This is a genomic window from Streptomyces sp. NPDC097129 (assembly GCF_055668065.1).
Genome location: NZ_JBVOQE010000008.1, coordinates 279,142 through 333,471, shown reverse-complemented (window position 1 = coordinate 333,471; position 54,330 = coordinate 279,142). Strand labels below are relative to the sequence as shown.

Sequence of the window (54,330 nt, the reverse complement as noted above, 5' to 3'; positions counted from 1 at the left end):
TGATCGGGCGCCGCGCGGGCGGTCCCCTGCTCGCCCGCAGCCGTTCGGCGCGGCTGCACGAGGGCGCGCGCAGAGCCGAGGAACTGCTCGCGCGCTACGGGTACGCGAAGGCGATCGTCCTGGCGAGATTCGTCCCGGTGGTGCGGACGGTGCTCAATCCGCTCGCCGGTGCGCTGGAGGTCCCCGCCCGGGTGTTCACCCTCTGGCAGATGGTCGGCGGCCTGGTGTGGAGCGTCGGCCTGACCCTGGCGGGATACGCGCTCGGCTCCTCGGTCCCGAACGTGGACCGCTATCTGCTGCCACTGGTCGCACTGATCGTGGTGCTTTCCCTGATCCCGCTCGCCCGCGAGCTGTACCGCGGCCGCAGGCGCGCCAAAACCGAGGAGGTCCACGGATGACTCTCGCGTTCACCGGAGCGTCGATCGACGGCTCCGCCTACCGGGACGTGGTGGACCTCGCGCGGCACTCGCCGGGGTGGCTGGACACCACGATCAAGGTGTGGTCGGCGTACGGTCTGGCGGTGTTCGCCCTGCTCATGGTCCTGGTCTGGTGGCGGGCCCGGCGCGCCGGGGCCGCGACGGCGGTGACGGCGCTGGCCGTGCCGGTGGTCGTGGTCCTGGCGTACGTGGTGAACGACGTGCTGAAGATGTTCGTGCACGAGGACCGGCCCTGCCAGACCCTTCAGGTGCGCACCCTGGAGGCGTGCCCGGCGCACGGTGACTGGTCGTTCCCCAGCAACCACGCGGCGATCGCCGCGGCGGCCGCCGTGGCGCTGCTGCTCCTCTCGCGGCGGCTGGGCGCGCTCGCCTGCCTGGCGGCCGTGGCGATGGCCGCCTCGCGGGTCTGGGTGGGCGTGCACTATCCGCACGACGTGCTGGCCGGAGTGGCCGTGGGCGGACTCGTCGCGCTCGCGTCGATGCTGCTGCTGCGGCGCCGCTCGGAGGCGCTGGCCCAGCGGCTGACGGCGACGGCTCCGCTGCGTGCGCTGCTGTCCACCTCGTGAACGCCGAGGGCGGCGCCACCAAGGCGAAGGGGCCGAGCGGGCGACGGCGGGACGTCGCCGACCTCGCGGGGAGCGCCGGTCTCGGCGCGTGGGCGGCGTTCACCGTCCTGGCCCTGATCGTCACCGGCCGGGCCGGTGCGCCGCTCTGGCTCGACGACAGGTTCCTCATATGGTCCGTCGGCCATCGCCCGGAGGAGGCCGTGGCGCTGGCCCGGGGAGTGACCGCGACCGGCACCGGAGTGGTCCCCTACCTCCTCGCCGCACTGGCCGGCGCCGTCGCGGGACGCACGCCACGGACCCGGCTGCTCGCCGCCGCCGTCGGTCTGGCCTGCCTGGGCGCGGGTCAGCTGGTGCGCTACGGCGTGATGGAGCTGGTCCACCGCTCCCGCCCGCCCGAGGCCGACTGGACGGCGCACGCGAGCGGCTGGGCCTTCCCCTCCGGGCACACCACGACCGCCACCGTGACCGCAGGAGTGCTCACCGTCGCGCTCACGCTGCGCGCCCCACGCGGGGGCACCGTGCTGCGGATCGCCGTGTGCGGCTGGGCCCTGCTGGTCGGAGCGACCCGGGTCTACCTCGGCGTGCACTGGTTCACGGACGTGCTCGGCGGATGGCTGTTCGCCGCCGGCTGGCTGGGCGCCTGCCTGTGCACGGCCGCCCACCTGCTGCCCCCATCGTTCCTCACCGGCCGCACCGCCCCGGCGCGGGAACCGGGACAGCCCCCCGCGCCCCCCGACCCCGGCCCGCGCGGACGGTCGGACACCGCCTGAGGTCCAGCCGCATGAGCCCTCGTACCGCCCGTTCCTGGCGGTGAGCGACGGCCGGCGGCACATCGGCGGTGCACGGGCCGCCGGACCCCGGGTCTGCATGACCTCGCGGCGAGCGTTCGGGGTTGCTCCGGTGAACCCGGGCCGGACTTCCAGCCAGGCCGGTGAACGGCGGGCCAACTCCTACTGCCCGGTAACCCGTTGAATCCGCCCAACAGACTCCCCGAACACATGTCGGGCGGCCTCTGACGTTAGGGTGACGGGCGCCTGACGGTTGACCATCACAGGCGGCCGGGCTGTCGGCAAAGGATCTGTTCGCACACGTACAGGAGTTTTCGGCAGTTTCGGTCCAGCGCCCGACAACGACGTCGCCCTGCTCCTGCCGAGCGCGCCGACGCGGTGAGAGAAAGGTACGTGTGTTCCATGTACAGCGCTCGCCAGCGCACTGATATCACGCATGTCGCGCCCAAACCGCACCGTGACGAAGCCCATGCCGCGAGCCGTCACCTGCCGCGCCCGCCGTCCACGACCCGGACCGAGTCCGGTCGGCCTCGCCCGGCGTCGGGCGCGGGCCGGGGGGTCTTCGGCGACTCGTCCGGGCCGGGCGCCGTCCTCTCCGCGTGGAAACGAGCGAGCGGCCTGGGTGGGCGAGTCCGGCCTGGCGTGATGCGGCCTGAGCCGACGTGTCGTGCGCTCATCGCGGAGGTGGACGAGGGGTTCTGTCTTCACTCCGGCGGCGCGGTCGCGGCGGGACACGCCTGGGATCAACGGTGATGGGCAGATTCGGATCCATGCAACACACCTGGAACACAGATACGCCGCCGGGACCGGCACATGGATGGAGCGAGGCCACCCCGCCCGGGTTCGTCCCCACCACGGCGGCCCATCACAGCGCAGCCGCCCAGCCTCCCGTCAGCGCTGAGGACGTTGCACTGGTACGGGCCGGCCTGGCGGTCGTCGCTCCCCACGTCACCGAGCTGGCTACGTACTTCTACGACCTCCTCTTCGCCCGTTACCCGCAGGTCAGGGGCTTGTTCCCGGCCGAACTCGACGTCCAGCGGGATCGACTGGTGCGCGGCCTGTTGCGCATCGTGGAACTGGTCGACGATCCCCCCAGTCTCGTGGCGTTCTGCTCGCGCCTGGGTCGTGGGCACCGCAAGTTCGGCACGCAAAGCGCTCATTACCCGGCCGTCGGCGAATGCCTGCTGCTGGCGCTCTCCCGCTACGCGGGACCGGCCTGGAGTCCGGAGCTGGCGGGGGCATGGCAGCGTGCCTACACCGCTGCCGCGAGCGTCATGGCACAGGCCGCCGAGGAGGACGCACGCCACCGGCCGGCCGTGTGGCAGGCACACATCGTCGAGCACGTGCACCGCGGACCCGGGATCGCTGAGATCACCGTCCAGCCGCAGCTGCCCTACCCCTTCGTGGCGGGCCAGTATGTGAGCGTCGAGACGCCCTGGGCGCCGAGACTGTGGCGGCAGTACTCCCCCGCGCACGCCCCACGGTCCGATTCCCGGCTGACCTTCCACGTTCGCGCCGTGGCCGGAGGCAAGGTCAGCAACGCACTGGTCCATCACGCGCGTCCGGGAGACCCCGTGCGGCTGGGCCCGCCGGAAGGCGACATGGTGCTGCGGCCGACCGCTGGGCGGGACCTGCTCTTCGTGGCCGGCGGAACCGGCCTCGCTCCGATGCGCGCCCTGATCGAGCAGGCGGCCCAGGACGGCATCGGCAAGGCCCAGGAGGTCAGTCTGTTCATCGGTGCCAGGACCGCGGACGAACTGTACGGGCTCGACGACATGCTGCGCATGTCCCAGCGCTACCACTGGCTCCGCGTCCGGGCCGCGGTCTCCCACCAGCGCATCGTGGGCCTGGAGGGCACGCTGCCCGAGGTACTGGCGGAATTCGGCCCCTGGTACCGGCACGAGGCGTACCTGTGCGGCCCACCGCAGATGCTCAGCGAAGCCGTACAGGCCCTGCGGCGTCACGGTGTCCCGCCGCACCACATCCATTACGACCCCTGGGACGTCCCCGTCCTGACCGCCCCGCTGGGGCCGCCCCCGCGCGAAGAGGAGACCGACCAGCTGTGAACGGCCCCGAGACGACCGGCTCACTCGGTGAACGGCTGCTGCAGCAGCAACTCGGCACCACTGACCGGGCGGCCGACTTCTACGACCGCCAGGTACACCCCTACCTGACGCCCGCCATGCGGGAGTTCATAGCCCGGCAGAACATGGTGTTCCTGTCGACCGCGGACTCCCGGGGAGCCTGCGACACCAGCTTCCGCTCCGGGCCGCCGGGGTTCTGCGTCTCCCTCGACGACCGCACTCTGACCTACCCCGAATACCGGGGCAACGGCGTGCTGGCCAGCGCGGGCAACATGACCGAAAACCCCCACCTCGGCATGCTGTTCATGGATTTCACCCATGACCATATAGGGCTCCACGTCAATGGCACCGTACGGCTGTACACCGATCAGGAACTCCGTACGTGGTACCCGCATCTGCCGACGGACGCGGCGCCCGGTCGCCAACCCCAGCTGTGGGTCCATCTGACCGTCGACGAGGCCTACATCCACTGCTCCAAGTACATCCCCCACCTGGAGCCGGCCCCGCGCCCCCGTCCGGCGGCGGACCGCCAGCGGCCCAAGGACAGCGCCTACTTCACGGGGCCGGATCCTGCTGAGCAGGCACCGGAGGCGGAGGACGACACCGCGGGCCGCCCTTCCTGGCGGCATCGCTTGCGGCTCCGCCACTGAGTCCGTCAGCTCGCCGACCCTCCGACCCGGCCTCCTGACCGGGATCCGCCACGGGGCGGATGTCCGCCGGGTCCTTCCGAACCGTGACGCGCCGAAGCGCCCGAACGGGGCCCGGGACGCTCCGGTGCGGTCGCGGTTCCTTGCGGGGCCGGTAGTCGGTGGTGCTCCTACGTGCTGAGCAGCCGGTTGAAGAAGGAACGGTAGCGGCGCAGCGCTCCGCGCAGTTCTTCGGTGTCGACCTGCTCACCCTGGCCCCACTGGGCCTCCAGGTCCCTCTTGTGCTGGGCAAAGGTGGAGGCCAGGGTTTGCATGACGTCCGCAACCAGTGTGTCCGCCTGCTGCACGGCCTCGCGGGGGTCGTCGACGAACCTGTTCTGAATGTCCTGCCAGCGGTCGCGGAAGCCATGCTCCTCGTCGTCCGTCAGCAGTTGCGGCGCCTCGTCGGCGGAGGCGCCGGAAGTCTTCGAGGCACCCGAGGCGCCGGCGACCCCCGAACCGTCCGAGGCGTCGGCGGCCCCTGATGTTCCGGCTTCCTGCTGGGCCTGGGTCTGCGTCGCGCCGGCGGCGCGCTCGCCACCCTCCCCCTCTGCCGCCGTCGCCGGGGTGGCCTCACCCGGATACAGGGGGGCTTCAGCGGGTGTTCCCGTTCCGGCGCCGGCCGGGGCGGCCAGGTCGTCGGTGGACAGACCGGCTGTGCGGTTCGATTCCTCGTTGCTGTGCATGGCGGTTTCTCCCTGCGGGGTTGTGATCGCGTCAGGAGCGGGAGGGCTGCGCTCGACCGCCGCCGTCGGAGAGCAGTTCGTCGAACAGTGCGCGGTAGTGCACCATGGCACCGCGCAGTTGCTCGGTCGTGGCCTGCGTACGCGTGGTCAGGGTCTCGACCTCGTGGGCGGCCCGGTAGTGCTCGAGCGTGGAGCCATGCTCCACCGACAGGTCCTTCATCTGCTGCTCGAATCCCTCGGTCGGATACCCGCGCTCGTGCATCAGGGAGGCCACCAGCCGGTCGGCGTCGTGCACCGCCTGCTCCGGCCGGTCGACGAACTCCTCCTGGACACTGGTCCACTCACGCGTGTAACGATCCTGGGAGACCGGGGGCAGCGGCTTGATCTCCAGTGAGTCGTGCCGCCGTTCACGAGCCCTCAGCTCACGCTCGGCGGCGTACCTGCTGTCGGCGTCCTGGACTGTCCGGTCGTACTCCGGGCCGAAGCGCTCACGGAGGTGACGGCGCCGCATCAGCATCGAGGCCGCCACCGCGGCCAACGCGATCACCACGACGACAGGAATGATGATCGCCAGAAGCGTTCCCGTTGACATGGGCACACTCTCCCCACGGAGTAGTGATACACATACGCCAGATGTGCCCATTTTAGGCCTTTATCCTTTCCTGGTCATCGGCGTGGACGCCTTCGGGTGCCGGGCGCGCGGCACCCCGGACCCAAGGACGAGGAGGTGGCCGCCCGGCGCCCCGACCGGTCACAGCAGGCCGTTCCCGTGACCTTCCCGGCCGCAAGGTCGATACTTCCGGTATCGGCGTGTGAAGCGATCCAGCAACGACGACGACAGGCACCTGACGATCCGTCACCGAAGTCGGCACCAGGTCGGCATCAGCACCGCGGGAGCCCGACCGGCGCCACCACCGACCGCCAAGATCAATAACTGGCCATACTCAACCCGACCTGGGAAAATACGGTCGAGGGCCCACCTGCCCATCTCACCGGGAGGCACCCATGAAGATGCTGATCAACGTCCCCGAGACCGTCGTCGCCGATGCGCTGCGGGGAATCGCGGCCGCCCATCCGGAGCTGACCGTCGATGTCGAGAACCGGGTGATCGTGCGGCGGGACGCCCCCGTGACGGGCAAGGTCGCGCTGATCTCCGGCGGGGGCTCGGGACACGAGCCGCTGCACGGGGGTTTCGTCGGTCCGGGCATGCTGTCGGCGGCCTGTCCGGGTGAGGTGTTCACCTCTCCGGTGCCCGACCAGATGCTGCGCGCCGCGGCGGCCGTGGACAGCGGCGCCGGCGTGCTGTTCGTCGTGAAGAACTACACCGGCGACGTCCTCAACTTCGACATGGCGGCCGAGATGGCCGAGGACGAGGGCATCCAGGTCGCGAAGGTGCTGGTCAACGATGACGTGGCGGTCACCGACAGCCTCTACACGGCCGGCCGCCGCGGTACCGGGGCGACGCTGTTCGTGGAGAAGATCGCCGGCGCCGCCGCCGACGAGGGGCAGCCGCTGGAGCGCGTGGAGGCGATCGCGCGGCAGGTCAACGAGAACGCGCGCAGCTTCGGCGTGGCCCTGAGCGCCTGCACCACTCCGGCCAAGGGCAGCCCGACCTTCGACCTTCCGCCGGGCGAGCTGGAGTTGGGCATCGGCATCCACGGCGAGCCGGGGCGGGAGCGGCGGGCGATGATGACCTCCGGGGAGATCGCCGACTTCGCGGTCAACGCCATCCTCGAGGACATGAACCCGCGCAACCCCGTCCTGGCCCTGGTCAACGGCATGGGCGCCACCCCGCTGCTGGAGCTGTACGGCTTCAACGCCGAGGTGCAGCGCGTGCTCGCCGCGCGGGGCGTGGCCGTCGCCCGCACCCTGGTCGGCAACTACGTGACCTCGCTGGACATGGCGGGCGCCTCGGTGACCCTGTGCCAGGTCGACGAGGAACTGCTGCGGCTGTGGGACGCGCCGGTGAGCACGCCGGGGCTGCGCTGGGGCATGTGACACGGTGATCATCAGGTGAGTGACATCCCTGGCCGCATCCCTACCACGCAAGGAGATCACGTGCTCGACGCCGACTTCTTCCGCCGCTGGCTGACCGCGGCCGCCGCGTCCGTGAACCGCGAGGCCGAACACCTCACCACGCTCGACTCGGCCATCGGGGACGCCGACCACGGCAGCAACATGCAGCGCGGACTGACCGCCGTGACCGCCGCGCTGCGGGAGGAGGCGCCCGACACGCCCGGCGCGGTGCTGATGCTGGCGGCGAAGCAGCTGATCTCGAAGGTCGGCGGCGCGTCCGGGCCCCTGTACGGCACCCTGCTGCGCCGTACCGGAAAGACGCTCGGCGACGCCGCCGAGGTCAGCGAGGAGCAGTTCGCGCAGGCGCTGCGCGCCGGGGTGGACGCGGTCATGGCGCTGGGCGGCGCCGCTCCCGGAGACAAGACCATGATCGACGCGCTGCTCCCGGCGGTCGACGCGCTCGGTGACGGCTTCGCCGCGGCCCGCGCCGCCGCCGAGCAGGGCGCACAGGCCACCACGCCGTTGCAGGCGCGCAAGGGCCGGGCCAGTTATCTCGGCGAACGCAGCATCGGACACCAGGATCCGGGGGCGACCTCGTCGGCCCTGCTGATCGCGGCCCTCGCGGAGGCACACGGTGAGTGACGACAAGCTGGTCGGGATCGTGCTCGTGTCCCACAGCGCCGACGTGGCGGAGTCGGTGGCCAAGCTGGCGAAGGCGCTGTCCGGGGGCGGCGCGGCGGTGCCGGTCGCCCCGGCCGGTGGTACCGAGGGCGGCAGCCTGGGCACCAGCGCGGAGCTGATCGCCGCCGCGGCCGCTTCCGTGGACCGGGGTGCCGGGGTCGCCGTCCTCACCGACCTCGGCAGCGCCGTGCTGACCGTGAAGGCGCTCCTCGCGGAGGGCGACGAACTTCCCGAGGGCTCCCGTCTGGTGGACGCGCCGTTCGTCGAGGGTGCGGTCGCCGCGGTCGTCACGGCGGCCACGGGCGCCGGCCTCGACGCGGTGGAGGCGGCGGCGAAGGAGGCGTACGACTACCGGAAGGTGTGAGCCCGGCCGTGGCACCGGTGCACCCTGCGGCCACGCGGGCTCCCCGCCCGTCGTACGCCGCTCAGCCGCCCGCGCGTGCGGCCCGGGCGCCCCGTACGAACTGCCGCGCCAGCCGCTCCCCCATCGCCGCTGCGGCCGCGCGGTCCTCGATGGGCTTGACCTCGGAGTCCTTGAAGACGATGTAGGTCACCCCGGAGGGCGTGCCGCCGCCGTGCGGGTCGGCCCGGATGCCCAGCGCCCGCGCGGTGGCGTAGGAGGCCTCGCCGATGATGTCGCTCGGGCCGATGTCGCCGACGACGGCGTACTGGACGCGGCCGCGGTGGACGACGGCGGCGACCGAGCCCCCGCGCACGCCGTCCCGGCGGTGGTCCCAGCGGGCGCTCGGCGCGGGCACGACGATGTAGGGCAGGGCCTCGGCGCTCGGGTAGCGGCCGTCGGCCTGTGCGAAGGCGGTGGCCTCGGCGAAGAGCGGGTCGGTGTCGCCGTTGCAGCGCGGGGTGGGCCGGCCGTCGCAGTCGATGTCCAGGTCCGCGGTCCAGATGACGGCGTCGTGGGTGCCGCAGACGGGGACGGTGGGCGGCGCGTCCTCGTCGGTGCGGTAGCGGCCTCGGGAGACGGGTGTGCAGGAGCGGGCCCGGGCGAGCAGCTCGGCGGCGCGTACGGCTCCGGGTGACCGGACGGCCACGAGAGCCTGGGGGCCCGCGGCGGGCGGCCGCGGTGCGGCGGCGGACGGCAGCGCCGGGGCCAGCAGCACCAGCCCGGCCGCGGCCAGCGTCATCGAGGGGACACGCACGACGGAGGGACCCTCTCGTGGGAGACGGTGACGGACACTCAGCCAATCTGGGGCGGGTTTCGCACCCCGGCCACCGGGCGGGGCCGTACGGTGCACGGGCCCTGACGTCCCGCCAGGCGCCGGAAGGCCGGGCCTGTCTCGGCTCCGGCCTCCCGGCCGCCCGTGTCCGGCGCGGCAACAGCGACGACAGCGGTCCGCGCCCGCGGCGCGAACTCCCCAGCGCTCCCGGAGAGTTCGGCCGCGCGGAGCCTCAGCATACGTAACGCCCGTGGGGGCACCGATGCCCGGGCCGCACACGTGTCAGCCACGACACCCTTGATGCGGACGCGTCACCGATGCCATGGTGAACCCATTGGTCCGGACCTTTGCCCGTCATCCTCGGCGACCGACCCGGGAGGCACGTCGTGCGACGCGTGGTGCTGTACACGGTGGTCCTGCTGCTCGTCGCGTCCTGCGGACGGGCGGGCGCGGACGACACCGACAGCGGGGCGCAGCCCGGTGCGCCGGCCGGGGTCACGGCGACCGCGGGCAGCGCGACCAGCGTCCATGTCATGTGGAACGCGGTCTCGGCCGCCGCCGGGATCCGCGGCTACGAGGTGTACCGCGACCGCGCGAAGGTGGCGGACGTGCCGGCCGGCGAGCGCATGGTGGACGTCGTCCGGCTTCGGCCTGCCACGACATACGTCTTCTCGGTACGCGCCCGCGACCGGGCCGGCCGGCTCGGGCCGCCCAGCCGGGAGGTCACGGCGACGACCCCCGCCGCCGCGGCGGCGGACCGCTCGGCACCGACCCGCCCGGGCCGGCTGACCGGCCGCAGCGCCGGAAGCACGGCGGTCCAGCTGTCCTGGACGGCCTCCCGGGACGACCGGAAGGTGGTGTCGTACGACGTCTACCAGGGCGGTGTGAAGATCCACAGCGTGGGCGGGACGCAGACGGCGACGGTCGTGACGGGTCTGCGGCCGGGCACCCGGTACGCCTTCACCGTGCGGGCCCGGGACGCCGCCGACAACCTCTCCCCCGCCGCCGGGCCGCTCCCTCTCACCACGGCCCCCGGCACCGACGACGGCCGGGACACCGCGCCCGCCGCGTTCCGCGTCACGAGCCACGAGGCGGGCGGCGCGTACTACCTGGACCTGTCCTGGGTTCCGCCGCGCACGGACGGGCCGGTCGGCGAGTACCAGTTGCAGCTCGACGGGCGGACGGCGACTTCCCTGGTGTGGGGGGCCGACGCGCCGCGGGACCGGGCGGACTACAGCTTCTACGCCGGCGGCGAGCCCGGGGTGCGCCACCGGCTGCGGCTGCGGGCCCGGCTGCCGGACGGCACCTGGGGCGGCTGGTCGGCGGAGCGCACGGTGACCACCGGCGCCGGCCGGTGACCCGCGATGGGACCTGGGCCGTCGGTGGGAATCCGTCACCTGCCCGGGGGCTCTCCGCGTGCGCGTCGGCGCCGTGCGGCGTTGGCTGCCCCTTGAGGCAGCACGGGCGTTCCCCACCCTCGGCGGCGCAAGGGATGTACCGCCAACCGTGCCGCCGCCGGAGGACACCCATGCGCGACTTGCACCTCTTCAGACGTCACGGCCTGACCGTGGCGGCCGCCGCCGCTGTGCCGCTCGCCCTCATCGCCGCGGGACCGGCCTCCGCCCGGGGCTCCGGGATCTCCGTGAGCACGACCGGGACCACCGTGTCCGTGGTGACCAGCGCCTGCACCCAGATCAGCGGCAGCTGGGGCACGGCGGCGCTGCTCAACAGCAGCCAGGCGAACTTCGCCCAGGGCCGCCAGGTGGCGCTCTCGGGCACCGGCGTCAGCCAGTCCGCCGCCTGGTCGAACGTCTCCCCGGGCACCTACACGGTCGTCGTGATGTGCGCGAACAACACCACCGCCGGCACCCAGTCGGTGATCGTCTCCTCGCCGGCCGCGCCCACCGTCCGCCCCGTGCCGTCGTCCTCGCCCTCACGCGGGGTGATGGGCGGCCTCGGCGGCGCCGCCCGCGACTACGGCCCGGTCACGATGGGTGTGGGCGCGGCGCTGGTGGGCGGCGGTGTCATCGGGGCGGCGTGGTTCCTGCGCCGCCGCTCGAAGCCGCATCGTCTGTGACGGGCTCGGCGGCCTCGCCGAGGGCTTCGAACTCCTCCAGCGCGTGCGCCAGCCATTGCGTCCAGAAGGTCTCCAGGTCGATCCCGGCCCGCAGCACGAGGTGCCGCAGCCGGTCCTGAGCCCCGTCCTTGCCGGGCGGGAAGTCCCGCTGCTCGATCCGCAGATACTCCGCCAACTGCCGCTCGTGCAGCTCCAGATGGCGCCGCAGGTCGTCCTCCAGGCCGGCGGTGCCGACCACGGCGGCGGCGCGCAGCCGCAGCAGCATGGCGTCACGCAGCGGCCTCGGTTCCTGCGCCGCGGCCGTCCAGCGCTGCAGCTCGGCGCGGCCCGCGGGCAGGACCTCGTAGGCCTTCTTCTGCCCGCGGGCCGGCTGTTCGCTCGGCAGCGCGCGGATGTACCCCTCGGCCTCCAGGCGTCCCAGCTCGCGGTAGATCTGCTGGTGCGTCGCGGACCAGAAGTAGCCGATCGACCTGTCGAAGCGGCGGGTCAGCTCCAGCCCGGAGGACGGCTTCTCCAGCAGGGCAGTGAGAATCGCGTGCGGCAGGGACATGGGGTCATCCTAGGGACGCGCCGCACCCCTAGAGGGAGGCGGCGACCTCCGTGCCCTGCTTGATGGCGCGCTTGGCGTCCAGTTCGGCGGCCACGTCGGCGCCACCGATCAGGTGCGCCTTGCGGCCGGCCGCCACCAGCGCGTCGTACAGGTCCCGGCGCGGCTCCTGGCCGGTGCACAGCACGATGGTGTCGACCTCGAGGACCGTGCTCTCGCCGTCGACGGTCACGTGCAGACCGGCGTCGTCGATCCGGTCGTACGCCACGCCCGGGACCATGGTGACGCCGCGGTGCTTGAGCTCGGTGCGGTGGATCCAGCCGGTGGTCTTGCCGAGCCCGGCGCCGACCTTGCTGGTCTTGCGCTGGAGCAGGTGGACGGTGCGCGGCGTGGTGGGCCGGCGCGGTGCGGCGAGGCCGCCGGGAGCCCGGTAGTCCAGGTCGACGCCCCAGTGGCGGAAGTACGTCGCCGGGTCCTCGTTCGCCCGGTCGCCGCTGTCGGTGAGGTACTCGGCGACGTCGAAGCCGATGCCGCCCGCGCCGAGGATCGCGACCCGGTCGCCGACCGCCGCGCCGCCCTGGAGGACGTCGAGGTAGCCGACGACGCGCGGGTGGTCCACGCCGGGGATGTCCGGGGTGCGCGGGGTGACACCGGTGGCGACGACGACCTCGTCGTAGTCCGCGAGGTCCTCGGCGCTCACCCGGGTGCCGAGGCGTACGTCCACGTCGTGGGCGTCGAGCTGGTGGCGGAAGTAGCGCAGCGTCTCGTCGAACTCCTGCTTGCCGGGGACCTTGCGGGCCACGTTGAGCTGGCCGCCGATCTCGTCGGCGGCGTCGAAGAGGGTGACGGTGTGGCCGCGTTCGGCGGCGGAGACCGCGCAGGCCAGGCCCGCGGGGCCGGCTCCGACGACCGCGACGCGCTTGGTCAGCCGGGTCGGGGAGAGCACCAGCTCGGTCTCGTGGCAGGCGCGCGGGTTGACCAGGCAGGACGTGATCAGCCCGCTGAAGGTGTGGTCGAGGCAGGCCTGGTTGCAGCCGATGCAGGTGTTGATGGCCGCGGAGCGGTCCTCGGCGGCCTTCTTGACGAACTCCGGGTCGGCGAGCATCGGGCGGGCCATGGAGACCATGTCGGCGACGCCGTCGGCGAGCAGCTGCTCGGCGAGTTCGGGGGTGTTGATGCGGTTGGTGGTGATCAGCGGGATCGCCACCTCGCCCATGAGCTTCTTGGTGACGAAGCTGTAGGCGCCGCGCGGCACGGAGGTCGCGATGGTGGGGATGCGGGCCTCGTGCCAGCCGATGCCGGTGTTGATGATCGTGGCGCCGGCCGCCTCGGCGGCCTTGGCGAGGGTGATCACCTCGTCGAGGGTGGAACCGCCGGGGACGAGGTCCAGCATGGAGAGCCGGTAGATGACGATGAAGTCCTCGCCGACGGCCTCGCGGACCCGGCGCACGATCTCGACCGGGAAGCGCATCCGGTTCTCGTAGGAGCCGCCCCAGCGGTCGGTGCGACGGTTGGTCTGCGCGGCGATGAACTCGTTGATGAGGTAGCCCTCGGAGCCCATGATCTCGACGCCGTCGTAGCCGGCCTGCCGGGCGAGTCGCGCGGTGCGGGCGTAGTCGTCGATGGTGCGCTCGATGTCGGCGTCGGTCAGCTCACGCGGCGGGAAGGGGCTGATCGGGGCCTGGAGGGGGCTGGGGGCGACCAGGTCGCGGTGGTAGGCGTAGCGGCCGAAGTGCAGGATCTGCAGGGCGATCTTCCCGCCCTCGCGGTGCACGGCCTCGGTGACCTGGCGGTGCCGGTCGGCCTCGGCGTCGGTGGTGAGCTTGGCGCCGCCCTCGTACGGCCGCCCCTCGTCGTTGGGGGCGATGCCGCCGGTGACGATCAGGCCCACGCCGCCGCGGGCGCGCTCGGCGTAGAAGGCCGCCATGCGTTCGAAGCCCCGCTCGGCCTCCTCCAGGCCGACGTGCATCGAGCCCATCAGGACGCGGTTGGGCAGCGTGGTGAATCCCAGGTCGAGCGGGCTCAGCAGGTGCGGGTAACGGCTCATCGGGCCCTCCGTGCGCGGTGTCTTGCGCACTGTTCTAGAGGACCCGTGAGCCTTTATGCAACTAGTTGCACAACGAGGTGGCCGGTATCACCTGCTCTCCAGCCGCACATGCAGCTCCCGCTCCTGATCGCCCGAGGCGTGGCTCAGGTCGTGCACGGTGAACAGGCCGTCCAGCGTCTCGCGGAAGCGGTCGATCGCCCAGTACCCGCCCTGGACGTCCGCCGTGACGGTGCCGTGCAGCGGGGCGGGACGCACCGTCTTCTCGGCCCCCTCATGGGCGTCGTCGACGTCGAACGTGCCGAGCCACACCATCGGACGGACCTCCGAGAGCTGCTCCGGCACGTCCTCGGTGCACCGGTCGGACTCGAAGTACCCGCAGAGCGCGTCGAAGACGGTCCGCGCGTCCTCCTTGCTGCAGTCACTGATCTCCAGGGAGACCGAGTGCGGGTGGGCCTTCTCGTTGTCCATGTGCTGGTGCATGCACTGCTCCTTCCGTGACGCGCTGCGGCAGGGCGGGTTCCCCGCGAAGCCGCTCCCCCACACCCAAGAAAAGCACCGGCCGCCGAAGCGGGCCACCAAAGGGCCGCCGGCGGCCGGAGCGGGCCCGCGGCCTCAGCCCCGCACGAGGCGGTAGGTCTTGCTGTCGGTCAGGACGCAGAAGCCGGGCGAGACGACGATGACGCGCAGGGTGCCGGTACGCCGGTCGTAGTCGACACCCTCGGCCTCGAAACTGCCGGAGCAGGCGCTGCGCAGCGGCAGTTGCCGCAGGGCGCTGACCCGGCCGTTCACGTCGGCGGTGCCGTTCGGCGCGGCGGACAGGTCGATCTGCAGCAGCGGCTTGGTGATGCCGAACAGCGTGCCGTCGGGGTCGTCGGAGGCGCACAGCAGCCGGGTCGCGGTGACGAAGTCGCAGCCCTGGACGTCACGGACGGCGTGGTCGAGGCGGACGGTCGCGGCCTGCGGGAGGTTCGCCGAGGGGGAGGTGGCGGGGTTGACGCCCGGTGTGGGGAGGACGAGGAGCCGGGTCATCGTGCCCCACTCGCCGTTGAGCATCCACTGGCCGTCGGGGCTGATCGCCACCCAGGAGTTGTTCAGGGCCTCGCCCGGGCTCAGCGTGTGGACGTACTCCGACCAGCCGCCGCCCGGCGCCTGCACCCGGAACATCTTCGCGTCGCCGGAGTCCCGCTGGTACGGCTCGACGTAGTGGCCGTCGTACGAGGCGTCGGGGTCGCCCACATGGTTCCAGCCGCGCATGGAGACGCTCAGCGGGATCGTGCCGATGCCGGTGTAGCGGTTGGGGCTGCCGGCCGGGACCTCGATCGAGGCCAGGCCCTGGCTCTCGGTGAGCGGGTCCGCGCGGTCGGAGCCGACCTCGTTCCAGGTGTCCGCGGCCGTGGCGTGCGGGGCGCCGCACAGCACGAAGGCAAGGGCCACCAGGCCGGTCAGGGCGGTGCGACAGCGTTGCCGGACGGTGCGTGGGGGCATGGGCCGACTCCTCGGTCAGGGGGGTGGTCGCGCACAGTCTGGCGGCGCCTGCTAGTCATGTACAGACCAAAAACATTCCTCCGCGTGAACGGATTCCGTCGCCCCGGCGACGCCCCGCCCGCGCACGGACACGCGTCGCCGCTGCGCCCACCGGACGTTCCCGGCCGTGTTGGGGGATGGTGGAGGTGAGGGCGAAGGCGTAGGAGAAAGGGTTGTGCGCGGTACAACATGGGGAGTCGGCACGGGGGAACGCGTGCCGCACGGACGGGCGGAGGCGGTACCTGGATGACGTCAGCCAGATCTCCCGTGACCGACGGCGACCAGCCGTCGGGTGGACCGGTGCGCCCGAGCGGGCTGCTCGACGTCCTGAACGTCGCCTCCGTGGTCCTGGACACGCAGGGGCGCGTGGTGCTGTGGAGCCCGCAGGCCGAGGAGCTGTTCGGGTACTCGGCGCAGGAGGCCCTGGGCCGGTACGCGGCCCACATCATGGTGCACGAGCAGCATGTGGACCTCGTCGTGAAGCTGTTCGCGGACGTCATGGCGACCGGGCAGGGCTGGGCCGGCGCCTTCCCCATCCGGCGCAAGGACGGCACCACCCGGCTGGTGGAGTTCCGCAACATGCGCCTGATGGACGACCGCGGTGACGTGTACGCGCTCGGGCTGTGCGCCGACCGGTCGACCGTGCGCCGCCTGGAGCGGGACGTGGCGCTGTCCACACGGATGGTCACCCAGTCCCCGATCGGCCTCGCCGTGCTGGACACCGACCTGCGGTTCGTGTCGGTCAACCCGGCCCTGGAGCGCGTCAACGGCCTGCCCGCCGAGGAGCAGCTGGGCCGCCGGCTGCGCGAGGTGCTGCCGGACCTGGACGCGGACGCGCTGGAGTCGTCGGCGCGCCGGGTGCTGGCGACGGGAGTGCCGGTCGTCGACCAGGCCACCGTGGGGCGCACCCCGGCCGACCCGGACGAGGACCACGCCTGGACGATCTCGCTGTACCGGCTGGAGGACGCCGTCGGCAATGTGCTCGGCGTGGCCGTCTCCGTCGTGGACATCACCGACCAGTACCAGGCGAGCGTCGAAGCCGAGGCCGCCCGCCGCAGGCTGGCCGTGATCGCCGACGCCTCCGCCCGGATCGGTACGACGCTGGAGCTGGACCGCACCGCGCGCGAACTGGCCGACGTGGCCGTGCCGGAACTCGCCGACATCGCCGCCGTGGACCTGCTGGAGGCGGTCGTGGAGGGCCGGCGCAGCAGCCTGGGCCCGGCGGAGTCGGCGGTGATCCGCGCGCTCGCCGTGCAGGCGCAGGACGCGCCGGAGGCGCTGCAGGCGGCCGACCCTCCGGGGCAGATCGCCCGGTACGACTCGGACCGGCTGGTGACCGAGTGCGTGCGCACCGGCCGTCCGGTCATGATGGCGCACGTACGGCCGGAGAACCTGCCGCGCATCGCCCGCTCCGCCGAGGCCGCCGAACTGCTGGCCGCCGCCGGCGTGCACTCCTACCTCGCCGTGCCGCTGATCGCGCGCGGCGAGGTGCTCGGCGCCCTCGACCTCAAACGCACCCGCAACCCGCTCCCTTTCAGCCGGGACGACCTGCTGCTGGCCCGGGAGCTGGCGGCCCGGGCCGCCGTGCAGATCGACAACGCCCGCTGGTACCAGAGCGCCCGCAACACCGCCCTGACCCTCCAGCGCAGCCTGCTGCCCAGCCATCCGCGGCTCACCGGGGGCCTGGAGGTCGCCTCCCGCTACCAGCCGGCGGGCGCCACCAGCGAGGTCGGCGGCGACTGGTTCGACGTGATCCCACTGGAGAACGGCAAGACGGCGCTGGTCGTGGGCGACGTGATGGGCAGCGGCATCAACGCCGCCGCCACGATGGGCCGGCTGCGCACCGCGACCAACACGCTCGCTTCCCTGGACATGGACCCGGCGCTGCTCCTGGAGCACCTCGACAAGATCACCTCCGGCCTCGACGAGGCCATCGCGACCTGTGTGTACGCCGTGCACGACCCGCGGCTCGGCCAGTGCCGGATCGCCAACGCCGGGCACCTGCCGCCGGCCCGGGTGCGCGCCGGACGGGCGCCGGAGCTGCTCGACCTGCCGACGGGCGCGCCGCTCGGCGTGGGCGGGGTCGCCTTCTCCACCACGGCCGTCGACGTGTGCCCGGGCGACCAGCTGGTGTTCTACACCGACGGCCTGGTGGAGACGCGCCGTAACTCCCTCGACGAGCGCCTGGACATGCTGCTGGCCCTGCTGGACAGCCCGGGACGGCCGCTGGAGGAGGTCTGCGACCTGCTGCTGCGCACACTGCACCACCCCGACAACCATGACGACGTGGCCCTGCTCATCGCACGGGTCCGCCAGGAGGAGTGACGCACAGGAAACCGCCGATGCACAGGGAACGACCGATTCACAGGGAACGACCGATTCACAGGAAACCGTTACCCCGTCCTTAGCGGGCCCCCCGGACAATCACAGGAGGGGGTGCCGTGACGGTGACCGAGGAGAGGTGAACGCGATGCACGAACCGGACCAGGAGCGCACGCGGGAGCGTGAGTCCGCGCGGGAGCTGTGGCGACGCCGCTCAGCGCGCGGTCGCACGGTGATCGCGGCCACCGCCGTAGCGGTGCTGGCACTGGGCGGGACGGTCGCCTACGCCGCCACCTCGGGCAGTTCCCCGGCACCGCCCGGGGCCTCCGCCTCGTCGTCGCCGTCGCCGAACGGGCCCGACGGGCGGCACGGGCGCGGCGGCGGCGGGTTCGGCCTCGGTGCGGCCGTGCACGGCGAGGCCACCGTGAAGGACCCCAGCACCGGCAAGTGGGTGGTGCGGGTCTGGCAGCGCGGCACCGTCGAGAAGGTCTCCGGCGACCAGGTCACCGTCAAGAGCGACGACGGTACGTCGTGGACGTGGACCGTGGGCCGGGACGCCACCGTCCGCGGCAGCATGCCGAAGAAGGGCGACACGGTCCTCCTCGTCGGCACCAAGGGCAGCGACGGCAAGCGCACGGCCGTCCGCGCCCTGACCGGCAACTTCGCCGACCGGGGCCCGGGCCACCGGCACGACGGCTTCCGCCACCACCGGTGGGACGACGAGCCGTCGCCGAGCGCGTCCGGAAGCGGAGCCACGACCTGACGCCGGGCGCCCCGAGGAGAGAGCGGCCGACGCCGGGCGCCCCGAGGAGAGAGCGGCTGACGCCGGGCGCCCGGACAGAGCAGCTGACCGACGGGGGCTGTCACGTCCCGCGAGGCGGTCCCCGGCCCCGTCCCGTGCTCAGTCCACCGCGCGCGTCCCGATGACCACGTGGGCGTAGCCCTCCTCCGCCGCCGCCAGTCGCGGGACGAGCCCCGCCCGGGTGAACGCCTCGACGGCCGTGGGCGCCTGGCGCTCGCTCGTCTCCAGCAGCAGACAGCCGCCCGGGGCCAGCCAGCGCGGCGCCTGCGCGGCCACGCGCCGCAGCACGTCCAGACCGTCCACGCCGCCGTCCAGCGCGGTCAGCGGTTCGTGCTCGCGGGCCTCGGCCGGCAACAGCCCGACCTCGGCGGTGGGGACGTAGGGCACGTTGGCGGCGAGGATGTCGACGCGGCCGCGCAGCCGGTCCGGCAGCGCCGCGAACAGGTCGCCGCGGTGGACGTGACCGCCGTACGCGGCGACATTGCGTGCGGCGCAGCGCACCGCGGCCGGGTCGATGTCGGCGGCGTGGAGTTCGACGCCGTTCAGCGCGGCGGCCAGGGCCGCGCCGACCGCGCCGGATCCGCAGCACAGGTCCACCACGACCGAGGCGTACGGGAGGTGGGCGAGTGCCTGGTCGACGAGGAACTCAGTGCGGCGGCGGGGGACGAACACCCCCGGATCGACGCTGACGCGCAGGCCGTGGAACTCGGCCCAGCCGAGGACGAGTTCGAGCGGGAGCCCGGCGACGCGGCGCTGAACCATGGCGGCGGCCTCGTCGTCGCCGCGGGCGGTGTCCAGGATCAGCCGCGCCTCGTCCTCGGCGAAGACGCAGCCGGCGGCCCGCAGTCGGGCGACGACGGAGGGGAAGAGAACGGAGGGGGAAGATGCGGGCATGGAAGCCGAGGGGCCTTTCGGTAGCCGAAGGGCGCTCCCCCTGGGTCACCTGCCGCCGGCGGTCCGCGCGCGGCGAGGGGAGAGCACCCGACCTGTCCTTGCGGTGATGGGTCCCACCTCCCTCGGTGACGCACGGCTGGGGCGGTCCGCAGCCGGACCGCCACCCTACCTCAGCACCCTCGCCGGGTGATCACACTCCGACGGTCTCCTCGACCTCTTCCTCCGCCGCCGCCTCCTCGGGCTGCGGCTGCGGCGCGGGGGCGGACGCGGGCGCCTTGGCGCGCTCGTGGAGGGCGGCCACGCCGGTCACCACGAGGCCGGCCAGCAGCCAGGCCGCCAGCGTCCACAGGGTGCGGCCGAGGCCGTCGTCGCCGAAGTACAGCAGGCTGCGGGTGCCCTCGACGAAGCCGGCGCCGTTCCAGAAGGCGTGCAGGGAGCCGAAGAAGCCGTTCTGCAGCTCGGGCCGGAACAGGCCGCCGGAGCTGGTGAAGTTGAGCATCACGAACAGCACCATCATCGCGAGCGTGGTCCACCGCTTGAGGAAGGTGTGCAGGCCGACGCCGATGAGCAGGATGCCGGCGGAGTACAGCCACGCCATGCCGAAGATCCCGGCGAGGTCGTGGTGCGCGAGGTGGAAGACCGGTCCGGCGAGCAGCGTGCCGATGCCGCCGACGACGGCCGAGACGCCGAGCGCCAGCAGGGCGCGGACCCGCATGGCCAGCGCGCCACCGGCGGCGCCGATCGCGGCGACGGACGCGTAGGAGCCGATGGAGACGGCGATGAGCAGGAAGAACAGGCCCTGTCCGGTGGGGTCGTCGGAGACGGGCCGGGCCACGTCGGTGACCTTCAGCGGGGCGCCCTGCTTCTCGGCGACCGGGGTGAAGACCTTCTCGACGGCGGTGGCGCCCATGTCGGAGGCGGCGGTGGCGACGACCAGTTCGGGGCTGTGCGCGCCCGGCACGTAGGCGCCGGTGATGTCGCGGTGCATCAGCAGGTCCACGGCGGCGTCACGGGTGGCGACCGTGCGGACGTCGAGCTTGTCGCCGGCGGCGTCCTTGACCGACTGGGCGAGCACCTTGGTCTCGGGGCCGGAGCCGACGACGGCGACCGGCAGGTGGTTCGGCTCCGGGGTGACGAACGCGCCCATGTATGCGAGCCCCATGCCCAGGCACATCAGCAGCGGGGTGATCAGGTGCGTGAGCACATGGCGCACGGCGGGCGACCTCATCGCTCACTCCTCCAGGTAGTTGGCTTATACAACTCTTTCTACAAGTTGTACTATACAACCAGAACCCCGGAGGAGGGCAAGTGAACGCAGCCGAGGCCGTCGAGACCATCCAGCGCGAGATGACGATCTTCGCGCGCCGCGCCCGCGCGTCGGCCGGGCGGATGCACCCGGAGCTGTCGCTGGTCTCCTACACGCTGCTCGGGCATCTGGAGGAGAGCGGCGGCTGCCGTGCCACCGACCTGGCGGCGCACTACGCCCTGGACAAGTCCACGGTGAGCCGCCAGGTAGCGGCGCTGGAGCGGGCCGGCCTCGTCGAGCGGCGGCTGGACCCGGAGGACCACCGGGTCCAGGTCCTGCACCTCACCGAGGCCGGCCGCAGCATCCTCGCCCAGGTCACCGACAGCCGCCGGGCCGCCTTCCGCGAACGCCTCGCGGACTGGCCCGAGGACGACCTGGCCCGCTTCGCCGACTGCCTCGTGCGCTACAACGCCTGGACACCGGCCGAGGACGAGGAAGCCTGAGGGACCGCTCCGGCAGGCCCTGTCGACGCCGGGATGAGCCGAACGACAGGGCCTACGCCACCGGCACGGGCCGTGCGTCGGGCACCCGGGCCTGGAGGAACGCCGTACGGCGGCGCAGCCGGAAGCCCAGGGACTCGTACAGCCGGATGGCGCCCGTGTTCTGCGCGCCGGTGTGCAGGAACGGGGTCTCCCCGCGCGCCCGGATGCCGTGCGCGACGGCGAGGATCAGCCGGGTGGCCAGCCCCTGGCCGCGCAGGGCCGGGTCGGTGCAGACCGCGCTGATCTCGGTCCACCCCGGCGGGTGCAGCCGCTCCCCCGCCATGGCGACGAGCGCGCCGCCGCGCCGGATGCCCAGATAGGTGCCGAGTTCGATGGTGCGGAGCAGGAAGGGGCCGGGGCGGGTGCGGGCGACCAGGTCCAGCATCTCGGGCACGTCGGCGGGGGTGAGCCGTACCGCTTCGGGGTCGGGGGCGGCGGCGAGGCCGTCGTCCACCAGCTGGACGCCCTCGAGGTGGAAGGTGATCTCCCAGTCCTGCGGGACCTGCCCCCGGAAGCCCGGCAGCGGGACCTCGCCACCGGGACCGGCGAGCGCGGCGAGGTCGGCCCAGTCCCGGGCGTCCGGATCGTCGGGCAGGGCCAGCCAGGGCGACACGTCGAGCGGGTAGCGCAGCACCCGGCCGCGCCGCTCGGCGAAGGGGGCGTGCGGCCCGGTCAGTGAGGCGAGGGCGGGGTTGTCGAGGACGTGCGGGGCGCTCACGCGGCCACCTCGACGACGGTCTTGCCGCGGGCGTGGTGGTGGCCCCGCTCGGCTTCGCGCAGCGCCTCACCGGCCCGCTCCGGCGGGAACGTCCGTGTGACGAGCGGGTCCAGCGCGCCCCCCGCCACCGGCCCGGCCACCGCTACCCGTACGGCGTTCACGCGGACCCGGGCCACCCGGGAGCCGCCCGGGCGTGCGGCCTCCTGTGGGGGCGCCGCGGCCGTGACGAGCCGGGCGCCGCCGTTACGCGGGGTCACCGCCTCGGCGAGCACCTCGCCGCCGACCAGGTCGTGGATCCCGTCGATCCGGTCGATGCCGTCGATGCCGTCGATCCCGTCGATCCCGTCGATGCCGTCGATCCCGTCGATCCCGTCGATGCCGTCGGGCGCCGCGGCGCGAGCCCGCTCGGGCCGGCCCGGTCCCGAGGGCACGTGGACCGCCCCGAGCGATTCGACGAGGTCCTTCTTGCCGTCGCTCGCCACCCCAGCCGCCCCGAGCCAGGAAGCACGGGCGATCTGCACCGCGGCCGCTCCGGCTCCGCCGCCCGCGCCGGTGGCCAGCACCGTCCTGCCGGGTGCGAGGCCGAGCCGGCGCACCCCGTCGTGGGCGGGCGCCGCGGCGACGTGCAGCGTGGCCGCGGCGGCGAAGGTCACGCCGGCCGGCTTGCGGGCGATCAGGTCCACCGGCAGCAGCGCGTACTGCGACCAGCCGCCGACGACCGGACGGCCGAAGACCTCGTCGCCGGCCGCGAAGCCGTCGACGCCCGCCCCGGTCTCCCGTACGGCACCGGCCACCTCGGCGCCGAAGTACGCGGGGAAGTCCGGCTCGCTCTCGCCCGGGCACCGCGAGCCGGTGCGCAGCTTCCGGTCCATCGGGTTCACCCCGGCCGCCCGCACCGCGATCAGCACATGGCCGGGCCCGGGGCGGGGGCGGGGGCGGGGGCGGTCCGCGTCGACGAGCGCCTCGGTGTCCGGGCCGCCGTACCGGGTGAAGACGTACGCCTGGGGCATGGGCTTCCTCACTCTCCTTCGCCGTTCACCGGCGGCAAGCGAGGGATTCACGGCCGTATTCCCCGGCCCGCGCGATGTTCATACGGCCGCAACGATCGGCGGGAACGGCGAGGCGGGAGCACCTGCCGCGACCCCTTACGGTTGAATCATGAACGTCACCCGAGGCTTCACCGGACGCCCCCGCGTCCAGGACCCGGGCCTGCCGCCGGGTCAGTACGACGCGGGCGACGACTGGCCCGTGCTGTCCGCCGAGGTCACCCCGGACATCGCGCCGGAGCAGTGGACCTTCCGGATCGACGGGCTGGTCGAGCGGCCCCGCACGTGGGACTGGGCGCAGGCGCGCGAGCTGCCCGCGTCCACGTACGAGGGCCCCATCCACTGCGTCACCGGCTGGTCCAGGTTCGGGACGCGGTTCTCGGGCGTGTCCCTGGACGTCTTCCTCGACGCGGTGCGCCCGCACGCCTCCGCGACGCACGTCGTCGCGTACTCCCACACCGGGTACACCACGAACCTGCCGCTCGCGGACCTGACCGGCGGCCGGGCCTGGATCGCCTTCGGCCACGACGGCCGCCCGCTGCCCGCCGAGCACGGCGGCCCGGCACGGCTGCTGGTGCCGCACCTGTACTTCTGGAAGAGCGCAAAGTGGATCGCGGGCCTGCGCCTTCTGGACCACGACGAGCCGGGTTTCTGGGAGGGCAACGGCTACCATCCGCGCGGCAACCCCTGGCAGGAGCAGCGGTACTCCGGTGACTGAGACCTTCACCCCCTCGACGACCTTCACTCCCCCGACGCGCTTCGCCGTGCCCGGCCGGATCGCCGTGAGCGAGCAGACGGCCGCCGCGTGGCAGACCGCGACCGTCGCCGAGATCCGCCGGGAGACCGCGCGCGCCGCCACGTTCCGGCTGGCCGTGCCCGGCTGGCCGGGCCATCTGCCCGGCCAGCACCTGATGCTGCGGCTTACCGCGCCCGACGGCTATGTCGCCCAGCGGCACTACTCGATCGCGTCCGCGCCCGACGGTTCCGGACACATCGAGCTGACCCTGGACCACGTCGAGGGCGGCGAGGTGTCCGGCTGGTTCCACACCGTGGCCCGGCCCGGCGACACCCTCGAGGTGCGCGGCCCGGTCAGCGGCTTCTTCGCCTGGCCCGGCGACCGCCCGGCGCTGCTGATCGGCGCGGGCTCCGGCGTCGTACCGCTGATGTCGATGGTGCGGCACCACCGGGCGCGCGGGCTGACGCCGCCGGTGCGGCTGCTGGTGTCGGCGCGCAGCCCCGAGGACCTGATCTACGCGGGTGAGTACGGCCCCGAGACCACCCCGGTGTTCACCCGGCGCGCCCCCGCGGGGGTACCGGTGGGACGGCTGCACGCCGGGCAGGTGGCGCCGCTGGTGGCCGGGGCGCCCCCGGGCGGCTGGGAGGCGTACGTGTGCGGTTCGAACGCCTTCGCCGAGCACGCCTCGCGGCTGCTGGTGGCGGCCGGTCAGCCGGTGGACCGCATCCGGATCGAACGCTTCGGCTGACCGGACGTCCCGGCCGGTCCGGGGCGTCCGGGACTTCTCGGGGCGTCCGGGACTTCCCGGTTGCGCGGATCCGGTGAAGGATGTCTGCTGGACGGGGTACGAGATCCATGTGGGCACTCGCACGCGTGACGGCGAGGAGGTCGACATGCGATACCGGGTGCGTAACTGGCGCTGGCGGCGCAATCCGCTGCGGCGCCGGTGCGACGTGGTGGAAGCGTGGACGGCGCTGGTCGTCGCGGCGCTCCTGCTCGTCGGCGCGCCGCTGGCCGGGGTACTGACCGGCTGGTGGGCACACGGCGAGGCACGGGCGGTCGCGACACAGGCGCGCGCGGACCGGCACGAGGTGCGGGCGCGGGTCGTGGGCAGGACGCCGGACGCACCGCCGAGCGCGGACGGCGGCAGCCGGCGCACCACCCCCGTGGCCGTGCGCTGGAGCGATCCGGGCGGCGCCACGCATACGGCGACGGCGCGCGTCCCGGCGGGCACGCACACCGGCGACACGGTCGACGTCTGGTTCGACGCCCACGGTCACAGCGTGGCCGCACCGCCCACCGAGTCCGCCGTCTGGCAGCACACCCTGTCCATGGGGGTCGCCGCGACGGGCGGCACGGTCGCCGTGGTGCTCCTCGCGCACGGCGTGGTGCGCCGGATGTCCCTGCGCCACCGGCTCGACGAATGGGACCGGGACTGGGCGCTCACCGAACCGCTGTGGACCCGGCGCCGGCCGGCGTGACGGTGGTCGCCCGCCGGACCGGGCCGTGCGCGGCCGTCACCGCCGAGCACCTCTGGAAAGCGCTGTCACCGCCCCGTACGGTGTGATCGTTCCGCATGTCCCCCACACCCTGAGGCGGTCCCGCATGGCCCTGTTCGACCTCCCCCTCGACGAACTGCGCGACTACCGCAGCGCGTCCGCCGAACCGGAGGACTTCGACGCGTTCTGGTCGAAGACCCTGCAGGAGGCCCGCGAGCACGACCTCGACGCCCGCTTCGAGCCGGTCGAGACGGGCCTGTCCACCGTCGAGGTGTACGACGTGACCTTCGCCGGGTACGGCGGCCACCCCGTCAAGGGCTGGCTGGTCCTGCCCGCCGGGGCCGGTGAGCCGCTGCCCCTGGTCGTGGAGTTCGTCGGCTACGGCGGCGGGCGCGGGCTGCCGCACGAGCACCTGCTGTGGGCCTCCAGCGGCCGGGCGCACTTCGTGATGGACACGCGCGGGCAGGGCAGCGCCTGGGGCGGCGGGGGCGGCACCGCCGATCCGGTGGGCGGCGCCCCGGCCTACCCCGGGTTCATGACCCGCGGCATCGACGCCCCGGAGCACTACTACTACCGCCGTGTGTTCACCGACGCCGTCCGGGCCGTCGAGGCGGCCCGCTCACATCCGCTCACCGACGCGTCGCGCACCGTGGCGCTCGGCGCCAGTCAGGGCGGCGGCATCGCGATCGCGGTGGGCGGTCTGGTGCCCGACCTGGCGGCCGTCGCCCCGGATGTGCCGTTCCTGTGCGACTTCCCGCGCGCGACGACCCTCACCGACCGCCACCCGTACCGGGAGATCGGCCTCTACCTCAAGACGCACCGCGGCCGCACCGAGGACGCGCTGCGCACCCTGTCCTACTTCGACGGCGTCCATTTCGCCGCCCGCGGCCGGGCGCCCGCCCTGTTCTCGGCGGCGCTGGAGGACCAGACGTGCCCGCCGTCCACGGTGTTCGCCGCCTTCCACGCCTGGGCGCACGACGACAAGGCCATAGAGGTCTACGAGTTCAACGACCACGAGGGGGGCGGCCCGTACCAGGACGCGGCCCGGCTGCGCTGGGTGCGCTCCTACGCCTGACCCCTTCCCTCCAGTCCGACCAGTCGGTACGTTCTGGGTGCCCGGCGTCGCACGAGCACGGCCCGGGCTCCCGGCGTACCTGACCCGAGGAGGGCCCATGTCCCACGACGAGCCACAGGTGCACGGCCATTGCGACCCGCGGTTCACGGCAGTGCGCGAGGCCTTCGAGGAGAACTTCCGGCAACGGGGCGAACTCGGCGCCGCGGTCTCCGTCACGGTCGGCGGCCGGGCCGTGGTGGACCTGTGGGGCGGCTGGGCGGACGCGGCGCGCGCCCGGCCCTGGGAGCGCGACACGGTGGTGAACGTGTGGTCCACGACGAAGGGTCCGGTGGCCCTCGCCGCGCACCTGCTCGCCGACCGGGGCCTGCTGGACCTGGACGCGCCGGTGGCCGCGTACTGGCCGGAGTTCGCGGCGGCGGGCAAGGAGAAGGTGCTGGTGCGGCATCTGCTGTCGCACCGGGCGGGTCTCGCGGGGCTGCGTGAGCCGCACTCCTTCGAGGACCTGTGCGACTGGGACCTGACGACCCGCCGGCTCGCCGCGACCGAGCCCTGGTGGGAGCCCGGCACGGTGTCCGGGTACCACGCGCTGACCTACGGCTTCCTGGTCGGCGAGGTGGTGCGCCGGGTGACGGGACTGCTGCCGGGGGCGTTCCTGCGGCAGGAGGTGACCGGCCCGCTGGCCATCGACTTCACCATCGGCCTGCCCGAGGGCGAGGCGCATCGAGCGGCCGAACTGGTCCATGCCCCGGCCCCGGCGAACGGCGAACGGGCCGCTGCCTTCGCCCAGTTGCCTCCTGCCGCCCTGGCCGCGCTGACCAACCCCGCGGTGGGCGCGGCGCAGGCGAACTCGGCGCGCTGGCGGGCCGCCGAGATCCCGGCCGCGAACGGGCACGGCACCGCGCGGGCGGTCGCCGCACTGTACGGCGTCTTCGCCGGGCGGGGCGTGTTCGGCGGGCGGCGGCTGCTGTCCGCAGAGGCGGCCGAGCGGGTGCGCGAGGGACAGGGCGCCTGCCGCGACCTGGTGCTCGGGGCGGGGTTCGCCCACGAGACGGAGGCCGGGCTCGGGCTGTGGCTCAGCGGACCGAATGGCTCCTACGGCCCCGACCCGAAGGCTTTCGGACACGACGGCTTCGGCGGTTCGTGCGGCCTCGCGGACCCGGACGCGGGGGTCTCGCTGGGCTACGTGATGAACCGCATGGGCCCGCGCATCGCCGACGATCCGCGCAAGACGGCGCTGGTCGGTGCCGTGTACGACGCGCTGTGACGAGCGGTCGTGGTGGTCTCGTTTCGGCCGAACCGGCAGACCACGCTTCCCTGCTGGTGTAGACCAATGGTAATCCTGGTGGCGACTGAGCGCGAACGACACGTACGTCACCCACAGGAGGGCGCGGCATGGCCCGCACCACCCCGCTCGACCACTCGCACACCGCCGAGGCGGAGGAGCCGCTCTACCGGCGCGTCGCGGCGCTGCTGCTGTCCGAACTGACCGGCGGCACCGTCCCGCCCGGCGAACGCCTGCCCAGCGAACGGTACTTGGCCGCGTACTACGGCGTCAGCCGGGAGACCGTGCGGCAGGCGCTGGAGGTGCTGCGCGATCGCGGCCTGGTCGCCACCGACCGGCGCGGCAGCCACGCCACCCTGCCCGGGCCGGCCCCGCATCTCGCCCAGGCGCTGACCTTCCCGGTCGGCGCCCTCGGCACGGACCGGGGCGGCCCGCAGCGGGCCACGGTCGCCTGGCAGCCACCCCCGCCGCCCCACGCCGAGGCGCTCGGCCTCGCCCCGCACCGCCCGACCCTGGTGCACCGCTACGACTGCGCCACGGCCGACGGGCGCGGCCGGCGGACGGCCGTGACGTCCTTCTCCGCGGTGGCGCTGAACGAGGTCGGGGAACTGGCGCGCTATCGCGACCGCGCCGACGGCACCGCCTCGGCGGAGCTGCGCCGGGTCTACGACTGGATGCGCCGCGCCGGACTGACCCTGCACCACCGTGACTCCATCGTCCGCCCCGACGACGGCCCGTCGATGCGGGTGACGCGGTACGTGCACGACCAGTACGCCCGCCCGCTGGAGATCACCGACCTGGTCGTGGACGCCCGCCAGGAGGCGCTGGTCTACGAGTTCACGCTGCCGGCCGCAGGCTGACCCCGCGACGACGGCCGGGACCCGTGGATCGGGGCCCCGGCCGCTCTCACGCCGTGATCAGCGCAGGGGGGTGAGGGTCAGGGTCTGCTCGGCGGCGGTGCGGGAGGCGCCGACCGGGCTGCCGGTGGTGTCCGTCCAGTCGCGCAGCGGTGTGGTCTCGGCCGGCCGGCCACGCGTCGCGGACAGGCCGATGACCAGGCCGCTGTAGCGGTTGACGAGCCGGTAGCTCCCGGTGGGGGCGCCGTCGGCGGTGCGGCCCGGGACGACGAACCACTGCTGTCCGACGGCCGGCCCGGCCGCCCCGGCGCGGGTCACGGTGGGCCTCGCTCCCCAGGCGCGGCCGGAGATGGCGGTGGAGTCGACGCCGAGGAGGCGGCCCGTGGCGGCGTTGGCGATGCGGTAGGAGCCGTCGCCGTCGGCCGTGAAGGTCCACGCCTCCCGGCGGGAGCCCGTCGGAGCGGCCAGGGACGTCGTGGTGGCGCCCGCGGCCTGGGCGAGGACGCGTCCGTCACCGTTGGCGATCCGGTAGGTGGCGCCGCTGCGCACGGGTGCGGCCGGGGCGGAGGAGTCGATGGTGATGTCGACGTACTCGCCGTAGGAGTCGTTCGAGCAGCCGAAGGAGCAGTAGGAGCGGAAGGACCTGCCGACGATCTGGCTGCTGGTGCGGTTGGCGGGGTCGAGGAACCAGCGGTACCAGGAGGCGTTGGTGTGGCTGCCGGTGTCGCCGATCAGCCGCCACTTCTGCGAGGCGAGGTCGTCGGTGGCGTAGAACTGCTGGGGCGCCTTGCCGCTCTGGTCGACGGCCTGCGGTTCGCCGATGTAGAGGCCGAGATGGGCGTCGTAGGTGATGTCCATGACGAACAAGGGCGACGTGGGAGGCATCTTCCCCGCGGCGACCTGCTGGTTCGCGGTGCCGGGGGTGGCGGGGTCGTACTCCTGGCCGGCCGGGGTGTAGCCGGTGGGGTGGGCGGAGTCGACCGGGACCATGTTGCTCTCCCGGCCGCCGGTGCCGGGCTCGGACCATGTGCCGTCGTACCACTTGCGCCAGCTGCCGGGCGCCATCTTCCCCGCGATCGGCGCGCGCGCCACGTGCGCGTGGAAGGTGCGCCAGCTGCCGCCCTTGTCGACGATGCGCGAGCCGTAGAAGACGTAGAAGTAGCCGGAGGCGGTGTCGACGTACAGGCGCGGGTCGCCGTCGCCGTAGTGGTACGTCTGCTGCGGGAACGCGGTGGTGTCGCCGCGCCGCGTGCTGTACGGCGAGGTGATGACGTGGTCCTTGATGGTCCAGGTACGGCCCCGGTCGTGGGAGACGGCGTAGTCGACGGCGTCGTAGTGCAGTCCGTCGGCGAAGGGCTGCGGGGTGAACTCGTTGTGGACCAGGCCGTACCAGTCGCCGGTGTCCGGGTCGACCCACACTCCGGCCAGGTCGCAGTAGTTCTTCTGCGCGTAGGGGGAGCCGGTGGGCGCGTAGGTGGCTTCCTTGCCGGTGGGGCTGTTGTTGCAGCGCGACGTGGTGTCGTTGTTGCGGTCGTCGGGGTCGGCCGGGTTCACCGCGTCGCTGAGGGCACTGGACCGGGTGACCGTGTCGAAGTCCTTGCCGCTGTAGAAGCTCCACTCGCGGGGGTCGTCCGCGCCGTACAGGGCGTGGGCCTGCTGGTAGTAGAAGGTGCCGTCCTTGTCGAGGTACGGAGCGGCCGGGGTGTCGTCCGGGTTGGTCCAGGACCCCGTCGCGCCGACGGTCACGGTGTGGTCCGCGGCGGCCGCCGGGGGGCCCGCCGCCAGTCCGCCGCCGCACAGGGCGAGGACGGCGGCGACGACGGCTGCGGCTCGTCTTGCGGGGGGAGTGGGCACGACTCCTCCTCCTTGGGATCGCTAACATGCGCTGAAAGGCTGTAGCGGCCCGAACTATGGCACAGGTTGTTAGCGCTGCCAACCGTGCGCGCGAAGAGGCGCTCGGTGCGGAGGGGTTCGTTCAGGCGGGGCGCCGGGCGACGATCGTCCGCACCCGGGGACTGCCGTCGCGGCGGCGCCCGAACCCGGGCAGGGCGTACAGCTCCACCTCGAACCCGGCGCGCTCCAACTCCCGCCGCACGTCGGCGAGCCGGAAGGCGCGGTAGTACATCACGAACGGCGGACGCCACAGCGCGTTGCGCACCCGCATCACGGCGTCGAAGCCGAGCAGCATCCAGTAGGCGGGCTCGGTGGGCCGGGGCGGGGCGACGACGGGGAACGCGAAGCGGCCGCCGGGGCGCAGCGCGCAGTGCACCCGGGCGAACAGGCCGGGCAGTTCGCGGGGCAGGAAGTGGCCGAACGCGCCGAAACTCACGACCAGGTCGAAGGCCGCCTCGAAGGGCAGGGCGCGGGCGTCGGCGCGCACCCACGACACGCGCGGACCGGCCGGCGGGGTGCGCCGCCGCGCCACGTCCAGCATCCCCGCGCTGAAGTCGACGCCGGTGACGCTGCGCCGGCACAGTGGCGCGAGCACATCGAGGCCGGCGCCGGTGCCGCAGCACAGGTCGAGACCGTCGTCGTAGGGGCCGAGCGGGGCGAGCTGCTCGGCGACGGCGTCGAGGACGGAGCGCGGCGTGCGGAACGGTGTGCGGTCGAACTTGGGGGCCAGCAGGTCGTAGCCGCGTTCGACGGAGGACAGCGCCTGGACGGCGAGTTCGCGCAGGGTGGGGCCTTCGGGGCTGAACACGCGGTCAGCCTAGAGGAACGCGCCGTCCCAGGACGGCGAGTGCGCGGTCGCACCAGCGCAGGTTCTCCTCCTCGAAGGAGATGCCCGCCATGAGGGTCAGATACGGGCCGATGCGGTCGGCCTCGCGCAGGTATTCCTCCTCGTCGCGGCCGTCCAGCAGGCGCTCACGGACCCGCCGGTAGCCGTCCAGCTTGCCGCTCGCCCAGGACCTGCGCTCCTCGATCAGCGCGCGGGTCGCGGCCGGGTCCGTGCCGTCCATGGCCTGGATCTTGATCAGCAGCTCGTCACGGATGGCGGTGGGCCTGCTCGGCGGCGCGGTGGCGAACTCCCGCAGCCGCGTGCGGCCCTCGTCGGTGAGGGAGAACATCCGCTTGTTGGGGCGGCGCTCCTGCTGGACCAGGCGGGCCTCGATCAGCCCGTCGGCGGCGAGGCGGTCCAGCTCGCGGTAGAGCTGCTGCGGGGTGGCGGGCCAGAAGTTGGCGAGCGAGACGTCGAACACCTTGGACAGCTCGTATCCCGAGGCCTCGCCCTCCAGCAGGGCGGCCAGCACCGCGAACTTCAACGACATGTGGACACGCTAACAGCAGGTGACTATTCTCCTCTGCACCTATTCAACTAATTGAGTATGAGGTGATGGTGATGCGCGCGTTCCGCGAGGCGGTGGAGGCGGGCGACCTCGACGCCGTCGAGGCCCTGCTGGCCGACGACGTCGTCTTCACGTCCCCGGTGGTCTTCAAGCCCTACCCCGGCAAGGCCATCACCGCGGCGATCCTGCGCGGCGTCGCCAAGGTCTTCGAGGACTTCCGGTACGTCCGTGAGCTGACGGGGGCCGACGGACGCGATCACGCGCTGGTGTTCACCGCCCGGGTGGGCGACCGGGAGCTGACCGGCTGCGACTTCATCCACCTCGACGACCAGGGGCTGATCGACGAGTTCACCGTCATGGTGCGCCCGCTGTCGGGCGCGCAGGCGCTGGCGGCGGCGATGGGCGCCCAGTTCGACGAGATCTCCGCCGACGCCGCGGCGCGGTCGGTCTGACCTGGCAGTACACCCTTCCGGAATAGCCCGGGGCGTCACCGCGTTGGTCGTGGTGGCGCCCTGTGCCGTTGTTTCGCGGCCATCCGGTGCTACAGTGCCAAGAGCACATGTCCACGCCCCATCGAGGGCGTCGGTGCGGATTCCCCCCTTCCTGCGCCTTATTCCGCGCGTGTCTTCTTCCGTCGTACGCCTGATGCCGGCACCTCTTGCCCGCCGAGGCGCGACGTCTTCGCCGCCGGGCGCGCTCTTCCGCGCCCCTCGTTCCGCGGCATCCCCCTTCCCGCCTGTCTCACATCGGCTCACCTGTCTCACCTCGGCTCACCTGTCTCACCTCGGCCTCCACGAAAGGACCGGCCTCCCATGACCATCACCCTCGAACGCCCCCCGGTGGCCCAGCAGCCCCCGTCCGACCTGCTCGTCAGCGGTGTCCTGGACATCGACGGCAGCGGGAAGGGACACCTGCGCGCCGCCGCCCACTGCCTGCCCACGCCCACCGACCCGCCCGTCTCCCCCGCCCTGATCCGCCGGCACGGCCTGCGCAAGGGCGACCTCGTCGAGGGGGTGCGCGGCGGGCGGCAGGGCCTGACCGAGGTACGGCACGTCAACGGCCGTACGCCCCAAGAGGCGCGCGACCGCCGCCGCTTCGGGGAGCTGACCCCGCTGCACCCGCGGGAGCGGCTGCGCCTCGAACACCCCGCGTCCGGGGCCGCCGGACGGGTCGTCGACCTGTTCGCGCCCGTCGGCAAGGGCCAGCGCGGGCTGATCGTCGCCCCGCCCAAGACCGGCAAGACCGTGCTGCTCCAGCAGATCGCGGCCGCGATCGCGGGCAACCACCCCGAGTGCCGCCTGATGGTGCTGCTGCTCGACGAACGGCCCGAAGAGGTCACCGACATGCGCCGCTCGGTACGCGGCGAGGTGTACGCCTCCACCTTCGACCGCTCGCCCGCCCAGCACATCGCCCTCGCCGAGCTGGTGATCGAGCGGGCCAGGCGGCGGGTGGAGGACGGCGAGGACGTCGTGCTCCTGCTCGACTCGCTCACCCGGCTGTGCCGGGCCCACAACCACGCCGCCTCCGCCGGCGGCCGCACCCTCAGCGGCGGTGTCGACGCGGCGGCGCTGCAGGGCCCGAAGCGCTTCTTCGGCGCCGCCCGGCTGGCCGAGGAGGGCGGTTCGCTCACGATCCTCGCCACCGCCCTCGTCGAGACCGGCTCGCGCGCCGACGACCTGTTCTTCGAGGAACTCAAGAGCACCGGCAACATGGAGCTGCGCCTGGACCGCGAAGCGGCCTCCCGCCGCCTCTTCCCCGCGCTCGACCTGCCCGCCTCGGGCACCCGGCGCGAGGAACTCCTGCTCCCGGCCCCGGAGTTGGCGGCCGTGCGCGGGCTGCGCCGGGCCCTCGCGGCACAGAGCGGGCCCGCCGGACTGGAGACACTGCTGCAGCGGCTGCGCGAAACCCCCGGCAACGCGGCGTTCCTGCGCCGGATCCAGCCCACACTGCCGACGGCCTGACACCCTGTCGCTCCTGTGTTCTCGTAGAGCGGCACGGTGACGGTCGAACTTCCGTTCCCCCCACCGGATGATCCGGCCACCCTGTCACCTTCCGGCTCCGGGCATGTCTCCCGTACGCCCTCCCGGCACGCGGGGGTCCGGCACATCCGGCCATAGGTGCGGCATCCGGGTGCACACGTGACCCGTTCGGCCCGGACAGCAGGGGGAATCCGCCAACGATTCCTAGGTTGATCGTATGACCATCGGATTTCCTTCCCGGGTCGTCCTGTCGACCTGTGCGCTCACGGTGGTGGGCGTCCTCGCCCTCTCCCCCGCCGCGGCGTCCGCCGCGGGCGGAGCGGAGCCCACGCCCGGCGGGCCACGGGCGGCACCCCCGTCCCTGCTCCAGACGTACGGCACCCAGGTACGGCTGCGCGGCGGCGCCCCGCGTCTGCCGGACGTCTCCGCGCTGTCCTGGCTGGTGGCCGACGCCGGCACCGGCGAGGTGCTCGCCGCGCACGACGCGCACCGCAAGCTGCCGCCGGCCTCCACCCTGAAGACGCTGTTCGCGCTGACGGTGCTGCCTTCCCTGCCGGCCGGGATGGAACACCGGGTCAGCGAGGAGGAACTCGCCGGGATCGGGCCCGGCAGCAGCATGGTCGGGGTCGCGGAGGGCCACACGTACACCGTCGCCGACCTGTGGCGCGGCGTCTTCCTCAACTCCGGCAACGACGCCGTGCACGTACTGGCCGCACTCAACGGGGGCTGGTCGGCGACGGCCGCCCAGATGCAGGCCAAGGCCCGCGCGCTCGGCGCCCGCGACACCCACGTCGTCTCCCCCGACGGCTACGACACGCCCGGCCAGGTCTCCTCGGCGTACGACCTCGCGGTGTTCGGGCGGGAAGGGCTGCGCAACCCCGACTTCGCCCAGTACTGCGGCACGGCCGAAGCCAGCTTCCCGGGCGGCGGCGGGTGGTCGTACGGCATCCGCAACACCAACCGGCTGCTCACCGGCGCCGACGGGGTGCAGGCGTATCCGGGGCTGATCGGCGTCAAGAACGGCTACACCACCCAGGCCGGCAACACCCTGGTCGCCGCCGCGCGGCGGGGCACCCGCACGCTCGTCGTGACGGTGATGAACCCTCAGGCGGGCGGCGGGTTCACCGTCTACGAGGAGGCGCGGGCGCTGCTGGACTGGGGGTTCGGCGCGGCGGGGCGGGTCGATCCGGTCGGTTCGCTGGACGCCGCCGTGCACGACACACCGCCACCGCACGGGCCGCACGCCTCCCCCGTCGCCGCCGCCGTGTCCGCTCCGGCGCCGCAGGACGGCGCCGGCTGGGTGGAGGCGGCCGCGATCGTCTCCGCGTCCGCCGCGGGCGCCGCCACGGTGGCGTTGTCGCTGCGCGCCAAGAAGCGGGCCGCCGCGCGCGGGTGACGGTACGGCAGCCACAGCAGCAGACCGAGCGTGACCCAGGTGTAGGCGTTGGAACCGGCGAACGCGGCCACGCCCGACGCGTTGTGGGCCCACAGCCACACCACGCTGGTGCACAGCACCGCGTACAGAGCGCCCGCCACGCGCGCGTGCCCGGCGCGCAGCAGCACCGCGAAGGACGGCAGCAGCCACACCAGGTGGTGCACCCAGGTGATCGGGCTGGCCAGGCACGCGGCGAGTCCGGTCAGCGCGAAGGCGGCCGGCCAGTCGCCCGCGGCCGCCGCCCGGCGCGAACGCCACGCCCACACGCCGAGCGCGGCCACGACGGCCAGCGCCCACAGCCCGTGCTGCGGCTCCCCGAGGCGGGCGAGCACGCCTTGCAGGGACTGGTTGGAGACGTAGTCGAGGCGGCCCACGCGCGTGGTGTCCCACATCGCCACGGTCCAGTAGAAGCGGGACGGGCCGGGCGCGACGAGCGCCGCGAGCACCGTCGCCGCGAGGGCGACCGCCGTCGCGACGGCCGCGGCGCGTCGGCGGCCGGCGAGCAGGAGCAGACCGATGAAGAGCACGGGCGTGAGCTTGATCGCCGCCGCGAGCCCGATCCCGGCACCGGCGAGTACGGCCGCCCGGCTCCCCCGGCTCTCCTCTGCGCCGGCGTCCCGCTCCCGGCCGCGGGCCGACGTCAGCAGCCAGGCGTCGGCGAGGACCAGGGCCAGCAGGAGGAGGTTGACCTGGCCGAAGCTGACGGTGTCGCGCAGCGGCTCGAACAGGGCGAGAGCGCACAGGATCAGGCCCCAGCCGAACCAGCCGGGCCGGCGCCACGCCCGGCCCGCCAGCACCCGCAGCACGACCGCCAGCGCCACCGCGTCCAGCAGCAGGGCCACGGCGAGGGCGGCGGGACGGCCGAGCAGGGCCATGGGCAGCATGGCGACGGCCGCGAACGGCGGGTAGGTGAAGCCGTACGCCGTTCCCGGCACCCGGTAGTCGTAGACGTGCCCGCCGTGGTGGACCCAGGTGTGCACGGCGCCGTAGTAGACCCGCAGGTCGAACCAGTCCCGCAGCAACGGCACGGTCGCGGTGAACACCGTCACCGCGACGGCCGTGGACAGGAGCAGCAGCAGCCGGCCGCGGTCGGTGGCGGGAACGGGGAGCGACGGACGGGGGCGGGGGCCCGGGGCCGGCCGGCTCATGCGGTGCGCTCGAGTGCCGGGAGTTGTGCCACCTGGTGGACCTGGAACAGCACGACCAGGGCCAGTGCCCCGCCGGAGACGGCCAGGACGAGCCGGCCGGCGTCGGCCGGGCCGCCGCCGGGCAGGACGGCGAGCGCGAGCAGGGCCGCGACGCCCGCCATCCGGTGGCGGACCGAGGTGCTGGGCGCGGCGGCCGCGATGAGGAACAGGCCCCACAGGGCGTACCAGGGGCGGATCGCCGGTCCGAACGCGGCGACCACGGCCAGGCTCAGGCCCAGGGCGTACACCGGGTGCGGGTGCCGGCGCCGCCATATGACCGCCAGGGCGCCGGCGGTGACGGCGAGGCCGAGGGTGTGCCAGGCCGGGACCGCGAGCGGGGCCAGGTCGCTGCCGAGCCGGTCCAGCAGCGCGCCGGTGGCACGGCCGAGCAGGGTGGTCGGGGCCCAGTTGTGCGCGGAGACCGGGGTGTCGAGGGCGCCGATCCAGCCGTAGCCGGTGCCCGCGACGGCGGTCGCCGTGACGGTCGCGGCGGCGGCCGCGGCCAGCGTCGCCAGGGCGGCCGGCAGCGGGCGGCGGCCCGCGCGGACCTGGAGGACGACGACCGCCGCGAGGCCGAGCAGAGCGGGCGCCTTCACCAGGGCGGCGAGCGTGACCAGGACGGCGCCGGTCAGCGGGTGGCGGCCCGAGGCGGCGACCAGGCCGAGGCCCAGCAGACCGAGCATGAGGGCGTCGTTGTGGGCGCCCGCCACGAGGTGCAGCAGGACCAGCGGGTTCAGCGCGCCCAGCCACAGCGCGGCGGCCGGGTCGGCGCCGCCGGCGCGGGCCAGGCGGGGCAGTACGGCCGCCATCAGGGCGACGCCGAGCAGCGCGAGCAGGCGCATGCCGAGCAGGCCTGCGGGCAGCCTGCCCCGGGTCAGCCCGGACAGCGCGGACGCCGCCGCGAGGAACACCGGCCCGTACGGCGCGCCGGTGTGCCGCCACAGCGGGGCCACCTCGTCGGCCAGCGGGCCGCCGAGCAGGGCCGGCCCGTGCGCGTAGACGTCCAGGTGGGCGTCGACCATGGCGCCCTGGGCGAGGTAGCTGTAGACGTCACGGCTGAACAGCGGCGGCGCGAGCAGCAGCGGGGCCGCCCAGACGGCCAGCACGAGCAGCAGGGCGCGCGGGGACGGCGGATGCGGGCCGCGCACCAGCCGGCCCAGCAGGGCCCAGGCGGCGATCAGCAGGACGACACCGAAGTACACGCCGACCAGCCCGAGCGCGGCCCGCGCCGAGGCCGGCGCCGGCAGGTCCGGCATCGGCAGGGCGCCTGCCGTCTCCCCGCCCAGGGCGAGGAAGGCGGTGCCGGCCAGACCGAGCACCTGGCAGCGGCGTAGATCGACGGGGAAAGCCATGGGCAGCACCGGGTCAGCGTGCCAATGCCGGGTGACCGCGGGGCGACGCCGCGGCCTCGGGGCGGGGACCTGCGTGTGGACGGGGTGTGCGGGGGCCTGCGTATGACGGGGTGTGCGGGGGCCTGCGTGTGGACGGGAGGTGCGGGGGCGTGGTTCCGGTCAGAACACCGAGAGGCCCGTGAGGGTCGTGAAGCGGTCCAGCGCCGCCACGCCCGCCACGGAGTTGCCGCGTTCGTCCAGGCCCGGGCTCCAGACGCAGAGTGTGCAGCGGCCGGGTACGACGGCGATGATGCCGCCGCCGACGCCGCTCTTGCCCGGCAGGCCGACACGGTAGGCGAAGTCGCCCGCCGCGTCGTAGGTGCCGCAGGTCAGCATGATCGCGTTGACCTGCTTGGCCTGGCTGCGGGTGAGCAGGCGTGAGCCGTCGGCGCGGACCCCGTGGCGGGCCAGGAATCCGGTTGCCAGAGCCAGGTCGGCGCACGAAGCGGTGATCGAGCACTGGCGGAAATACTGGTCGAGCAGCTCGGGCACCGGGTTGTCGATGTTGCCGTACGACGCCATGAAATGCGCGAGAGCGGCGTTGCGGTCGCCGTGCGCGGACTCCGAGGCGGCGACCTCCCCGTCGAAGGCGAGGCCGGTGTTGCCGCTCTCGGCGCGCAGGAAGGCCAGCAACTCCGCTGCCGCGTCGCCGGTACGGGTGTGCAGGCGGTCGGTGACGACGAGGGCGCCCGCGTTGATGAACGGGTTGCGCGGGATGCCGTTCTCGTACTCCAGCTGCACCAGGGAGTTGAACGGGTTGCCGGACGGCTCGCGGCCCACGTGCTCCCACAGCTCGTCGCCCTCGCGGGCGAGGTCGAGCGCGAGGGTGAAGACCTTGGTGATGGACTGCGTGGAGAACGGCTCACGCCAGTCCCCCACGCCGTACACCGTGCCGTCCGGCTCCGCCACGGCCATGCCGAAGCTGCGCGGGTCGCACGCCGCCAGCGCCGGGATGTAGCCGGCGGGGCGGCCCCGGCCGGGGGTGTGCTCGATCTCCTCGGCGATGCGCTCGAGTACCGGGGCGAACGTCTTCGACGGTGCCATGATCGGCATTCTCCCTCCGGGTCGGGTGCGGGGCGCTTCAGGGTGGTCGGTCGGCGGTGGTTCGGTGCGCTCAGGGGTGGTTCGGGGCGCTTCGGGGGGTCAGGTCAGGGGGGCCGCGCTGCCCGCCACGACCTCCGGGCGGAGGAGAGCGGCGAGGCGGTCTGCCGGGAGCAGGCCCTTTTCCAGGACCAGTTCGGCGACTCCGCGGCCGGTGGCGAGGGCCTCCTTGGCGATGTCCGTGGCCGCCGTGTAGCCGATGTGCGGGTTGAGCGCGGTGACCAGGCCTATGGAGGTCTCCACGGTCGCGCGCAGGCGTTCCGTGTTCGCGGTGATCCCGTCGACGCAGCGGACGGCGAGCGTGACGCAGGCGCGCTCCAGATGCGTGATCGACTCCGAGAGGGAGTGCAGGATGATCGGCTCGAACGCGTTCAGCTGGAGCTGGCCGGCCTCGGCGGCCATGGTGATGGCGACGTCGTTGCCGATCACCTCGAAGGCGACCTGGTTGACCACCTCGGGGATCACCGGGTTCACCTTGCCGGGCATGATCGACGAACCCGCCTGCACCGGGGGGAGGTTGATCTCGCCGAGGCCGGCGCGCGGACCGGAGGAGAGCAGGCGGAGGTCGTTGCAGCTCTTCGACAGCTTGACGGCGATCCGCTTCAGCACGCCGGACATCTGGACGAAGGCGCCGCAGTCCTGCGTGGCCTCCACGAGGTTCGCGGCCGTGACGAGCGGCAGGCCGGTGATGTCGGCGAGGTGGCGGCGGGCGGCCTCGGCGTAGCCGGCGGGGGCGTTGAGGCCGGTGCCGATGGCCGTGGCGCCGAGGTTGATCTCGTGGATCAGCTCGACGGCCTCGGCGAGACGGCTGCGGTCCTCCTCGATCATGACCGCGTACGCCGAGAACTCCTGACCGAGCGTCATCGGCACCGCGTCCTGCAACTGTGTACGGCCCATCTTGAGTACGTCGCGGAACTCCACGGCCTTGCGGGCGAAGGCGTCCTGGAGGACCGCCATCGCCTTGAGCAGCCCACGGACCGCGAAGACCGTCGCGATCTTGACGGCGGTGGGGTAGACGTCGTTGGTGGACTGGCCGAGGTTGACGTCCTCGTTGGGGTGCAGGTGGGTGTACTCGCCCTTGGCGTGGCCGAGCAGTTCGAGCGCGCGGTTGGCGACGACCTCGTTGGCGTTCATGTTGGTGGAGGTGCCGGCGCCGCCCTGGATGACGTCGACGACGAACTGGTCGTGCAGCTTTCCGGCGCGGATCTCCTGGCAGGCGGCGATGATCGCGGCGGCCTTCTCGGGGGCGAGCAGGCCGAGTTCCTCGTTGGCGCGGGCGGCTGCCTCCTTGACGGCGGCGAGCGCGTCGACGAGGTGGGGGTAGGTGGAGATGGGGGTGCCGGTGATGGGGAAGTTCTCGGTGGCGCGGAGGGTGTGGACGCCCCAGTAGGCGTCTGCGGGGATGTCCCGGTTGCCGAGGAGGTCGTGTTCGGTGCGCATGGGGCTCTTCCTTGTGGGTGCGTGCGGGGTGCGTTGTGGCTGGTCGCGGGTGCGTGCGGCGTTGGGTCGTGTTTTGTCTGCGGGTGGGTGGGGGCTGGTCGCGGATGCCTGCGGCGCTGGGTCATGTTTCGTCTGCGGGTGCCTTGTGGCTGGTCGCGCAGTTCCCCGCGCCCCTTTTGTGCCTGCGGCGGCCCGTTACGGTCCGGTGGGTGGCTGGTGTCGCGCCTTCGGTTCGTTGTGAGTCGGGGACGGGGTGGGGGGTGTCCGTCCTCGGTCCGGCCGCCCGTCCCCGACGACGGCGCCCTGTGCCGGTGCCGGCCGCTGCGGGCGGACACCCCCCACCCCGCCCCCTTCCCGCCGTCGGCGACTGCGGGCCGTCGCCCCTTCCCGCGCGCGGGATCGCCACGCGCGCGTAACCGAGGGACCGCCGCGCGGGTGCCGTCCCGTGTAGCTGCGGGCAGTTGTGCCTCGTCGCCGGTGCCGGGCTGCGCGGCCGGCACCGGTCGGCTGCAGCGTCGAGTACCGGGCGACGCGGGCGTGCGGCCCGGCCGTGGGCATCACATCGCCGGGTGCAGCCCTGCGTCGGGGCCGCGCGCTCGCGGGGTGTCAGTGGGTGGGGAGGTCCAGGGCTCGGGTCGGGCGGACTTCGCCCACCGGTGTGCCGCCGCCCAGCAGGGGCTCGCCCGCGAAGTCGGTGAGGCGTGACGGGTCCACGCCCGCGCGGGCCAGCGCCGCCGCCGCGACCGGGATCCGCGCCCGGTTCGCCCCGTCCGCGATCTTGACGGCGATCGCGCGGCCGTCGGGCAGGGCCGCGACCTGGACGCCCTCGAAGCCGTCCTTCGCCAGCAGCCCCGGCACCGCCCGCATCAGCGCGGCCACGTCGCGGCCCGCGCCGGAGGCCATCTCGGCGTGGTCGCGCATCGCGTCGGCCACGCGGGCCTCCGGGGTGCCGGGGGCCGCCGTGGTGATGCGGGCGACCGCCCGGGCCAGGCCGTGCAGGGAGACGGAGAAGAGCGGTGCGCCGCAGCCGTCCACCGTGACCTGCGCGATCCGCTGGCCGGTGAGGTCCTCGACGATCTCGGCGATCGCCTTCTGGAGGGGGTGGCCGGGGTCGAGGTAGTCCTCTAGGGACCAGCCGTTGAGCTTGCAGGTGTACAGCATGGCCGCGTGCTTGCCGGAGCAGTTCTGGGCCAGGCGGGACGGGCCGCGGCCGGCGCGGATCCAGGCGTCCCGTACGGCGGGGTCGAACGGGAGGTCGGGGACGTTGCGCAGGTCGTCCTCGGTGAGGCCGGCCAGGTCGAGGATGCGGCGGGCGCCCTCGAGGTGGACCTCTTCGCCGGAGTGGCTGGCGGCGGCCAGGGAGAGGAGGTCGCCGTCGAGCGGCAGGCCCGCGCGGACCATGGCGACGGCCTGGAGCGGCTTGATCGCCGAGCGGGGGTAGAACGCCGCCTCGATGTCGCCGAGCTGGAACTCGGGTGTGCCGTCGGGGCCCAGTACGGCCACGGAGCCGTAGTGGATGCCTTCTATGACGCCGCCGCGTACGAGGTGGGCGACGGGGACGTGGAGGGGTTCACGGATCTGGGGTGCGGCCGCGAGGGAACTGCTGTACATCTCTGCCTGGTTCAGTGGTGGGTGGACGGGGCGGGGTGCGCTGTTCACGCGTCGGCCCCGGTGCGGTGGAGGCGGCCGCGGATGGCGTACCAGCCCGCGACCAGGGCGCCGGCGATCAGCGGCAGGCACTGCACGGTGGTGCGTCCCGCGCCGCCGTCGGCGTACATGAGGACCAGGACCGAGACGAGGAACGCCAGCGTCACGAGTTCGGTCCAGGGGGAGCCCGGCAGGCGGTAGCCGGGGCGGGTGAGTTCGTTGCTCCGGGTCTTCTGCCAGAAGCGCAGGTGGCAGATCATGATCATGCCCCAGGTGGCGAGGATGCCGATCGCCGCGAAGTTCAGGACGATCTCGAAGGCGTCCGCCGGGACGACGTAGTTGAGGCCCACACCGAGCACGCAGAAGCCGCTGGTGAGCAGGATGCCGCCGTAGGGGACCTGGGTGCGGCTCATCCGCGCGGTGAACTTCGGGGCCGAGCCGCTGACCGCCATGGAGCGCAGGATGCGGCCCGTGGAGTACAGGCCCGAGTTGAGGGACGACATGGCCGCGGTGAGGACGACGAGGTTCATCACGCCGCCGGCCGCGGGGACACCGATGTGCGACAGGACCGTCACGAAGGGGCTCTGGCCGGACGTGTACGTGTTCCAGGGCAGGAGCATGGAGAGCAGGATCACCGAGCCCACGTAGAACAGGCCCACGCGCCACATGATCGAGTTGATCGCCTTCGGCAGGATCTTCTCGGGGTTCTCGGTCTCGCCCGCGGCGACGCCGACCAGCTCGACCGAGGCGTAGGCGAAGACGACGCCCTGGATGATCAGCAGCATGGGCAGCAGGCCGTTGGGGAAGACGCCGCCGTGGTCGGTGATCAGGGAGGGGCCCGGGGTCGTTCCGTCCACCGGGTGCCGGGTGACCAGGAGGAAGATGCCGATGCACATGAAGGTCACCAGCGCGGCCACCTTGATGATCGCGAACCAGAACTCCAGCTCACCGAACATCTTGACGGAGATCAGGTTGACGGTCAGGACGACCGCCAGGGCGATCAATGCGATCAGCCATTGAGGGACGTCGGAGAACATCCCCCAGTAGTGGGTGTACGTCGCGACCGCGGTGATGTCGGCGACGCCGGTGGTCGCCCAGTTGAGGAAGTACATCCAGCCCGCGGTGTACGCGCCCTTCTCCCCCAGGAACTCGCGGGCGTACGACACGAAGGCGCCGGAGGACGGGCGGTACAGGACGAGTTCGCCGAGGGCGCGCACGACCAGGAAGGCGAAGACTCCGCAGACCGCGTACGCGATGAACAGCGAGGGGCCGGCGTCGGCGAGGCGGCCGCCGGCGCCGAGGAACAGGCCGGTGCCGATGGCGCCGCCGATGGCGATCATGTTGACGTGCCGGGACTTCAGGGACTTGCTGTAGCCCGCGTCTCCGGCGTCTGTGTGACGGGGCGAGGGGCGCGTCTCGTCTTTGAGGTGCTGTTCGCTCACGCCTCGGGTCCGCCTTCCGTGGATTGTGCCGCGCGCGAGGGGCGCACGATGTCGGTGAGGGTCGTCTCGACGCGGTCGAGGTGGTGGGCCATGGCCTCCACCGCGTCCTGCTCGCAGCCGTCGACCAGCGCCTCGACGATCGCCCGGTGCTCGCGGTTGGACTGCTCGCGCCGGCCGCCCAGCTCGTTGAGGAAGGCCGACTGACGCGCCAGTGCGTCGCGGATCTCCTCGATGACCCGGCGGAAGACCGGGTTCTGGGCGGCCTCGGCCACGGCGAGGTGGAACAGCGTGTCCATGGCGACCCACGCGGTGGTGTCCGTCTCCCGCTCCATGCGCTCCAGCAGATGCGCCAGGTGGTCCAGGTTCTCCGGGGTGCGGCGCACGGCGGCGTACCCGGCGACGGGGATCTCGATGTGGCGGCGCACCTCGAGCAGGTCGCTGGCGGCGTAGTCGCCGAAGGTGGGGTCCTCGACGGCGTTCGCGACGACGAAGGTGCCCTTGCCGGTCCGGGAGACGGTCAGGCCCATCGTCTGCAGGGCGCGCAGCGCCTCGCGCAGCACGGGCCGGGAGACCTCCAGGGTGCGGCACAGCTCCGCTTCGCTGGGGAGCTTGTCGCCTATGGCGTACTCGCCGCGCTCGATGGCGCCGCGCAGATGACCGAGGACGGCTTCCATGGCGCTGATGCGCCGGGGAGGCTGACTGGCTGTCCGGCTGTCTGACAGGTTCACGGGAGTGATACTCCGGGTGGCGGCGGGGCGGTGTCAAGGCGGGTGGAAAGAAAAATTCAGGGGGCGGGAAGCCTGTAAGCCGGCTTTCCGCCCCCTGGCAGTCAGAAGGTCAGCTGTCGAGCACGCCCGTGGTGAGCATGCCGATCAGCAGCACACCGACGACGAGGCGGTAGATCACAAAGGCGTTGAAGGAGTGCTTGGCCACGAACTTCAGCAGCCACGCGATCGAGGCGTAGGCCACGACGAAGGAGACGATCGTGCCGACGGCCAGCGGGGCCGCGCCGACCCCGGTGCCGAGCGCGTCCTTCAGCTCGTACAGGCCGGCGCCGGTCAGGGCCGGGATGCCGAGGAAGAAGGACAGCCGGGTGGCGGCGACCCGGTCGAGGTCGAGGATGAGCGCGGTGGACATGGTGGCGCCGGAACGCGAGAAGCCCGGGAAGAGCAGCGCGAGGATCTGCGAGCAGCCGACCAGCATCGCGTCCTTGAAGGACGTGTCGTCCTCGCCGCGCTTGTGCCGGCCCATCTGGTCGGCAGCCCACATCACGCCGCTGCCGACGATCAGCGAACCGGCCACCACCCACAGGGAGGCGAGCGGGCCCTCGATCAGCGGCTTGGCGGCCAGGCCCACGATCACGATCGGAATGGTCGCGGCGATCACCCACCAGGCGAACTTGTAGTCGTGGTGGTACCGCTCCTCCTTGTTGACCAGCCCGCGGCCCCAGGCGGAGACGATCCGCACGATGTCCTTGAAGAAGTACACGAGCACGGCGGCGATGGCGCCGACCTGGATGACGGCGGAGAATCCGACGACGGCGTTGTCGTCGACGGGGATGCCCATCAGCCCCTCGGTGATCTTGAGATGCCCGGTGGAGGAGACGGGGAGGAACTCGGTCACTCCCTCGACGACTCCGAGGACGACGGCCTGGCCGACGCTGATGACGCTCATGGATTCCCGTTCTTGGAGGGGAGGGGGGTACAGGGGGGCGGGACAGTCTTACTACACGCGGGCGAGGGCCTGTACCTAGGGCCAGACCCACTGGGCCAGCGCCACGCCCGCGAAGGCCGCCGCCAGACCGGCGGCCACGCTCACCGCGACGTTGAGCAGCGCGTACAGGCGCGCGCCGGTCTCCGTCAGCCGCAGCGTCTCGTACGAGAAGGTCGAGTACGTCGTCAGCGCCCCGCACAGGCCCGTACCCACCAGCAGCCGGACGTGGGAGCCCACGGCGCCCGCGACCGCCGCTCCCGTCAGCACCCCGAGGATCACACAGCCGACGACGTTGACGGCGAAGGTGCCCCAGGGGAAGACCGAGTCGTGCCGGGACTGCACCGTGCGGTCGGTGAGGTAGCGCAGGGGTGCGCCGGCCATGCCGCCGGCGACGACGAGCAGCCAGTTCACAACGACTTCTTACCCTTCCTGCCCGATTCGCCGGATTCGGCGCCGCGTCCGACGTACCGGATGACCTCGCAGTCGTCGAGGGTGACCAGTCCTTCGGTGACCAGTTCGTCGAGCTGTGGCAGGAAGGCGCGGACGCGGTCCTCGGTGTCGACGATCACGACCGCCACCGGCAGGTCCTCGCTGAGCGACAGCAGTCGCGAGGTGTGGATCAGGGAGGAGGCGCCGAAGCCCTCGATGCCCTTGAAGACGCTGGCCCCGGCGAGACCGGCCGCGTGGGCGCGGTGCACGATCTCGGCGTACAGGGGCTTGTGGTGCCAGGTGACCATCTCGCCGACGAAGACGGTCAGGCGCAGGGCTCGTCCGGTCAGCCTGGTCATCGCTGCCTCCGGGTCAGGACGCCGCGGGTCGCCGTGGCGGCGAGCCACACCGCGGTGAGCGCCGCGAGCGGGGTCGCGACGAGGTAGACCAGCGCGGTCCGCGCCTGGCCGTTTTCGATGAGCTGCTGCGCGTCGACGGCGTAGGTGGAGAAGGTGGTGAAGCCGCCCAGTACCCCGGTGCCGAAGAAGGGCCGCACCAGCTTGTGGGCGGCCAGGGCTTCGGTGATCAGCACCATGAACACGCCCATCACCGCGCAGCCGGTGATGTTGATCCACATCGTGGTCCACGGGAATCCGCCGCCCGGCGCGGGCCAGGCGAGGCCGGCGGCATAGCGGGCGGCCGCGCCGCAGGCGCCGCCGAGCGCGACCACCGCGACGACGGGCAGCTGCCCGCGCCAGACGGACGGGCGCCGCGGGTCTGCGGGGATGCGGAGGCTCTCGGCTTCCGGGGCTGTCATGTCGTACGTCTCCTGCTCGCCGTGCGGGTGATCACGGCCGACACCAGCCTAGCGCCGGGTCACAGGCCGGTTCAGTTGCCGGTGGGCGGGGCGCAGACCGCGACGCCCGGTTCCCAGAGGCTGCCGAGGACCAGGTGTCCGGCCGTCGTGCAGACGCTGGTGACCATGCGGAAGCGGGAGTGGCGGCGGGCGAGGTGATGCACGACACGGCCGTCGTCGTCGACGGCCAGGACGGCGGCGGTGCCGGTGGGGCGGAAGGGTGCGCGCACCGCTGCCCGCGCGGCGGCGCGGCGTGCCGCGGGGGCGGTGCGGTGCAGGACGTCGAGCGCGGGGACCCTCGGGCCCGCGAGAGCGACCCAGAGCGGGCCGTCGGGGCCGGAGCGCCACAGGTTGTCGGGCATGCCGGGCAGGTTCTCGGCGAAGGGTTCGCCGTGGCCGGCCCGCGGTCCGGTGAGCCAGTAGCGGGTCAGGCGGCAGGCGCTGGTCTCGGCCAGCACCAGGAAGGCGCCGTCGGCGCTCAGGGCGAGGCCGTTGGCGAAGCGCAGGCCCTCCAGCAGGACCTCGAAGGTGGTGCTCCCCGGGGGGAGACGGAGCAGGCGGCCGGTGCGGGTGTCCTCGACGATGTCGGCGATCCAGTGGTGCAGGGGGTGGCGGCGGCTGGAGACGGTGACGTAGACGCTGCCGTCGGGGCCGGCGACGGCGTTGCTGGCGAAACGCAGCCGCTCCCCCGCCACCTCGTCGGCCAGGACGCGTACGGCGCCGGTGGCGAGGTCGGCGCGCAGCAGTCCCCGTTCGGCGTCGCAGACGAGGAGGTCGCCGCCAGGCAGTAGTTCCAGGCCCAGCGGCCGGCCGCCGGTCACGGCGAGGGTCTCGACGCGAGGGGGCGCCTCCGGGTCGGTCAGGCCGTCGAGGCGCAGGATGCGGCCGTCGGCCACGCCGGTGAGGACTCTGCCGCGCGGGTCGGCGATCACGTCCTCGGGGCCGTGGCCGGGCAGGCGGACCTGGCGGATCGGGTGGAGCGTCGTGGGGCGGTCCATGCCGGCCGGGTCACCAGCCCTTCTCGAACATGCGGGCCACCTCGGCGATCCGTCCCTCGTCCCGCCGGTAGTAGGTGTGCGCTCCGGCCTGGTGGGCGCGCACCAGGCCGGCGCGGGTCAGCAGGGCGAGATCGCACCGCACGAGGTGCGGCGGCACACCGAGGGCGACGGCGATCGCGTCCGCCGTGACGCCGCCGTGCGAAGGGTCGTCGTCCGGCGGGAAGGGGTCGGGGGCGTGCTCGAGCCACTGCAGGATGTGCAGACGCCTCTCGCTGACGGGAGCCCTCACCATCGTGTCCCCCTCGGGTGCCTGAGCCGGGCTTTCGTACCGCGTCTTCCCACTGTTCCCCGGTGGGAGCGCTCGCGCACCGCAGTCGGCGCGCGTTGTCCGGGATGTGTCGGCCGACGGCCGTGAAAGGGGCGGGCGTCCGACGCACGGGCGGGGCCCGGCCGCCGTGGTGGTGGCCGGGCCCGGCGCGGTGTGCCGCGTGGGTGCGGGGTGCGGGGTGCGGGGTGCGGGGTGCGGAGTCAGCGGTGGCGGAACCAGGACATGGACGCCGGCGTCTTGTCGTCGTAGCCGAACAGCGCCTGACCCGGGGTGATGCGCCACGAGGCCGTTCCCCCGGATGGCGGCCCGCGCGGACGTCACCCTGCCGTCGTACATCGTGGCCCGGGATGTCCCGGACGGCACCGGGGAGCGTCCCGGGCTCGCGCGACCGGTCAGGATCGGAGAAGCCATGACGCGCCGCGTCGGCCTAGCGTGGGTGCACCGACGGAAACCCGTCGGGTCCCGCCCCTTCGAGGAGTGAGTGCCATGACCTCCGGTGTGCAGACGATCATCTACCCCGTCAAGGACAAGGACCGGGCCAAGGCCGTGTTCACGGCCCTGCTCGGCGTGGAGCCCTACGCCGACGAGCCGTACTACGTCGGTTTCAAGGCCGAGGGCCAGGACGTGGGCCTGGACCCGAACGGGCACGCTCAGGGCCTCACCGGACCGGTGCCGTTCTGGCACGTCACCGACCTGCGGGAGCGGCTCGCGGCGCTGCTGGCGGCGGGCGCCGAGGTGGTCCAGGACGTGCGGGACGTCGGCAACGGCCGGCTGATCGTCTCCGTGAAGGACCCCGACGGCAACCTGGTGGGACTGCTCCAGGACCCGGCGTCCTGAGGACCGTCCGACCGTTGCACCCACACTAGTTGCATAGTCAACGAATGGCCTGATCGGTGCTACCGTGCGGGTATGGCAGCGAAGACGTCCCAGGCGCGGCTCGAGGAGCGGTGGCGGGACATCCTGTCCGTCCACGCCCGCACGATGTGCGAGATCGACCGGGCCCTGCACCCGCACGGTCTGGGCGCCAGCGACTTCGAGGTGCTCGACATCCTGGCGAACGCCTCGGCCGGTCCGGGCGACCAGTGCCGGGTGCAGAACCTGGTCGGACAGGTGCATCTCAGCCAGAGCGCGCTGTCCCGCCTCATCGGCCGGCTCGAGAAGGACGGCCTGGTCGAGCGTTCGGTGTGCGCCGAGGACCGCCGGGGCGTGTGGGTCGCCCTGACCGACAGGGGCCGTGTGCTGCACGCACAGGTGCGGCCGCTCCAGCGGGAGGTGCTGGAGCGGATGCTCGGCGGCCGGTCCGCGCAGGAGTAGGACCGGGGCCTGCTCCTACGGCCGCGCCAGCAGGGTGCGCACGCCTTCCGAGGTGAGCGTCAGCGGGTGCGACGAGCCCGCGTCGATGGTGAGCGACAGGTCGTCCGCGGGCCACTGGGCGGCCAGCGCGCCGAGCGGCACCAGGCGGTAGCGCGAGATGTAGGGCAGCAGGTCGGCCATGGCCGGCTCCGAGGTGAAGACCGGGACCACCGGGTTGCCGCCCGGCTGCTCCAGTACCGGCAGGGCCACGGCTGAGGGGTCGGTGGCGTCCTCTTCGGCCACGTCGTCGGGCACGGGCACGAGCACGTCGCTGTGGGCCAGCGTGTCCAGCGCCGCACTGTCCTCGGTGTTCTGCGCGAGCGCGTCCAGTGCGCGCTGCGCGGGGGTGGCGGTGTTGTCGTTCGCGGGTGTGTCCATGGTGTCTTCCCTGGTAGCGGCGGTCGTACGGGCCGTTCCGGATGAGGGCTCCCGGACACGGTCTGGCGACGCGTACCCGACCCGGACGCGATCATTCCCCTTACCGGCGACCGATCCGCGGGCCTCCTGGCGGGACGGCCGGCACGTCGAGCGGTTGCTCACCGACACGTCGAGCGGTTGCTCACCGATCCGGGCGTTCCCGATGGCGCCCACCCACGACACCGCGGCCGGTCACGGCCGCAGCCAGACCCCGGAGCTGATCACGGTGGTCCGCGGCGGCCGGCCGTCCAAGCCCTGGCGGTCAGTCGGTCACCACCGCCAGCGTGAACCCGTCGTAGCCCTTCTCCCCGACCGTCTGCAGGGTCGTGGCGGTCAACCGGGGGTGGGCGGCGATGAGTTCGGTGAAGCGGCGCACGCCCTGGACGCGCGGGTCGGAGCTGCCGGGATCGGTGACGGCTCCCTCCCGTACGACGTTGTCGCCGACGATGACGCTGCCGGGGCGGGTGAGCTTCAGCGCCCACTCCAGGTACGCCGGGTTGGAGGGCTTGTCGGCGTCGATGAAGACGAGGTCGAAGGGGCCCTCCCCCTCCTCCACGAGCCGCGGCAGGGTGTCCAGTGCCTTGCCGAGGCGGATGTCGACGATGTGGCCGAGCCCGGCGCGGGCCACGTTGGCGGCGGCGAGCGCGGCGTAGTGCTCGTCGGCCTCGAGGGTGACCAGGCGTCCGCCGGCGGGCAGGGCACGGGCCAGCCAGATCGTGCTGTAGGCGGCCAGCGTGCCGATCTCCAGGACGGTGCGGGCGCCGCGGATCCGGGCCAGCAGGTGCAGCAACTTCCCCTGGTTGGGCGCGACATGGATGGCGGGCAGTTGCGCCGCGTCGGCGTCGGCCACGGCCCCGCGCAGGGCGGCGTCCTCCTCGACGAGCAGGTCGTTGAAGTAGGCGTCGACGGCGGTCCAGGTCTCCTGGGACACGGCGGGCTCCCTTGCTTCTCGTAACGAGTGAGTTTCCGGAAATGTGCGGCACGGCGGTGATCCGCCCGCCCCCTCGACGTCGCCGTACAGCAGTCCGGGCCGGCCCACGAGGGGCCGGCCCGGACTGTGTGCTCGGGACGATCAGACGAGGTCGAACCGGTCCAGGTTCATGACCTTGTCCCACGCCGCGACGAAGTCCTGGACGAACTTCTCCTTCGCGTCGTCGCTCGCGTAGACCTCCGCGAGGGCGCGCAGCTCGGAGTTCGAACCGAAGACGAGGTCGGCACGGCTGCCGGCCCACTTCAGCTCGCCCGTGGCCGCGTCACGGCCCTCGAACGTGGTCTGGTCCTCGCTCGTCGACTTCCACGTCGTGCCCAGGTCGAGCAGGTTGACGAAGAAGTCGTTCGTCAGGGCCCCCGGCGTCTTGGTGAGGACACCGAGCTGCGACTGCTGGTGGTTGGCGCCCAGCACGCGCAGGCCGCCGACGAGGACCGTCATCTCGGGGGCGCTGAGGGTGAGCAGGTTGGCGCGGTCGAGCAGCAGGTACTCGGCGGGCAGACGGTTGCCCTTGCCGAGGTAGTTGCGAAAGCCGTCCGCGGTCGGCTCCAGCGCCTCGAACGACTCGACGTCGGTCTGCTCCTCGGTCGCGTCGACGCGGCCCGGCGTGAAGGGCACCTCGATGTCGAAGCCGGCGTCCTTGGCGGCCTTCTCCACCGCCACGCAGCCGCCGAGCACGATGAGGTCGGCCAGCGACACCTTGCGGGCGCCGGTGTTGAACTCCTGCTGGATGCCCTCGAGGGTGCGCAGCACCAGCGCGAGCTGGTCGGGCTCGTTGACCTCCCAGCCGCGCTGCGGCTGCAGGCGGATGCGCGCGCCGTTGGCGCCGCCGCGCTTGTCGCTGCCGCGGAACGTCGAGGCCGACGCCCACGCGGTGGTGACCAGCTGCGACACGGTCAGACCCGAGTCGAGGAGCTTGGCCTTCAGGGCCGCGACGTCGGCGGCGCCGATGGGCTCGCCCTCGGCCTGAGGCAGCGGGTCCTGCCACAGCAGGGTCTCCGCCGGGACCTCCGGGCCGAGGTACAGCGACTTCGGGCCCATGTCGCGGTGGGTCAGCTTGTACCAGGCGCGGGCGAAGGCGTCCGCGAACTCCTGCGGGTTCTCGTAGAACCGGCGGGAGATCGGCCCGTAGATCGGGTCGAAGCGCAGCGACAGGTCGGTGGTGAGCATCGTCGGGCGGTGCTTCTTCGACGGGTCGTGCGCGTCCGGGACGATCTCGGGAGCGTCCTTGGCCACCCACTGCTTCGCGCCGGCCGGGGACTCGGTGAGCTCGTACTCGTACTCGAAGAGGTTCTTGAAGAACCCGTTGCTCCACCGGGTCGGGGTGGTGGTCCAGGTGACCTCCAGGCCCGAGGTGATGGTGTCCCCGCCCTTGCCGGTGCCGTAGGTGGACTTCCAGCCCAGGCCCTGCTCCTCCAGGGAGGCGGCCTCGGGGTCGTTGCCCACGTGGTCGGCGGGGCCGGCGCCGTGGGTCTTGCCGAAGGTGTGGCCGCCGGCGATCAGCGCGACGGTCTCCTCGTCGTTCATCGCCATGCGGCGGAACGTCTCACGGATGTCGCGGGCCGCGGCGATCGGGTCCGGATTGCCGTTGGGGCCCTCCGGGTTGACGTAGATCAGGCCCATCTGGACCGCGCCGAGCGGGTTCTCCAGCTCGCGGTCACCGCTGTAGCGCTCGTCGCCCAGCCAGGTGGTCTCGGGACCCCAGTAGACGTCCTCCTCCGCCTCCCAGACGTCCGCGCGGCCGCCGCCGAAGCCGAAGGTCTCGAAGCCCATCGTCTCCAGCGCGACGTTGCCGGTGAGGACGAGCAGGTCGGCCCAGGACAGGCTCTTGCCGTACTTCTTCTTCACGGGCCACAGCAGACGGCGGGCCTTGTCCAGGTTGGCGTTGTCCGGCCAGCTGTTGAGCGGGGCGAAGCGCTGCTGACCGGCGCCCGCGCCGCCGCGGCCGTCGCTGATGCGGTAGGTGCCGGCGCTGTGCCAGGCCATGCGGACCATGAGCGGGCCGTAGTGGCCGAAGTCGGCCGGCCACCAGTCCTGCGAGGTGGTGAGCACCTCGGCGATGTCCCGCTTCACCGCGGCGAGGTCGAGGCTCTGGAACGCCTCGGCGTAGTCGAACTCCTCGCCGAGCGGGTTGGCCACGGCCGGGTTCTTGGCAAGGATCTTCAAGTTGAGCCGCTCAGGCCACCACTGGCGGTTGCCACCGCCCTGCGTGGGGTGCGGGGCGCGTCCGTGCGCGACGGGGCAGCCGCCCGTGCCCTCCGTCTTGGGGTCGGTGACGATTGCGTCAGGGTTCTCGGACATGGGGATCCTTCCGAACTAAGCGGATCGTGGTGCTGAACTGCTTGCGGATCAGGGTGCTGAACTGCGTGCGGTGGAGCAGTCGGGGCACAGGCCCCAGTAGATGACCTCGGCCTCGTCGATGACGAAGCCGTGGTCGTCGGAGGCCGTCAGGCAGGGCGCCTCCCCGACCTCGCAGTCCACGTCGGCGACGGTCCCGCAGGAGCGGCACACGACGTGGTGGTGGTTGTCCCCCACCCTCCCCTCGAACCGGGCCGGAGAGCCGGCCGGTTCGATACGGCGTATGAGCCCGGCCGCGGTGAGCGCGTGCAGGGCCTCGTAGACGGCCTGGAGGGAGATGTGGCCCACGCGGGCGCGCACGCCGCCGGCGATCGCCTCGACGTCGAGGTGGTCGCCCGCACGGACGGTTTCGAGGAGGGCCACACGGGCGGCCGTGACGCGCAGGCCGGCACCGCGCAGCTCCTCGGCGACGGTCGCGGACCGGGATGCGCTCATGGCGAGCAACCTACTCCGCCAGACACGAGAGGTACAGAAAAACGAACGATTCAATTTTGCGGCGGAGGGAATCGGCCGCACTGTCACCCACAGCGTCCGGCGCGTGACGGACCGTACAGCGGTGGGCCGTTCCCTCCGCGCGACGTCGCCTCAGGATTCCCCCGGCCGAAGAAACGTTTCCCGGCAATTTCCCGCCTGGCCAAATCCGTTCGCCACCCTTCTGCAAACATCGCAAAGGGGAAGGAAAATAACTTCTAGCTACAACCAATTGGCCCCGAAGAGATCGGCCGGAGCCGCCCCGCAGGAGCACTCTTTTCCTCGTTTCGTCGGCAGAGGCCCGCCCGGAAAACCCCCGTGGCGCGCCCATCGCGAGGGAGTCGGGAAGGCGTGGCACGAGGCAGGTCAAAGGCGGAGAGGCTCGCGTCGGACGCGGCCGAACGGCTCCTGGCGGCGGGCAGACTGCTCCAGCGGGCACCGACCACACCGGACGGCCGGGCGGTCTTCCGCACGGACCAGCAGGTCAACGACCAGCCGTACCGGGAGCGCTGGGCGCACGACAAGGTCGTACGCTCCACCCACGGCGTGAACTGCACGGGCTCGTGCTCGTGGCAGGTGTACGTCAAGGACGGCCTGATCACCTGGGAGACCCAGGCCACCGACTATCCGTCGGCGGGCCCGGACCGGCCGGACTACGAACCGCGCGGCTGTCCGCGCGGCGCGTCCTTCTCCTGGTACACCTATTCGCCCACCCGCGTGCGTTATCCGTACGCCAGAGGTGTGCTGGTGGAAATGTTCCGGGAGGCGAAAAAGCGCCGGAGCGGTGATCCGGTGCAGGCCTGGGCGGACATCACCGGGGATCCGGACACACGCCGGCGCTACCAGTCGGCGCGCGGCAAAGGCGGCCTGGTGCGCATCGGCTGGGAGGAGGCCCTGGAGATCGCCGCCGCCGCGCACGTGCACACGCTGACGGAGTACGGCCCGGACCGCATCGCCGGCTTCTCCCCCATCCCGGCGATGTCCATGGCCTCGCACGCGGTCGGAGCCCGCTTCCACGCGCTGATCGGCGCGCCGATGCTGTCGTTCTACGACTGGTACGCGGACCTGCCCGTCGCCTCGCCGCAGGTCTTCGGCGACCAGACCGACGTGCCGGAGTCCGGGGACTGGTGGGACGCCGCCTACCTGATGCTGTGGGGCTCCAACGTGCCGGTCACCC

The 54,330-nt window shown here is 72.9% G+C and carries 55 protein-coding genes and 1 pseudogene (2 of these 56 cut by a window edge); 25 read left to right on the top strand and 31 right to left on the bottom strand.

The features are described from left to right. From AC0B9F_RS24185 to AC0B9F_RS24165, 5 genes are all read left to right on the top strand, one after another. Positions 1-398, top strand: the 3' portion of a protein-coding gene (locus AC0B9F_RS24185; RefSeq protein WP_472005932.1) for a DedA family protein. Its footprint begins 271 nt before the window's first position; only the last 398 of its 669 coding nucleotides appear in the window; the start codon falls outside the window, past its left edge; it ends in the stop codon at positions 396-398. Beyond that, on the top strand, positions 395-1,003 hold the full coding sequence (locus tag AC0B9F_RS24180; RefSeq protein WP_472005930.1) for a phosphatase PAP2 family protein: 609 nt from the start codon (positions 395-397) through the stop codon (positions 1,001-1,003). Before AC0B9F_RS24185 ends, AC0B9F_RS24180 begins: the two co-directional genes overlap by 4 nt. Further along, complete coding sequence (locus tag AC0B9F_RS24175; protein ID WP_472005928.1) at positions 1,000-1,773, top strand: phosphatase PAP2 family protein; 774 nt, start codon at positions 1,000-1,002, stop codon at positions 1,771-1,773. The genes AC0B9F_RS24180 and AC0B9F_RS24175 overlap by 4 nt, the downstream gene beginning before the upstream one ends. A gap of 788 nt (positions 1,774-2,561) precedes the next feature. Beyond that, positions 2,562-3,857: a globin domain-containing protein gene (locus tag AC0B9F_RS24170; RefSeq protein ID WP_472005926.1), complete on the top strand. Its 1,296-nt coding sequence runs from the start codon at positions 2,562-2,564 to the stop codon at positions 3,855-3,857. Beyond that, positions 3,854-4,525 carry a pyridoxamine 5'-phosphate oxidase family protein gene (locus AC0B9F_RS24165; protein ID WP_472005924.1) on the top strand — a complete coding sequence of 224 codons (672 nt, stop codon included), beginning with the start codon at positions 3,854-3,856 and terminating at the stop codon, positions 4,523-4,525. Before AC0B9F_RS24170 ends, AC0B9F_RS24165 begins: the two co-directional genes overlap by 4 nt. 167 nt (positions 4,526-4,692) lie before the next feature. Here the strand turns inward: AC0B9F_RS24165 and AC0B9F_RS24160 are convergent, their stop codons facing one another. Next, the gene (locus tag AC0B9F_RS24160; protein ID WP_472005922.1) at positions 4,693-5,247 is read right to left on the bottom strand and encodes a hypothetical protein; all 555 of its coding nucleotides are present in this window, start codon (positions 5,245-5,247) and stop codon (positions 4,693-4,695) included. A gap of 31 nt (positions 5,248-5,278) precedes the next feature. After that, a complete protein-coding gene (locus AC0B9F_RS24155) occupies positions 5,279-5,839 on the bottom strand; it encodes a hypothetical protein (protein ID WP_472005920.1) in 561 nt (186 codons plus the stop codon). A 413-nt stretch (positions 5,840-6,252) separates the two neighbouring features. On the opposite strand from AC0B9F_RS24155, the gene dhaK reads away from it, so the two are divergent. From dhaK to AC0B9F_RS24140, 3 genes are read left to right on the top strand one after another with little or no spacing between them, the layout of a single operon-like run. Continuing rightward, positions 6,253-7,245: a dihydroxyacetone kinase subunit DhaK gene (gene dhaK, locus AC0B9F_RS24150; protein WP_472005918.1), complete on the top strand. Its 993-nt coding sequence runs from the start codon at positions 6,253-6,255 to the stop codon at positions 7,243-7,245. 60 nt (positions 7,246-7,305) lie between these two features. Continuing rightward, positions 7,306-7,905, top strand: a complete 600-nt coding sequence (gene dhaL / locus AC0B9F_RS24145) for a dihydroxyacetone kinase subunit DhaL (protein WP_472005916.1) — start codon at positions 7,306-7,308, stop codon at positions 7,903-7,905. After that, positions 7,898-8,308, top strand: coding sequence for a PTS-dependent dihydroxyacetone kinase phosphotransferase subunit DhaM (locus AC0B9F_RS24140; protein ID WP_472005914.1), 411 nt, complete (start codon positions 7,898-7,900; stop codon positions 8,306-8,308). The genes dhaL and AC0B9F_RS24140 overlap by 8 nt, the downstream gene beginning before the upstream one ends. Positions 8,309-8,369: 61 nt before the next feature. Here the strand turns inward: AC0B9F_RS24140 and AC0B9F_RS24135 are convergent, their stop codons facing one another. Then, positions 8,370-9,101, bottom strand: a complete 732-nt coding sequence (locus tag AC0B9F_RS24135) for a glycoside hydrolase family 75 protein (protein WP_472005912.1) — start codon at positions 9,099-9,101, stop codon at positions 8,370-8,372. Positions 9,102-9,505: 404 nt separating this feature from the next. Here AC0B9F_RS24135 and AC0B9F_RS24130 point away from each other — a divergent pair, with 404 nt between their 5' ends. Together AC0B9F_RS24130 and AC0B9F_RS24125 are read left to right on the top strand one after the other, a co-directional pair. Further along, positions 9,506-10,477 (top strand): fibronectin type III domain-containing protein, encoded by a 972-nt coding sequence (locus AC0B9F_RS24130; protein WP_472005910.1) that lies wholly within the window; start codon positions 9,506-9,508, stop codon positions 10,475-10,477. Positions 10,478-10,647: 170 nt separating this feature from the next. After that, on the top strand, positions 10,648-11,196 hold the full coding sequence (locus AC0B9F_RS24125; RefSeq protein WP_472005908.1) for a hypothetical protein: 549 nt from the start codon (positions 10,648-10,650) through the stop codon (positions 11,194-11,196). Here the strand turns inward: AC0B9F_RS24125 and AC0B9F_RS24120 are convergent. The 4 genes from AC0B9F_RS24120 to AC0B9F_RS24105 form a co-directional block, all read right to left on the bottom strand. After that, entirely contained in the window at positions 11,144-11,746 is a 603-nt protein-coding gene (locus AC0B9F_RS24120; protein ID WP_472005906.1) for a PadR family transcriptional regulator, read from the bottom strand. The two genes, AC0B9F_RS24125 and AC0B9F_RS24120, sit on opposite strands and share 53 nt — an antisense overlap. A gap of 28 nt (positions 11,747-11,774) precedes the next feature. Next, complete coding sequence (locus AC0B9F_RS24115) at positions 11,775-13,790, bottom strand: NADPH-dependent 2,4-dienoyl-CoA reductase (RefSeq protein WP_472005904.1); 2,016 nt, start codon at positions 13,788-13,790, stop codon at positions 11,775-11,777. Positions 13,791-13,877: 87 nt separating this feature from the next. Continuing rightward, complete coding sequence (locus tag AC0B9F_RS24110) at positions 13,878-14,258, bottom strand: hypothetical protein (RefSeq protein WP_472006123.1); 381 nt, start codon at positions 14,256-14,258, stop codon at positions 13,878-13,880. A 144-nt stretch (positions 14,259-14,402) separates the two neighbouring features. Continuing rightward, positions 14,403-15,275, bottom strand: coding sequence for a hypothetical protein (locus AC0B9F_RS24105; RefSeq protein ID WP_472005902.1), 873 nt, complete (start codon positions 15,273-15,275; stop codon positions 14,403-14,405). Positions 15,276-15,560: 285 nt separating this feature from the next. On the opposite strand from AC0B9F_RS24105, the gene AC0B9F_RS24100 reads away from it, so the two are divergent. Both AC0B9F_RS24100 and AC0B9F_RS24095 read left to right on the top strand, forming a co-directional pair. After that, the gene (locus AC0B9F_RS24100; RefSeq protein ID WP_472005900.1) at positions 15,561-17,639 is read left to right on the top strand and encodes a SpoIIE family protein phosphatase; all 2,079 of its coding nucleotides are present in this window, start codon (positions 15,561-15,563) and stop codon (positions 17,637-17,639) included. A gap of 145 nt (positions 17,640-17,784) precedes the next feature. After that, positions 17,785-18,399 carry a hypothetical protein gene (locus AC0B9F_RS24095; protein ID WP_472005898.1) on the top strand — a complete coding sequence of 205 codons (615 nt, stop codon included), beginning with the start codon at positions 17,785-17,787 and terminating at the stop codon, positions 18,397-18,399. Positions 18,400-18,537: 138 nt separating this feature from the next. Here AC0B9F_RS24095 and AC0B9F_RS24090 read toward each other — a convergent pair whose 3' ends face one another. Both AC0B9F_RS24090 and AC0B9F_RS24085 read right to left on the bottom strand, forming a co-directional pair. Further along, positions 18,538-19,332 carry a putative protein N(5)-glutamine methyltransferase gene (locus tag AC0B9F_RS24090; protein WP_472005896.1) on the bottom strand — a complete coding sequence of 265 codons (795 nt, stop codon included), beginning with the start codon at positions 19,330-19,332 and terminating at the stop codon, positions 18,538-18,540. 190 nt (positions 19,333-19,522) lie between these two features. Further along, complete coding sequence (locus AC0B9F_RS24085; RefSeq protein ID WP_472005894.1) at positions 19,523-20,560, bottom strand: ABC-2 transporter permease; 1,038 nt, start codon at positions 20,558-20,560, stop codon at positions 19,523-19,525. An 80-nt stretch (positions 20,561-20,640) separates the two neighbouring features. On the opposite strand from AC0B9F_RS24085, the gene AC0B9F_RS24080 reads away from it, so the two are divergent. Next, positions 20,641-21,081 (top strand): MarR family winged helix-turn-helix transcriptional regulator, encoded by a 441-nt coding sequence (locus AC0B9F_RS24080; protein ID WP_472005892.1) that lies wholly within the window; start codon positions 20,641-20,643, stop codon positions 21,079-21,081. A 52-nt stretch (positions 21,082-21,133) separates the two neighbouring features. Here AC0B9F_RS24080 and AC0B9F_RS24075 read toward each other — a convergent pair whose 3' ends face one another. Together AC0B9F_RS24075 and AC0B9F_RS24070 are read right to left on the bottom strand one after the other, a co-directional pair. Continuing rightward, entirely contained in the window at positions 21,134-21,838 is a 705-nt protein-coding gene (locus AC0B9F_RS24075; RefSeq protein WP_472005890.1) for a GNAT family N-acetyltransferase, read from the bottom strand. Then, positions 21,835-22,848, bottom strand: coding sequence for an alcohol dehydrogenase catalytic domain-containing protein (locus AC0B9F_RS24070; RefSeq protein WP_472005888.1), 1,014 nt, complete (start codon positions 22,846-22,848; stop codon positions 21,835-21,837). The genes AC0B9F_RS24075 and AC0B9F_RS24070 overlap by 4 nt, the downstream gene beginning before the upstream one ends. 148 nt (positions 22,849-22,996) lie before the next feature. Here AC0B9F_RS24070 and AC0B9F_RS24065 point away from each other — a divergent pair, with 148 nt between their 5' ends. The 6 genes from AC0B9F_RS24065 to AC0B9F_RS24040 all read left to right on the top strand — a co-directional run bounded on the left by AC0B9F_RS24065 (position 22,997) and on the right by AC0B9F_RS24040 (position 28,336). Continuing rightward, the gene (locus AC0B9F_RS24065; protein ID WP_472005886.1) at positions 22,997-23,602 is read left to right on the top strand and encodes a sulfite oxidase-like oxidoreductase; all 606 of its coding nucleotides are present in this window, start codon (positions 22,997-22,999) and stop codon (positions 23,600-23,602) included. Further along, the gene (locus AC0B9F_RS24060; protein ID WP_472005884.1) at positions 23,595-24,368 is read left to right on the top strand and encodes a ferredoxin reductase; all 774 of its coding nucleotides are present in this window, start codon (positions 23,595-23,597) and stop codon (positions 24,366-24,368) included. Before AC0B9F_RS24065 ends, AC0B9F_RS24060 begins: the two co-directional genes overlap by 8 nt. 145 nt (positions 24,369-24,513) lie before the next feature. After that, entirely contained in the window at positions 24,514-25,101 is a 588-nt protein-coding gene (locus AC0B9F_RS24055) for an Rv1733c family protein (RefSeq protein ID WP_472005882.1), read from the top strand. 124 nt (positions 25,102-25,225) lie between these two features. After that, complete coding sequence (locus AC0B9F_RS24050; protein WP_472005880.1) at positions 25,226-26,194, top strand: acetylxylan esterase; 969 nt, start codon at positions 25,226-25,228, stop codon at positions 26,192-26,194. 97 nt (positions 26,195-26,291) lie between these two features. Next, positions 26,292-27,458 carry a serine hydrolase domain-containing protein gene (locus AC0B9F_RS24045; protein WP_472005878.1) on the top strand — a complete coding sequence of 389 codons (1,167 nt, stop codon included), beginning with the start codon at positions 26,292-26,294 and terminating at the stop codon, positions 27,456-27,458. 128 nt (positions 27,459-27,586) lie between these two features. Beyond that, a complete protein-coding gene (locus AC0B9F_RS24040) occupies positions 27,587-28,336 on the top strand; it encodes a GntR family transcriptional regulator (RefSeq protein ID WP_472005876.1) in 750 nt (249 codons plus the stop codon). 57 nt (positions 28,337-28,393) lie between these two features. Here AC0B9F_RS24040 and AC0B9F_RS24035 read toward each other — a convergent pair whose 3' ends face one another. From AC0B9F_RS24035 to AC0B9F_RS24025, 3 genes are all read right to left on the bottom strand, one after another. Then, complete coding sequence (locus AC0B9F_RS24035; protein ID WP_472005874.1) at positions 28,394-30,187, bottom strand: RICIN domain-containing protein; 1,794 nt, start codon at positions 30,185-30,187, stop codon at positions 28,394-28,396. Positions 30,188-30,308: 121 nt separating this feature from the next. Further along, positions 30,309-31,034, bottom strand: coding sequence for a class I SAM-dependent methyltransferase (locus AC0B9F_RS24030; protein ID WP_472005872.1), 726 nt, complete (start codon positions 31,032-31,034; stop codon positions 30,309-30,311). Positions 31,035-31,038: 4 nt separating this feature from the next. Then, on the bottom strand, positions 31,039-31,602 hold the full coding sequence (locus tag AC0B9F_RS24025) for a PadR family transcriptional regulator (RefSeq protein WP_472005870.1): 564 nt from the start codon (positions 31,600-31,602) through the stop codon (positions 31,039-31,041). Between the two features lie 71 nt (positions 31,603-31,673). Between AC0B9F_RS24025 and AC0B9F_RS24020 the strand changes: the two genes are divergently transcribed. From AC0B9F_RS24020 to AC0B9F_RS24010, 3 genes and pseudogenes are all read left to right on the top strand, one after another. After that, entirely contained in the window at positions 31,674-32,072 is a 399-nt protein-coding gene (locus AC0B9F_RS24020) for a nuclear transport factor 2 family protein (RefSeq protein WP_472005868.1), read from the top strand. Positions 32,073-32,432: 360 nt separating this feature from the next. Beyond that, entirely contained in the window at positions 32,433-33,581 is a 1,149-nt protein-coding gene (gene rho / locus AC0B9F_RS24015) for a transcription termination factor Rho (RefSeq protein ID WP_472005866.1), read from the top strand. A 235-nt stretch (positions 33,582-33,816) separates the two neighbouring features. Continuing rightward, positions 33,817-34,644: pseudogene (locus AC0B9F_RS24010) on the top strand (D-alanyl-D-alanine carboxypeptidase family protein); the annotation flags it as partial. A gap of 83 nt (positions 34,645-34,727) precedes the next feature. On the opposite strand, the gene AC0B9F_RS24005 reads toward AC0B9F_RS24010, so the two are convergent. From AC0B9F_RS24005 to AC0B9F_RS23945, 13 genes are all read right to left on the bottom strand, one after another. Further along, complete coding sequence (locus AC0B9F_RS24005) at positions 34,728-36,182, bottom strand: glycosyltransferase 87 family protein (RefSeq protein ID WP_472005864.1); 1,455 nt, start codon at positions 36,180-36,182, stop codon at positions 34,728-34,730. Further along, a complete protein-coding gene (gene mptB, locus AC0B9F_RS24000; RefSeq protein ID WP_472005862.1) occupies positions 36,179-37,573 on the bottom strand; it encodes a polyprenol phosphomannose-dependent alpha 1,6 mannosyltransferase MptB in 1,395 nt (464 codons plus the stop codon). The genes AC0B9F_RS24005 and mptB overlap by 4 nt, the downstream gene beginning before the upstream one ends. Positions 37,574-37,732: 159 nt before the next feature. Continuing rightward, a complete protein-coding gene (locus AC0B9F_RS23995; protein ID WP_472005860.1) occupies positions 37,733-38,665 on the bottom strand; it encodes a glutaminase in 933 nt (310 codons plus the stop codon). Between the two features lie 90 nt (positions 38,666-38,755). Then, a complete protein-coding gene (gene aspA, locus AC0B9F_RS23990; protein ID WP_472005858.1) occupies positions 38,756-40,153 on the bottom strand; it encodes an aspartate ammonia-lyase in 1,398 nt (465 codons plus the stop codon). A 606-nt stretch (positions 40,154-40,759) separates the two neighbouring features. Then, positions 40,760-41,764 (bottom strand): asparaginase, encoded by a 1,005-nt coding sequence (locus AC0B9F_RS23985; RefSeq protein WP_472005856.1) that lies wholly within the window; start codon positions 41,762-41,764, stop codon positions 40,760-40,762. Positions 41,765-41,808: 44 nt separating this feature from the next. Further along, positions 41,809-43,242, bottom strand: a complete 1,434-nt coding sequence (locus AC0B9F_RS23980) for an amino acid permease (RefSeq protein ID WP_472005854.1) — start codon at positions 43,240-43,242, stop codon at positions 41,809-41,811. After that, positions 43,239-43,916 carry a FadR/GntR family transcriptional regulator gene (locus tag AC0B9F_RS23975; RefSeq protein WP_472006122.1) on the bottom strand — a complete coding sequence of 226 codons (678 nt, stop codon included), beginning with the start codon at positions 43,914-43,916 and terminating at the stop codon, positions 43,239-43,241. Before AC0B9F_RS23975 ends, AC0B9F_RS23980 begins: the two co-directional genes overlap by 4 nt. 163 nt (positions 43,917-44,079) lie before the next feature. Next, positions 44,080-44,916, bottom strand: a complete 837-nt coding sequence (locus AC0B9F_RS23970; protein ID WP_472005852.1) for an undecaprenyl-diphosphate phosphatase — start codon at positions 44,914-44,916, stop codon at positions 44,080-44,082. Between the two features lie 75 nt (positions 44,917-44,991). Continuing rightward, complete coding sequence (crcB, locus tag AC0B9F_RS23965) at positions 44,992-45,366, bottom strand: fluoride efflux transporter CrcB (RefSeq protein WP_472005850.1); 375 nt, start codon at positions 45,364-45,366, stop codon at positions 44,992-44,994. Continuing rightward, positions 45,363-45,743, bottom strand: coding sequence for a DUF190 domain-containing protein (locus AC0B9F_RS23960; RefSeq protein ID WP_472005848.1), 381 nt, complete (start codon positions 45,741-45,743; stop codon positions 45,363-45,365). Before AC0B9F_RS23960 ends, crcB (AC0B9F_RS23965) begins: the two co-directional genes overlap by 4 nt. Further along, positions 45,740-46,201: a fluoride efflux transporter CrcB gene (crcB, locus tag AC0B9F_RS23955; protein ID WP_472005846.1), complete on the bottom strand. Its 462-nt coding sequence runs from the start codon at positions 46,199-46,201 to the stop codon at positions 45,740-45,742. The genes AC0B9F_RS23960 and crcB (AC0B9F_RS23955) overlap by 4 nt, the downstream gene beginning before the upstream one ends. 71 nt (positions 46,202-46,272) lie before the next feature. Then, positions 46,273-47,238: an SMP-30/gluconolactonase/LRE family protein gene (locus tag AC0B9F_RS23950; protein ID WP_472005844.1), complete on the bottom strand. Its 966-nt coding sequence runs from the start codon at positions 47,236-47,238 to the stop codon at positions 46,273-46,275. Between the two features lie 10 nt (positions 47,239-47,248). Continuing rightward, a complete protein-coding gene (locus tag AC0B9F_RS23945) occupies positions 47,249-47,530 on the bottom strand; it encodes an ArsR/SmtB family transcription factor (protein WP_472005842.1) in 282 nt (93 codons plus the stop codon). Between the two features lie 522 nt (positions 47,531-48,052). Here AC0B9F_RS23945 and AC0B9F_RS23940 point away from each other — a divergent pair. Both AC0B9F_RS23940 and AC0B9F_RS23935 read left to right on the top strand, forming a co-directional pair. Next, positions 48,053-48,403 (top strand): VOC family protein, encoded by a 351-nt coding sequence (locus AC0B9F_RS23940; protein WP_472005840.1) that lies wholly within the window; start codon positions 48,053-48,055, stop codon positions 48,401-48,403. A 72-nt stretch (positions 48,404-48,475) separates the two neighbouring features. Then, positions 48,476-48,880 carry a MarR family winged helix-turn-helix transcriptional regulator gene (locus tag AC0B9F_RS23935; RefSeq protein WP_472005838.1) on the top strand — a complete coding sequence of 135 codons (405 nt, stop codon included), beginning with the start codon at positions 48,476-48,478 and terminating at the stop codon, positions 48,878-48,880. Positions 48,881-48,895: 15 nt separating this feature from the next. Here AC0B9F_RS23935 and AC0B9F_RS23930 read toward each other — a convergent pair whose 3' ends face one another. From AC0B9F_RS23930 to AC0B9F_RS23915, 4 genes are all read right to left on the bottom strand, one after another. After that, positions 48,896-49,297, bottom strand: a complete 402-nt coding sequence (locus AC0B9F_RS23930) for an SseB family protein (RefSeq protein WP_472005836.1) — start codon at positions 49,295-49,297, stop codon at positions 48,896-48,898. Between the two features lie 301 nt (positions 49,298-49,598). Next, entirely contained in the window at positions 49,599-50,267 is a 669-nt protein-coding gene (locus AC0B9F_RS23925) for an O-methyltransferase (protein ID WP_472005834.1), read from the bottom strand. A 141-nt stretch (positions 50,268-50,408) separates the two neighbouring features. Further along, complete coding sequence (gene katG / locus AC0B9F_RS23920; RefSeq protein WP_472005832.1) at positions 50,409-52,625, bottom strand: catalase/peroxidase HPI; 2,217 nt, start codon at positions 52,623-52,625, stop codon at positions 50,409-50,411. Positions 52,626-52,673: 48 nt separating this feature from the next. Further along, entirely contained in the window at positions 52,674-53,117 is a 444-nt protein-coding gene (locus AC0B9F_RS23915; protein WP_472005830.1) for a Fur family transcriptional regulator, read from the bottom strand. A gap of 387 nt (positions 53,118-53,504) precedes the next feature. On the opposite strand from AC0B9F_RS23915, the gene AC0B9F_RS23910 reads away from it, so the two are divergent. After that, positions 53,505-54,330, top strand: the beginning of a protein-coding gene (locus tag AC0B9F_RS23910; protein WP_472005828.1) for a nitrate reductase subunit alpha. Its footprint extends 2,822 nt past the window's final position; only the first 826 of its 3,648 coding nucleotides appear in the window; it begins with the start codon at positions 53,505-53,507; the stop codon falls past the right edge of the window.

Bases quoted from the DNA above. Each gene is read 5' to 3' on its own strand.
- AC0B9F_RS24180 (WP_472005930.1), top strand. From the start codon at position 395: ATGACTCTCGCGTTCACCGGAGCGTCGATCGACGGCTCCGCCTACCGG.
- AC0B9F_RS24170 (WP_472005926.1), top strand. From the start codon at position 2,562: ATGCAACACACCTGGAACACAGATACGCCGCCGGGACCGGCACATGGA.
- AC0B9F_RS24160 (WP_472005922.1), bottom strand. From the start codon at position 5,247: ATGCACAGCAACGAGGAATCGAACCGCACAGCCGGTCTGTCCACCGAC.
- AC0B9F_RS24155 (WP_472005920.1), bottom strand. From the start codon at position 5,839: ATGTCAACGGGAACGCTTCTGGCGATCATCATTCCTGTCGTCGTGGTG.
- dhaK (WP_472005918.1), top strand. From the start codon at position 6,253: ATGAAGATGCTGATCAACGTCCCCGAGACCGTCGTCGCCGATGCGCTG.
- AC0B9F_RS24125 (WP_472005908.1), top strand. From the start codon at position 10,648: ATGCGCGACTTGCACCTCTTCAGACGTCACGGCCTGACCGTGGCGGCC.
- AC0B9F_RS24120 (WP_472005906.1), bottom strand. From the start codon at position 11,746: ATGTCCCTGCCGCACGCGATTCTCACTGCCCTGCTGGAGAAGCCGTCC.
- AC0B9F_RS24115 (WP_472005904.1), bottom strand. From the start codon at position 13,790: ATGAGCCGTTACCCGCACCTGCTGAGCCCGCTCGACCTGGGATTCACC.
- AC0B9F_RS24110 (WP_472006123.1), bottom strand. From the start codon at position 14,258: ATGGACAACGAGAAGGCCCACCCGCACTCGGTCTCCCTGGAGATCAGT.
- AC0B9F_RS24105 (WP_472005902.1), bottom strand. From the start codon at position 15,275: ATGCCCCCACGCACCGTCCGGCAACGCTGTCGCACCGCCCTGACCGGC.
- AC0B9F_RS24100 (WP_472005900.1), top strand. From the start codon at position 15,561: ATGACGTCAGCCAGATCTCCCGTGACCGACGGCGACCAGCCGTCGGGT.
- AC0B9F_RS24095 (WP_472005898.1), top strand. From the start codon at position 17,785: ATGCACGAACCGGACCAGGAGCGCACGCGGGAGCGTGAGTCCGCGCGG.
- AC0B9F_RS24090 (WP_472005896.1), bottom strand. From the start codon at position 19,332: ATGCCCGCATCTTCCCCCTCCGTTCTCTTCCCCTCCGTCGTCGCCCGA.
- AC0B9F_RS24085 (WP_472005894.1), bottom strand. From the start codon at position 20,560: ATGAGGTCGCCCGCCGTGCGCCATGTGCTCACGCACCTGATCACCCCG.
- AC0B9F_RS24070 (WP_472005888.1), bottom strand. From the start codon at position 22,848: ATGCCCCAGGCGTACGTCTTCACCCGGTACGGCGGCCCGGACACCGAG.
- AC0B9F_RS24065 (WP_472005886.1), top strand. From the start codon at position 22,997: ATGAACGTCACCCGAGGCTTCACCGGACGCCCCCGCGTCCAGGACCCG.
- AC0B9F_RS24055 (WP_472005882.1), top strand. From the start codon at position 24,514: ATGCGATACCGGGTGCGTAACTGGCGCTGGCGGCGCAATCCGCTGCGG.
- AC0B9F_RS24050 (WP_472005880.1), top strand. From the start codon at position 25,226: ATGGCCCTGTTCGACCTCCCCCTCGACGAACTGCGCGACTACCGCAGC.
- AC0B9F_RS24045 (WP_472005878.1), top strand. From the start codon at position 26,292: ATGTCCCACGACGAGCCACAGGTGCACGGCCATTGCGACCCGCGGTTC.
- AC0B9F_RS24040 (WP_472005876.1), top strand. From the start codon at position 27,587: ATGGCCCGCACCACCCCGCTCGACCACTCGCACACCGCCGAGGCGGAG.
- AC0B9F_RS24025 (WP_472005870.1), bottom strand. From the start codon at position 31,602: ATGTCGTTGAAGTTCGCGGTGCTGGCCGCCCTGCTGGAGGGCGAGGCC.
- AC0B9F_RS24020 (WP_472005868.1), top strand. From the start codon at position 31,674: ATGCGCGCGTTCCGCGAGGCGGTGGAGGCGGGCGACCTCGACGCCGTC.
- rho (WP_472005866.1), top strand. From the start codon at position 32,433: ATGACCATCACCCTCGAACGCCCCCCGGTGGCCCAGCAGCCCCCGTCC.
- AC0B9F_RS24005 (WP_472005864.1), bottom strand. From the start codon at position 36,182: ATGAGCCGGCCGGCCCCGGGCCCCCGCCCCCGTCCGTCGCTCCCCGTT.
- mptB (WP_472005862.1), bottom strand. From the start codon at position 37,573: ATGGCTTTCCCCGTCGATCTACGCCGCTGCCAGGTGCTCGGTCTGGCC.
- AC0B9F_RS23995 (WP_472005860.1), bottom strand. From the start codon at position 38,665: ATGCCGATCATGGCACCGTCGAAGACGTTCGCCCCGGTACTCGAGCGC.
- aspA (WP_472005858.1), bottom strand. From the start codon at position 40,153: ATGCGCACCGAACACGACCTCCTCGGCAACCGGGACATCCCCGCAGAC.
- AC0B9F_RS23985 (WP_472005856.1), bottom strand. From the start codon at position 41,764: ATGTACAGCAGTTCCCTCGCGGCCGCACCCCAGATCCGTGAACCCCTC.
- AC0B9F_RS23975 (WP_472006122.1), bottom strand. From the start codon at position 43,916: ATGGAAGCCGTCCTCGGTCATCTGCGCGGCGCCATCGAGCGCGGCGAG.
- AC0B9F_RS23970 (WP_472005852.1), bottom strand. From the start codon at position 44,916: ATGAGCGTCATCAGCGTCGGCCAGGCCGTCGTCCTCGGAGTCGTCGAG.
- AC0B9F_RS23960 (WP_472005848.1), bottom strand. From the start codon at position 45,743: ATGACCAGGCTGACCGGACGAGCCCTGCGCCTGACCGTCTTCGTCGGC.
- crcB (WP_472005846.1), bottom strand. From the start codon at position 46,201: ATGACAGCCCCGGAAGCCGAGAGCCTCCGCATCCCCGCAGACCCGCGG.
- AC0B9F_RS23950 (WP_472005844.1), bottom strand. From the start codon at position 47,238: ATGGACCGCCCCACGACGCTCCACCCGATCCGCCAGGTCCGCCTGCCC.
- AC0B9F_RS23945 (WP_472005842.1), bottom strand. From the start codon at position 47,530: ATGGTGAGGGCTCCCGTCAGCGAGAGGCGTCTGCACATCCTGCAGTGG.
- AC0B9F_RS23940 (WP_472005840.1), top strand. From the start codon at position 48,053: ATGACCTCCGGTGTGCAGACGATCATCTACCCCGTCAAGGACAAGGAC.
- AC0B9F_RS23935 (WP_472005838.1), top strand. From the start codon at position 48,476: ATGGCAGCGAAGACGTCCCAGGCGCGGCTCGAGGAGCGGTGGCGGGAC.
- AC0B9F_RS23930 (WP_472005836.1), bottom strand. From the start codon at position 49,297: ATGGACACACCCGCGAACGACAACACCGCCACCCCCGCGCAGCGCGCA.
- katG (WP_472005832.1), bottom strand. From the start codon at position 52,625: ATGTCCGAGAACCCTGACGCAATCGTCACCGACCCCAAGACGGAGGGC.
- AC0B9F_RS23915 (WP_472005830.1), bottom strand. From the start codon at position 53,117: ATGAGCGCATCCCGGTCCGCGACCGTCGCCGAGGAGCTGCGCGGTGCC.